The sequence below is a fragment of the Thermomonospora sp. CIF 1 genome (assembly GCF_001896795.1).
Lineage (GTDB): Bacteria > Actinomycetota > Actinomycetes > Streptosporangiales > Streptosporangiaceae > Thermomonospora > Thermomonospora curvata.
Genome location: NZ_MOYN02000023.1, coordinates 221,199 through 278,869 on the forward strand (window position 1 = coordinate 221,199; position 57,671 = coordinate 278,869).

Sequence of the window (57,671 nt, forward strand, 5' to 3'; positions counted from 1 at the left end):
CATTCTCGGTGCCACCGTCATCTTCGGGCTGATGGCCTGGCGCTATGAGTCCTACTACGAGGAACGCGCCGCGCAGCTCACCCTTTTCGGCCTCGTCCTGGCGGGCTGGATCCTGTCGCTGTGCCTGCACGAGTTCGGGCATGCCTATCTGGCCTACCGCTCGGGCGACCGCAGCGTGGCCACCAAGGGCTATCTGACGCTGAACCCGCTCAAGTACGGGGACGTCACCCTCAGCTTCCTGCTGCCGGTGCTGTTCATCATGCTCGGCGGGATCGGCCTGCCCGGCGGCGCGGTGTGGATCGACCGGGGCCGCATTCCCGGCCGGCTGCGGCACAGCCTGATCTCGGCGGCCGGCCCGCTGGCCAATGTGGTCTTCGCCATCGCCCTGGCCGCCGCCGTCACGCAGCTGCGCTCCGATGAGCCGCTGGACCATCTGGTCTTCTGGTCGGCACTGTCCTTCCTGGCCTTCCTGCAGGTGACCGCCGCGCTGCTCAATCTGCTGCCGATTCCCGGCCTGGACGGCTTCGGCATCGTCGAGCCGTACCTGCCGCGTTCTTGGGTGCGCAAGGCCGACGAGGTCGGCGGGTACGCCTTCCTGGCGCTGATCGCCCTGCTGTGGATCCCGCCGGTCAACCGCGCCTTCTTCGACGCCGTCTTCACCGTCACCGATCTGTTCGGGGTGGACCAGGCCGCCATCATCGACGGCCTGACCTGGTTCCGGAACGCCATCGGCATGTGACGTTCTACGCGCTTTTCACCTCTTTTGCCCGGCGCCGGGAATATTCTGCTCTTTACGGGCACCAATGGACGAGTCGTCATAACTGTCGGTGCGCGCAACCGACATATGACTCCCATGGGAACCGGACATGTGCAAACATCGGTTTCGGACCGCCCTGACGGCCCCCACCGGGCGCCCCCACCCCGCCGCCCGGCGATACCGGAACTCGACCCGCTCCGCGCGATCACCGACATCGCCGCAACCCCCTGAAGGAGGCGCATGGAGCTGGAAAGGCGCGCGGTGTTCGGCTGGCCGGCCACGGCCGCCGGATACGCCCCCTGTGATAACGGCCTGGTAGTCCACTACGACGGCAGCGACCAGGGCCTGGCCGGCAAAAGCCATCAGGCGTGCCGGCAATACTGGAAGAACACCCGGAAATTCCATATGAACAGCCGCGGGTGGGCCGATATCGGCTACTGCGTCGATGAGCAGACCGAAATCCTCACCACAGGCGGCTGGCGGACCTTTCGCGAGATCGAGCCCGGCGACATCGCCCTGACCCTCGACCACCGCACGGGGATGTCGCAATGGCAGCCGGTGGAGGAGGTGTACCTCTTCCCCGCCATGCCGCGCGAGATGATCCGCATGCAGGGCCGGCGGCACTCCTCGCTGACCACGCCCGGCCACCGCTGGCCGGTGGAAAGGCCCGCCGGAGCGGGGCGGGGCCGCGAACGCGCCTGGGCCACCACGCAGACCCTCACCTCCCACGACCTGATCCCGGTCGCGGCCGAGTGCGCCGACATCCCCGCCGAGCCGAAGTGGTCGGACGCGCTCGTGGAGGCGCTGGCCTGGTTCTGGGCTCCAGAGCAGGTCGACCCCGAAGACTCCGGCCGCATCCCGGGCGCCGCGGTGACCGTGCGCCGCCGGGAGGGCGCCGAGGCGGCGCGCCTGCGGGCCGCGCTGCGGGCGCTCTTCGGCGCTCCGGCGCAGGCCCTCCCCCACGGCGACGACGCCCCCGCCTGGCGGGAGGTCCCGGCGGAGGGCGGCACGGTCGTCTTCGGCCTGTCGGCCGCCGCGGGCCGGCTGCTGCTGGAGCACGCGCCGCACCGCGTCGTGCGGCACGACTTCCTGCAGGCGCTGACCCGGGCCCAGCTGGAGCTGTTCCTCCAGGTGTCGCTGCGGGCCGGGGGCAGGGCCGCGCAGCGGCGCTTTACCCGGCGGGAGGAGGCCGAGGCGTTCCAGTTCGCCGCGATCCTGGCGGGCAGAGCGACCTCGATCCAGCGTCCGCGGCCTGGGGAATGGGTCGTCCGCCTGCGGCAGGAAACCCATGTCACGCCCCGTCGCACCGGGGACTTCGGCATCACCACCGAACGTTACGACGGCCACATCTGGTGCGTGCGCACCCCGAACGGCACCTGGCTAGCCAGACGGGCGGGCACGGTGTACTTCACCGGCAACTCCTTTGCCGTCTGCCCGCACGGGATCGTCCTGGAGGGCCGCGGCTGGCAGCGGGTGCAGGCAGCCCAGCCGGGGGGCAACAGCACCTGGACGTCGGTGACGTTCATGTCCGGGCCGAGCGAGGCGCCGACCCGGGCTCAGATCAACGCGTTCAAGCAGCTGCGGGCCTGGCTGCGCGGCAAGGGGCTGAAGGCCGGCATCCGCGGCCACCGGGACTTCATCTCCACATCCTGCCCGGGCGAGAAGTTGTACGCACTGGTCAAGAACGGCGGCCTGGCCGGCCCGCCCGAACAGCGGCCCGAAGAGGAGGACGACGTGCCGATCCGCACCAGCCTCGGCAAGAACAAGGACCAGGAACTGGCCTGGGGCAAGTGGACCCGCATCACCTGGGACGTCGAGCACGCCGACCCGGAAGGCGCCCATGCCGACGGCAACTATCCCGGCTATGTCGCCCCGGAGACCTCCTGGGCGGACTTCCACGCCACCGTGCGCGTCGAGGGGCTGCAGCCGGGGGACGAGTACCAGCTGCGCTATGAGGTGCACGACTGGAAGGACGGCAAGTCCACCGGGAAGCCGTGGACGGAGATCCACGCCGACCACCCGGCCACCAAGGGCGTGCAGTTCGTGACCGGCTCCTGCTCCAAGAAGCTGAAGAAGGGCCAGCACGCCTATGTGGCCATCGCCGTCTTCCCGGTCGGCGACACCACGGGGCGGCCGGTCCCCAAGGCGGTTTCCGGCCGCTGGACGATCCGCCAGGACAGAGCCTGAACGGCCCGCCGGCCTCCCGCCCGGTTCCGGGGAAGCGCACACAGGTTCCCCGGAACCGGGCGGTGTCGTTCCCGGCGCCGTCTGGGCCCGGGCGACAATCGCGGTGACGGACCTGAGGTGCTTTACTAGACGACAAGTCTGCAAGCGAGCACTTACTGAAGCGCTCTCCCGGGAGGTCTCATGTCCGTGGCGACCGAGAGCACCACCTTCACCTCGCTGAATCCCGCCACCGGCGAGGTGGTCGGCGAACACCCGATCCATGACGAGAAGGCGGTCGCCGAGGCCGTCGAGCGGGCGCGTGAGGCCGCCGCCTGGTGGCGCGACCTGGGCTGGAAGGAACGGCGGCTGCGGCTGCTGAACTTCAAGGGCACGCTGACGCGCAACCTGGACAGAGTGGCCCGGCTCGTCCACGAGGAGACCGGCAAGCCGCTGCAGGACGCGCAGATCGAGCTGGTGCTCACCATCACCCACATCGACTGGGCCGCCCGGAACGCCCAGAAGGTGCTGGGGCCGCGCACCGTCTTCCCCGGCCTGGCCGCCATCAACAACAAGTGCATCCTGGAGTACCAGCCGCTCGGGGTGATCGGCGTGATCGGGCCGTGGAACTACCCGGTCTTCACCCCGATGGGCTCGATCGCCTACGCCCTGGCCGCCGGCAACGCGGTGGTGTTCAAGCCCTCGGAGTACACCCCCGGCGTGGGCGTGCTGCTGGCCGAGCTCTTCTCCCAGGTGGTGCCCGAAAAGCCGGTCCTGCAGACGGTGACCGGGTACGGCGCCACCGGCGCCGCGCTGGCCCGCTCGGGAGTGGACAAGGTCGCCTTCACCGGGTCCGGCCCGACCGCCCGGAAGGTGATGGCCGCCTGCGCCGAGACCCTCACCCCCATCGTCGCCGAGTGCGGCGGCAAGGACGCCTTCATCGTGGACTCCGACGCCGACCTGGACGCCGCCGCGGACGCGGCGGTGTTCGGCGCGATGTCCAACTCCGGGCAGACCTGCGCCGGCGTGGAGCGGATCTACGCGGTGGCCGACGTCTACGACCGGTTCCTGGAAAAGCTCATCGACAAGGCCAAGTCGCTGCGCCCGGGGTTCGACCGCGAGGCCGACTACGGCCCGGTCACCATGCCCCGTCAGCTCGACATCATCGAGCGGCACATCAAGGACGCCCTCGACCGGGGCGGACGGGCGGTGCTCGGCGGCGCCGAGTCGGTCCGCAAGCCGTATGTGGAACCGGTGATCCTCACCGACGTGCCCGATGACTCGGCGGCGGTGTGCGAGGAGACCTTCGGCCCCACCATCACCGTGCACAAGGTCGCCGACGCCGAGGAGGCGCTGCGCAAGGCCAACGAGACCAGCTACGGCCTGGCCGCGACCATCTTCTCCCGCAATCGGTCGCGGGCGATGGACCTGGCCCGGCGGCTGCGGACCGGGATGGTCTCCATCAACTCCTTCCTGGCCTTCGCCTCGGTGCCGGCGCTGCCGTTCGGCGGGGTCGGCGAGTCGGGCTTCGGCCGCATTCACGGCGCCGACGGCCTGCGCGAGTTCGCCCGCGCCAAGGCCATCACCCGCCAGCGCTTCCCCCTGCCGGTCAACGTGGCGTCCTTCTCGCGCACCGACAAGGACATGGCGCGGCTGCTGCAGCTGACCAAGCTGATGCACGGCAGGCGGTACAAGAGGTGAGACGGCACCGGGCGGTCGCCTGACCGTTCTCACCTCAGGGTGCCCACCGTCCGCGATAAGGGCCGCGGACTTAGGCGTACGAGCGCGCCCGGGCCGACTAGGGCGTCTGAGGACGCCGAACTTAGGGCGTCATCCCGATGTGGCGGGTGCCGTCTTAGCGCGACTCTCTGAATACCGGGCCGGAAGGACCGGCCGGAGAAGGAGAGCAAAGCGCCGATGCACCATCCCGACATGTCCAAGGCCGTCATGGACGACCGGGTGCGCCGGATGCGCAAGGAGGCCGAGGCCGCCGCCAAGGCCAAGGCCGCCAAGGCCAAGGACCGCAAGAAGTGACCCGCAAACCGGCGGCGCCCGCCGCCCCGGCGGGCTGCCGTTCAGGAATCAGGCCCCCTCACCGCCTCCAGCGGGCGAGGGGGCCTTCCTCATGTCTCCCCCTCCCCGCACCGCAGGCGGCTGATCAGGGGGCGGACGCCGGCAGCGGGGGACGGCCGCAGATGAGGTCGGCGGCGCGTTCGGCGATGGCGATGACCGGGGCGTCCGTGCCGCCGCGCGGCGCCGTCGGCATGACCGAGGCGTCCACCACCCGCAGCCCTTCGATGCCGCGCACCCGCAGTTCGGTGTCGACGACCGCCTCGTCCCCGCCGCCCATGGCGCAGGTGCCGACCGGGCGGCCGAGGGTGACCACTGCCCGCCGCACCCAGGCGCGCAGCGCATCGTCGTCGTCCACCTGCTCGCCCGGGGAGTGCTCGCCCTGGACCAGGCGGGCCAGCGGGCCGGCGGCGGCGATCCGGCGGGCCTGGCGCACCCCGGCGGCCAGCGTCTCCAGGTCGGAGCCGGCGGCCAGGCAGGCCGGGTCGATCAGCGGCTTGGCGTGCGGCGCGGCCGAGCGCAGCCGGATGCGCCCCCGGCCGGTGATGGCCACGGCGGCGACCAGCACCGTGACCATCCGCTGGGGCACCTCGGTCAGGCCCTGGTCCAGGTGCGGGGTGGCCAGCACGTGGTACTGCAGGTCGGGCGCGGGCAGGTCGTCGGCGCTGCGGGCGAAGCCGCCGGCCTCGGCCACGTTGGAGGCCAGCGGGCCGCGGCCCAGGGAGTGCCACAGCGCCAGGTGACGGCCGTCGAAGCCCTCCCACAGCGCCTTGACGCCCGGGGTGTCCCACAGGACGGGGACGGCCGGATGGTCCTGCAGGTTCTCCCCCACGCCCGGCAGGTCGGCCCGCACCTGAATGCCGTGTTCGCGCAGGTGCCCGGCCGGGCCGATGCCCGACAGCAGCAGCAGGCGCGGGCTGCCCACCGTCCCGCCGCACAGCACCACCTCACCCTCGGCGTGCTCGCGCAGGTGCTCGCCGCGCCACAGGTAGCGCACCCCGACGGCCCGTCCGTTCTCGACGGTCACGCCGGTGACCAGCGCGTCGGTCCGGACGGTGAGGTTGGGCCGCGCCATGGCCGGCCGCAGGTAGGCGTCGGCGGCCGACCAGCGCCGGCCGCGCCGCTGGGTGACCTGGTAGAAGCCCGCGCCGTCCTGCCGGGCGCCGTTGAAGTCGCGGTTGGCCGGCAGCCCGTGCTCTTGCGCCGACTCCACCCAGGCGTGGCTCAGCGGGTGTTTGAAGCGCAGGTCTTCCACGCGCAGCGGCCCGCCCACCCCGTGGTAGTCCGATTCGCCGCGCTGCTGGTCCTCGGCCTTGCGGAAGTACGGCAGCAGATCGGCGTACCCCCAGCCGGTGCAGCCGTGCTCATCCCGCCAGGTGTCGTAGTCGTGCCGATTCCCCCGCAGGTAGATCATCGCGCCGATGGACGAGGACCCGCCGAGGGTACGCCCGCTCGGCCAGTACATGCCGCGTCCGGCCGCGTGCTGCTGGGGGACGGTCGCGTAATCCCAGTCATGGGCGCTCTTCAGCAAGGCGGCCTGGTTCGCCGGGATCCGGATCTGCGGCGCGTCGTCCGGTGGCCCGGCCTCCAGCAGCAGCACCCGGGTGCCGGGGTCCTCGCTCAGCCGGGCGGCCAGGACGCAGCCGGCGCTTCCCGCTCCCACGATGATGTAGTCGTACGCCACTAGCACGCCTCCGGGTGAGCGAACGGATCCGGGCACCGCGTGAACACCAGCGCCCCATTATGGGCACCTATGCCCGGAAGCTCCCGACCCGGTCGGCCCTAAGGTGGCGGTATGCCGAAGAACGAGGAGACCCCAGTCGTCCTGTCCCGCATCTACACCCGCACCGGGGACGACGGCACCACCGCCCTGGGTGACATGTCCCGGACCCGCAAGTCCGACCCGCGCCTGGCCGCCTACGCCGACGTGGAGGAGGCCAACGCCGCCATCGGGGTCGCCCTCGCCCTCGGCGACCTGCCCGAGGAGCTGCGCGCGCCGCTGGTGCGCGTGCAGAACGACCTGTTCGACGTGGGCGCCGACCTGTGCAACCCGGTGACCGACGATGCGGCCGCCCAGTACCCGCCGCTGCGGGTCACCGAGTCCTACATCACCTGGCTGGAGGAGCAGTGCGACCGGCACAACGCCACGCTGCAGCCGCTGCGCAGCTTCGTCCTGCCGGGCGGGGCGCCGGGCGCCGCGCTGCTGCACGTGGCGCGCACGGTCACCCGCCGGGCCGAGCGCTCGGTGTGGGTGGCGATCGAGCACCACGGCGCGGCGCCCGCGGGGACCATCAACCCGCTGACCGCCCGCTATCTCAACCGCCTGTCGGATCTGCTGTTCATCTTGTGCCGGGTGGCCAACGCCGGCCACGGCGATGTGCTGTGGAAGCCCGGCGGCGAGCGCTGAACCGTCCCCGCAGGTCCCAAGGGGGTGGGGATAGCCCCACCCCCAAGAGGCGGGCACGCCACCTGTCGCACGCCGCGCCCGTCGGGGAGGCTTTGAGCATGCGAACGTGCCTGAACGGGGGCGGTGGAGGCTGACGACGATGGCGAACGGGTTCAAGGGCGTGGCGGCGCTGGCCGCCTCCCTGACCGCGGCGACGGTGGCGCTCGGCGGGTGCGGCGTCCTCGACGCCGCCACCTATCACGAGGACCGCAAGTACGAGCTCACCGGCGGGCTCAAGGCGCTGAACGTGCGCCTGGAGGAGGCCGATGTGGAGATCATCGGCACCGACGGCGACGAGGTCAGCGTCCATGAGCACCTGTCGTGGACCGAAAAGCTCAAGCCCGAGCCCTACCACCGCCGGGAGGGCGACGCCCTGGTGCTGGGCTACCGCTGCCCGGACGTGGTCAGCATCGGGCTCAGCCGGTGCGCGGTCCGCTACCGGATCCAGGTGCCCCGCGCGATGGCCGCCACGGTCCGCACCGGCAGCGGCGACATCCGCGTCCGCGGGCTGGCGGGCGCCCTGCGGGCCGAGGTCAGCTCCGGCGACATCGTGGCCACCGACCTGCGCGGCGGCCCGGTGGACGCCTCCGCCGACTCCGGCGACATCACCGTCAGCGGCGCCGGCGCCGTGCAGGCCAGGACCGACTCCGGCGGCATCGACCTGCGCGACCTGCGCGGGGACCGGGCCCGGGCCGAGGCCGACTCCGGCACCGTCCGCGTCGTCTTCGCCGCCGACCGCCCGCCGAACCTGGTCCAGGCGACCAGCCGCTCCGGCCGGGTGATCATCAAGGTTCCGGCCGACGTGCCGTATGCGCTCCTCTACCAGAAGCGGATGGGTGATCCCCGGATCACCGACATCACGATCGACCCGAACTCGCCCCGCCGGATCAGCGCCCGCGCCGACTCCGGCTCCATCGACATCTCCGCCTCCTGACGCGAGCGGCGCTCCGAGCCGGATACGGGTGCGGGCCCGCCCACCATGGCCACCGGTGTCGGCGGGCCACTCATTCCAGGCGCGGCCCACCGGCCGAACGGTTTCCCGGGCCCGGGCACGGGCGACGCCGCCGCCCCGGCGGGACGGCGGCGTCGCGGTGGCCGGACCGGATGGTCAGCGGATCAGGTGGCCGCCTCGCCACTCGGGGCCGCCGGCGGACGAGGAGGTGCTCTTCAAGGTGACGGTGGCCGTGCGGGCGGCCAGCACGTCCTCGACGGAGTGGGCGTAGCGCTGGACGACGTGGGCCGCGCCGTCGGCGAGCTGGTCCAGGCCCGTCCAGTTGATGTTGGTCAGGTCGTCGCAGGCCTGGTGGTAGCACTTGTCGAAGGCCTCGCCGGCCGTGCCGCCGTACAGCTTGACCTGCTCGGGGGTCTTGGTGACCTCGGCGCCGCTGAACAGGCCGCCGGCCGGGATGCCCACGTTGATGAAGGCGTAGTAGTCCGAGCGGCCGTCGAAGGCGGTGGGCTCGGTGGCCAGCTTGCGCTTCTTGAAGTAGTCGGTGAAGGCCTTCTCGATCTCGGCCGAGCCCGGCGGCGGGTCGGTCGGGGTGCCCAGCGAGTTGTCACCGTCGTAGACGAAGCGGGCGAAGTTCGGCGAGCCCAGCATGTCGAAGTTCAAGTTGAGCGCGATCTTGGACAGTTCCTCGTCGCTGAGGGAGGCGACGTAGGCGTCCGAACCGATCAGGCCGCTCTCCTCGGCGCCCCACCAGGCGAAGCGGACCCTGTTCTTCAGGCCCTTCTTGCCCAGCTTGCCGATCTGCTCGGCGATGGCCAGCACGGTGGCGCTGCCGCTGCCGTTGTCGTTGATGCCGGGACCTTCGGCCACGCTGTCCAGGTGCGCCCCGACCACCACCGTCTTGTTCGGGTCGCCGAGCTTGGTGTCGGCGATGACGTTCTTGGACGAGCGCTTCTCGTGGAAGACGTCGGTCTTGATGTGCAGGATCAGCTCACCGGCCTTGGCCTGGGCCACCAGCGAGGAGCCGAGCTCGTAGGTGGGGCCGAGCACCGGGATGTCCACCACGCGGCCGCCCAGCGTGCCGTTGACCGGCCCCTGGTCGGCGGTGGCGGGGTTCTGGTAGATGATCGCGGCCACCGCACCGGCGGCCTCGGCGTTGGCGGCCTTGTCCGCGAACGTGCAGCCGCCGCGCACGATCAGCGCGATCGATCCGGCCGGGAAACCCTCGAAGTCGTCGGACTCGCAGCCGCTGCCCACGCCGTCGGGGTCGTCGGTGTCCACCGGGACGGCACGGGCGGTCACATCGCCCTCGCCGGAGTAGTAGTGGGTGAGGAAGTCGCCGTCCAGCGCCTCGGTGTAGGTGGCCGGAGCAGGGCTGACCTGCTCGAAGACCGTCGGGGCCTCTTGCTCGTAGTACTCGAAGTCGAAGTTTTGGACCTGCGGCTTGTAGCCGGCCTTCTTGAGGACCTTGACCACGTAATCCACGGAGGCGTCGAAACCCGGTTGGCCGGAGGCTCGATTGCCGCCGTTGCGTTCGGCGACCCGCTCCAGTTCGACCAGGTGTTTGCGGATGTCCTTGATCTTGACCAGCTTGGTGAGATCGGGACCTTGCACCCCGGCCTCTGCGGGCGCGGCGGTCATCACGCCGGACAGCAGACCCGCCAGGGCGAGGGGAATCCCCCAGTGTCGCTTCCGCACGCTCACTCCTCGGGTTTCCTATGGAGCCGAATGGGCCAGATGTTGACATTGCGCCCACACTGCCCACAAGGGGCGATAGTCAAGATTGCGTTGCGGATTTGACAAGAAGGACAATTCGCCCTATTCCGGCGGGCGTTAACCCTTGGAAATATCGACCGGAAATCCGGGCGGGGCGGCCTCCAGCCAGGCCAGGAAACCGGTCAGCGCCGCCTGGCCCATCGCCAGCTCCACCCGCAGGTCCTTGTTGTGCACCTCGACGATGCCCGCGTCCGCACCCAGTTCCGGCAGCTCGCCCGGGTCCGGCCGGCGGCGGTTGGACACGATCAGGCCCCGGCGGCCGATGACCTGCCGGGGCCTGAGACGAAAATCGAAAACTCGATGCCAGTGCAGCTCGTCACCGCGGTAACGGGCCAGACCCAGCCGCCACGGCCCCGGAGCGCCGTCCTGCGGCAGCGTCCGCAGGCTGCACTCCACGGTGCCGCCGCTGCGCTGCAGCAGCCAGCGGCGCAGCAGAACCGCGCTCAGGAACAGCAGGGCGAGCAATGCCGCCGCAGCGAGCACCCCGCCCACGTCCCACGCCAGGTGCTCTGCCAACTGCCCCCGCCCTCGGTCCCGCTTCTAGGCCTCAAGCCCCGCGGCGCGCAGCCGGGCGCGGGCGCGCCGCTCGGCCACCGCGGCCGCCTCGTCACCGCCGCCTTGGGCCTGCGCGGCCTGCAGCGCCTGCCGGGCCGCCTCCACGTCCACATCGCTGCCCAGCTCGGCCTGCTCGGCCAGCACCGACACCTCATCAAAGGCGACGGAGACGAAGCCGCTGCCGACCATGGCGGTGATCTCCGGCGAGCCGTCGGCCGGCTGGATCTTCACCACGCTGCCGTCCAGCAGCACACCGAGCACCGGGGCATGGCCGGGCAGGATGCCGAGCTGGCCCTCGATGGTCTGGGCGACCACCATGGAGGCCTCGCCGGACCAGATCTCACGCTCCGGTGAGACCAGCCCCACCTTCAGGGTTGCCACTTGCACTCCTTGTGCGTCGAAGGAACCTCAAGCCCTTCCGGGGCGCCTGCAAAAGGCGCCCCGGAATCTTTCGGCTCGCAGGTCAGCTCGCCAGTTCCTTGGCCCTCCGCTCCACGTCCTCGATGCCGCCGCACATGTAGAACGCCTGCTCGGGGATGTGGTCGTACTTGCCCTCGGCGATCGCCTTGAAGGAGGAGATGGTCTCGTCCAGCTCCACGAACACGCCGGGCTGGCCGGTGAAGGCCTCGGCCACGAACATCGGGTGCGACAGGAAGCGCTCGATGCGCCGCGCCCGGTTCACCGTGACCTTGTCCTCTTCCGACAGCTCGTCGATGCCGAGGATGGCGATGATGTCCTGCAGCTCCTTGTACTTCTGCAGGATCCGCTTGACCTCCTGGGCGACCTCGTAGTGCTCCTGGCCGATCACCTGCGGATCCATGATCCGGGAGGTGGAGTCCAGCGGGTCCACCGCCGGGAAGATGCCCTTCTCGGCGATGGGACGGGCGAGCACCGTGGTGGCGTCCAGGTGGGCGAAGGTGGTGTGCGGCGCCGGGTCGGTGATGTCGTCGGCGGGCACGTAGATCGCCTGCATCGAGGTGATCGAGTGACCGCGCGTGGAGGTGATCCGCTCCTGCAGCACACCCATCTCATCGGCCAGGGTCGGCTGGTAACCCACCGCCGAGGGCATCCGGCCGAGCAGGGTGGACACCTCCGAACCCGCCTGGGTGAACCGGAAGATGTTGTCGATGAACAGCAGCACGTCCTTCTTCTGGACGTCCCGGAAGTACTCGGCCATGGTCAGCGCCGACAGCGCCACCCGCAGTCGGGTGCCCGGCGGCTCGTCCATCTGGCCGAACACCAGGACGGTGTCCTTGAGGACGCCCGACTCGGCCATCTCCACCCACAGGTCGTTGCCCTCGCGGGTGCGCTCGCCCACGCCGGCGAAGCAGGAGGTGCCGCCGAAGTTCTTGGCGACCCGGCGGATCATCTCCTGGATCAGCACGGTCTTGCCCACGCCCGCGCCGCCGAACAGGCCGATCTTGCCGCCCTTGACGTACGGGGTGAGCAGGTCGATGACCTTGATGCCGGTGACCAGCATCTCGGTCTTGGACTCCAGCTGGTCGAAGTCAGGGGCCTTGCGGTGGATGCTCCACCGCTCGTTGATCTCCAGCGAGGAGGTGGGGACGTCCAGGGTCTCGCCCAGGGCGTTCCACACGTGCCCCTTGGTGACGTCGCCGACCGGAACCGAGATGGGGGCGCCGGTGTCGACCACGGTCGCGCCGCGCACCAGGCCGTCGGTCGGCTGCATCGAGATGGCCCGGACCATGTTGTCGCCCAGGTGCTGGGCGACCTCCAGGGTCAGGGTCTTGGTCTCCTCGCCGAGAGTCACATCGACGTGGAGGGCGTTGTAAATCTCCGGCATGGCGTCGGCGGGGAACTCCACGTCGACGACCGGGCCGATGATTCGGGCGACACGCCCGGTAGCGGTCGCCGTCTCTACCTGTGCGGTCACTTACTCACTCCCCGCGCTCGACTCGGCGAGCGCTTCAGCGCCACCGACGATCTCGCTGATTTCCTGGGTGATCTCGGCCTGCCGCGCCTGGTTGGCCATGCGCGTGTAGACCTCGATCAGTTCGTTCGCGTTGTCCGTCGCGGACTTCATCGCTCGGCGCACCGAGGCGTGGAACGAGGCCGCCGACTGGAGCAGCATGTGGAAGATCCGGCTCTCCACATAGTTCGGCAGCAGCAGGTCCAGCGCCGCCTCCGCGCTGGGCTCGAACTCATAGGCCGGCAGCACCTGCCCGGAGGTCGTCTCCTCGATCTCCAGCGGCAGCAGCCGGAGCACCCGCACCTGCTGGGTCAACATCGAGACGAACTCGGTGTAGACCACGTGGATCTCGCCCACGCCGCCTTCGGCGTCGGTCTTGAGGAAGTCCTCGGTCAGCCGGCGCCCGACCCGCTCCGCACCGGCGAAGTCGGGCCGGTCGGACATGCCGTTCCACTGGGCGGCCAGCTCCCGGTTGCGGAACCGGTACCAGGCGATGCCCTTGTTGCCGATGACATAGGGCACCGGCTCACGGCCCCGCTCCCGCAGCCGCGCGATCAGCGCCTCGGCCTCACGGATCACGTTGGCGTTGTAGGCGCCGCAGAAGCCGCGGTCGCTGGTGATGATCAGCACCGCCGAGCGGCGATCCTCCGGCTGCTCGCGCAGCAGCGGATGGTCGATCCCCACCCGATGGCTGATCAGCGCGGTCAACGCCCGGGTGATCTGGTCGGCGTACGGCTTGGACGCCTCCACCGCCTGCTGGGCCTTGACGATCCGCGAGGTGGCGATCATCTCCTGGGCGCGAGTGATCTTGGCGGTCGACTTGACCGATCTGATCTTGCGCCGCAGGAGGCGAAGCTGTGCACCCATGGAGGATCAGTCCTTCTTGACGATGCGCTGGACCTTCTCCTGCCCCACGGCCTCGTCCGCGATCGGCTCGACCGGCTCATCGGCCACCAGCAGGGTCCCCTCGCTGGTGCGGAACTCCTTCTTGAACTCGGTGATGGCCGACTTGAGCGTGGTGAGGGCGTCGTCGGAGAGCTCGCCGGTGTCGCGGATCTCGGCCAGCACACCGCCGTGGTTGCGCTCGATGTAGTCCAGGAACTCGGTCTCGAAGCGGCGGATGTCCTCCACCGGCACGTCGTCGAGCTCGCCGGAGGTCCCCGACCACACCGACACGACCTGCTTCTCCACCGGGAACGGGCTGTACTGGGGCTGCTTGAGCAGCTCCACCAGCCGGGCGCCGCGCTCCAGCTGAGCGCGGGAGGCCGCGTCCAGGTCGGAGGCGAAGGCCGCGAAGGCCTCCAGCTCACGGTACTGCGACAGCGCCAGCCGCAGCGTTCCGGCCACCTTCTTCATGGCCTTGATCTGCGCCGCGCCACCGACTCGCGAGACCGAGATGCCGACGTTGATGGCCGGCCGCACACCCTGGTTGAACAGGTCGGTCTCCAGGAAGCACTGGCCGTCGGTGATGGAGATGACGTTGGTCGGGATGAACGCCGACACGTCATTGCCCTTGGTCTCGATGATCGGCAGCCCGGTCAGCGAGCCGCCGCCCATCTCGTCGCTGAGCTTGGCGCACCGCTCCAGCAGCCGCGAGTGCAGGTAGAACACATCGCCCGGGTAGGCCTCGCGGCCCGGCGGGCGGCGCAGCAGCAGCGAGATGGCGCGGTAGGCCTCGGCCTGCTTGGACAGGTCGTCGAAGACGATCAGGACGTGCTTGCCCTGGTACATCCAGTGCTGGCCGATGGCCGAGCCGGTGTAGGGGGCGATGTACTTGAAGCCCGCGGGGTCGGAGGCGGGGGCGGCCACGATCGTGGTGTACTCCATGGCGCCGGCCTCCTCCAGGGTGCGGCGCACGTTGGCGATCGTGGAGCCCTTCTGGCCGACGGCGACGTAGATGCAGCGCACCTGCTTCTTCTCGTCGCCCGAAAGCCAGTTCTCCTTCTGGTTGATGATGGTGTCGATGCAGACCGTGGTCTTGCCGGTCTGCCGGTCACCGATGATCAGCTGCCGCTGGCCCCGGCCGATCGGCGTCATCGCGTCGATGGCCTTGATGCCGGTCTGCAGCGGCTCGAACACCGACTGCCGCTGCACCACGGTCGGCGCCTGCAGCTCCAGCGCCCGGCGCTCGGTCAGCTCCAGGGGGCCCTTGCCGTCCAGCGGGTTGCCCAGGGCGTCCACCACGCGGCCCAGGTAGGCGTCGCCCACCGGCACCGACAGCACCTCGCCGGTGCGGCGGACCTTCTGGCCCTCCTCGATGCCGCTGAAGTCGCCCAGGACAACGGCGCCGATCTCACGGACGTCCAGGTTCAGAGCCAGGCCACGGGTCCCGTCTTCGAACTCCAGGAGCTCGTTCGCCATGGCCGAGGGCAGCCCCTCGATGTGGGCGATACCGTCGCCGGAATCGACAACGGTGCCGACCTCTTCGCGCGCGGCCGCCTCCGGCTCATAAGACTGGACGAAGCGCTCCAGCGCGTTCCGGATCTCATCCGGACGGATCGTCAGCTCCGCCATGATTCCTCTCTTGCTTCCTTTAAGGGTCAGCTCAGTCTGCTCGATCAGCCCGCGCCGACTCGTCTCGGCCACGCGCTCGTCGGCTCGTCGCTTCGCCATCGGCGCCGCGAGCCCTCCACAGGGCTGTCCGCTCGCGCCGCAGGCGGCTGGGCCGCCCGCCGCGCTCTGCCGGCTCTCCCCGACGCACCGCCCGGGCGGCCGCCCGCGCCGTCCGGGCGCATCGGTCCCGGACGGCGGGCGACGTCGGGAAGAGACCCACCGGTCAGCCCCCGGCGAGCCGCCGCCGGACCTCGTCCAGCCGCCCGGCGATCGTGCCGTCGATGACCTCGTCCCCGATCTGGATGGACAGGCCGCCCAGCACGCTCGGGTCGATCTCGATGTTCAGGTGTACCTCGTGGCCGTAGGCCGCCGACAGCACGGCCGCCAGCCGGGTGCGCTGCCGTTCGGTCAGGTCCACCGCGGAACGGACCAGCGCCACCAGGCGCTGCCGTCGCTGCGCGACGAGCCGACCGTAGTGCGCCAGCCCGCTCTCCAGGCTACGGCCTCGCGGGTGCAGCACGAGCTCGCCGATCAGCCGCCGGGCCGAGGGGGTGACCTTGCCGTCCAGCAGCGCCGACAGCAGGCCGTCCTTGCGGTCGTCCGGCAGGGCCGGGTCGGTCAGCGCGGTGCGCAACTGCGGCTCGCCCTCGACGATCCGGGAGAACCGGAACAGCTCGTCCTCCAGGTCGTCGAGCACGCCGTCGGCCTCGGCGCGGGCGGCCTCGGCGGTCACCGCCAGCGTCTCCAGCGCGTCGGCCAGCTCGCTGGGACGGGTCCAGCGCAGCCGCACCACGTCCTGCACCACCGAGGAGGCCGCCGCGGAGACCTTGCCGTCCAGCAGGCCGGCCACCAGGTCGGCCTTGGCCTGCGGGCGCGCCGACGGATCGGAGATCGCCCGGCGCAGGCCGTGCTCGCGGTCCACCAGGTGCAGCACCGCGAACAGCTCCCCGCCGAGCTCCGCCAGGTCGGCCGTGGCCAGCACGGTCTCCAGCCGCTCCCGCGCCTCGGCCAGGGAGGCGCGGGCGACCGCTCCGATCACGGCAGCGCTCATGCGGGCTCCTGAGTGCGGGTCCGCTCCTCCAGCTCGGCCAGGAAGCGGTCGATGACCCGGCTCTGGGCGGCCTGGTCGGCCAGCGCCTCACCGACCACCCGGCTGGCCAGCTCGACCGCCAGCGCACCCACCTCGGTCCGCAGCTGCTGCAGCGCCTGCTGCCGCTCGGCCTCGATGGTGGCCTGAGCCGACTCCACGATGCGCCGGGCCTCTGCCTGGGCCTCCTCGCGCATCTGAGCGACGATCTGCGCGCCCTCCTCGCGGGCCTTCTCCCGCAGGCGGGCGGCCTCGGCACGGGCCTCGGCGAGCTGCTTTTGGTACTCGGCCAAGGTGGCCTGGGCCTCCCGCTGGGCCTCCTCGGCCCGCTTCAGCCCGCCCTCGATCGCGTCGGTCCGCTCGGCCAGCGTCTTTTGGATCTGCGGGACGAGCTTCCAGCCGACCACGATCAGCACGATCGCGAACGAGATCGTGCCGAAGATCAGCTCGGCCGGTGCCGGGATCAGCGGGTTGTGCGGTTCGCCTTCCGCGGCCAGGAAGAAGTTCAAGGTTCCGCCTTCCGGTCAGATGGTGGGAAGGGCAGTGGATCAGCTGTGCACGAACGGCACGACGAAACCGATCAGCGCCAGCGCCTCGGTGAGCGCGAAGCCCAGCAGCATGTTGGTGCGGATGACGTTGGTCAGCTCCGGCTGACGGGCGATGGCCTGCACGCCCTGACCGAAGATGATGCCCACGCCGATACCCGGGCCGATGGCGGCCAGACCGTAGGCGATGGCGCCGAGGTTACCGGTGACTTCAGCAAGGAACATTCGCGTTTTCCTTCTCGATCGGCCGGCGGGATCTCCCACCGGAGCTGGGGTTGGACGAAAAGAGTCAGGTCAGTGATCGGGGTGCAGCGCTCCGCCGATGTAGGAGGCGGCCAGCAGGGTGAAGATGAACGCCTGCAGCGCCTGCACGAACATCTCGAAGCCGGTCATCACGATGGTCATCGCGAACCCGACCACGCCGAGCCCGGCGCCCAGGCCGGTCAGCTTCTCGATCAGGAACCAGTAGGCCACCGTGGCGAAGAAGGCCAGCAGCAGGTGACCGGCGAACATGTTGGCGAAGAGCCGGACCGAGTGGGTGAACGGCCGCAGCACGATCACCGACAGCAGCTCGATGGGCGCATACAGCACATACAGCGGCTTGGGCAGGCCGGGCGGGAACATCATGTTCTTGAACCAGCCGATCAGCCCCTGGTGCTTGATGCTCAGGAACCACATCATCACGTAGACGATCGCGGCCAGCACGATCGGGAAGGCGATGTGCGAGGCGATCGGCATCTGCATGAGCGGGATGACGCCCATCCAGTTCATGATCAGGATGAAGAAGAAGGTGGAGACCAGGAAGGGCATCCACCGGTCGCCGTCCTTGCCGATCATCGGCCGGGCGATCTGGTCGCGCACGAACAGGTAGCCGACCTCGCCGATGTTCTGCACGCCGCGCGGCACCAGCTTGGGCTTGCTGAAGGCGGCCCAGAAGAAGCCGCACACGATGATCACGCTCAGCGCGGCGAGGAGCACGGGCTTGGTCAGCCAGCTCGGAGCACCGTCCCACAGCGGCGCGAATTCGAACAGCTCCAGTCCCGGAGCCTGGAACTCCTCTCCGCCGCCGGATGCGGCGAGGATATGCGACGCGCTCACGCGGCAGTCCCTTCGTCGTAGCTAGTGCGGTGCTCAGGTGCGTGCCCGGAGGGCTCGATGAGCGCCGAGCATCGGCCGGCCCGCCGCCGGGACGCCGCCGGTGCGGTCAGCGCCCGTAGCGGAGGTAGACCATGTAGAGCGCAAGACCGAGACCGACCAGGATCCCGATCGGGAGCAAGGCCGAGGTGCCCAGCCAGCGATCCAGCAGCCAGCCGATCCCCCCGTAGACCGCCATCCCGGACAGCAGATAGCTCGGGATCGACCATGCGGCGTTGGCGAAACGCTGCTGGTCGGCGCTGCGCTCCGGCTCGCCGGGCTGCTGGTCGGGCCGGTGCCCCTCCCCGCTCATCGCAGCACGGACCATAGCAGCCCACTCCCCTCATGGTCATATCGGAGTAGTCACTGAGGCCGAGCCCTGTCGCGGGGATCACCCCAGGCCGGTTCACCACGCCCATCATGGACCCCGCTCGCCGGCCGAACCGGACAGGGCGCCGGTGGCGGAGTCGCTCCGCCCCGCGGCCCCGGCGGGGTCGGCGGGATCGTCCACATAGAGGGTCTTGGCGCGGGCCGTGACACGGATCTCGGCGCCCACCCACACGACCGTCAACGCGATGATCGTGTAGGCGAAGACCGCCGGATCCCAGGCCGTGACGTCCCGGAACACCGCGATCAGCGCGAACATCACAAAGATCTTGGTGATGTAGCTGAGCACCGCGGCGGCGAACATCAGTTGCGGCGAGACCTTGGACGCGTAACTGACCGCGACCACGCTGACGCTGAAGAAGGCGATGGCCACCAGCGTGCCGAGTGCGGCGCCCAGCGCCCCCTGCGCCCCGGCGACCAGCAGGCCCACCGCGATGGCGAGCGCGCCGGCCAGGCCGGTGGGGATCGCGGCGCCCCGCAGGATCAGGGCGTCGGAAGAATGCATGCGGACTCCGCCTGGTCACGGTCTGTGTTCGGCGTCTTGCTCGTGAAAGGTATCACAAGCGTCGTGATCGCCCACAATGACCCATCACGTTATGGCACAGCGTCACCAGGAGCCACAAAGTTCACCGAATCGTCGTGATCGGTTCAAAGCCGCCCCGCCGGCCGTTCACGGCGGGGCCGACCGCACCGCACGCCCCGTCCCGCAGAGTCCCGGCGGCGCACAGGGGCCGATCGGCGGCGGCTCCCCCAGCGGTCTCGGCGGACGCCCGCGTGATGTTCCACTCATCGAGCGCGAAGCCGGGCGCACCGGTCAGACGTGCTCGCGGGGGCGCTGGGGGGCGGCGGCGTCGGGCGCCGTGGCCTTGGGACGGCGGCGCCGCCAGGGCTCGGCGATCAGACCCACCACTCCGGCGATGGCCACCAGGCCGGTCACCGAAAGCACCAGCGGAATGGAGCGAATGAACGACAGCCCCACCACGCAGGAGGCCAGCAGGCCGACCCAGAAATACATCACCAAAACGGCCCGGCGGTGCGAATGCCCCAGCTCCAGAAGACGGTGGTGCAAATGCAACTTGTCGGGCGCAAAGGGCGATTTACCCTGATTCGTCCGGCGCCATACCGCCAGCAGCATGTCGATGTAGGGAACCGCCACCACCAACGGCACCAGAACCAGCGGAAGGAAGAAGGGAATCTGCGTCACCGGGCCGATGACGGCGCTGTCGAACTGCCCGGTCAGCAAGATCATGACGGCGCTGAGCAGCAGCCCGATGAGCATGGAGCCGGTGTCGCCCATGAAGATGCGGGCGGGGTTGAAGTTGTGCGGCAGGAATCCGGCGCAGATCCCGATCAGCACCGCAGCGGCCAGCGTGGCCGGCTGAATCCGGGACAGATGCTCGATGAAGGCCAGCAGCGAGGCGTAAGAGAACAACGCCATCGCGGCGATGCCGACGACTCCGGCGGCCAGCCCGTCCAGCCCGTCGACGAAGTTCACCGCGTTGATGGTGGCGACCACCAGAAAAATGGTCAGCGGCACCCCGTATTCGGGCGGCAGCACCAGCGGCTGGCCGTTGGGCAGCGGGACCACGAACAGCTGGATGCCGTTCAGGATGAACAGCCCGGCGGCGGCCACCTGCCCGGCGAACTTGGTCAGCGCGTCGATCTCCCAGCGGTCGTCGGCGATGCCCAGCAGCACGATCAGCCCGCCGGCCAGCAGCAGCCCGCGATCGACGTCGCTTTCCTCCATGACCTTGCGCATCACCGGCAGCCCGCTGGCCACCACCAGCGCGCCGATCATGCCGAAGAACATCGCCAGCCCGCCCATCCGGGGGGTGGGGATGGCGTGCACGTCCCGGTCGCGGACGGCGGTCATCGCCCCGAACCGCACCGACAGCGCCCGCACCAAGGGGGTGGTCAGGTAGGTGATCACCGCGGCGACCAGGACGATGAGCAGGTACTCGCGCATGGGCGGCACCCCCTTCCCGTCCTCGTGTACGCCGCCGCCCCCTTCCGCCGCGGGGCGCCGGTCGTGCCGCCTGCGGGCACACGTCTTCTCACTGTGCAGACGCCGGCCGCGGCCGGCCGGTTCGCCGGACGCGGGGCAGTGTGGCCAACACTATGCCCGATGATCCCCTGATGCCTCATGTTCTGAACGGCTGTTGCGGACGACGCATCCGGGACGGCCCGATCTCCGCCCGTGGGCGCCGATCGCCGCTCCCAGGGCCAGCAGCCCCATCCCGGCCAGGGCCGGATCGCCCACCGAGGCCGCCCACAGGCCGTGCGCCACCACGTCGTCGGCCAGGTCCCACACCACCGCCGCGGCCCCCGTGGCCAGCAGCAGCGCTCCCGTCCGCCGGCCGGGCGCCCCGCCGGCGGCGAGCCTTCGCGCGATGGCCGCCGCGGGCCGTTCAGAACGCGCCAGGCGCGCCGCCAGGGCCAGGGCGAGGCCCACCGCCAGGCACAGGGCCGACAGCACATACCCGAGCCGGGAGAAGGCGAAATGGGGGCGCGCATACCGGGGGGCGGGGACCTCGACCGCGCCCTCCGGCAAGTGCACATCGATCAGCACGCTCTCGCGGGGGCGCAGGTCCCGCTGGGTGAACTCCACCGCGCGCGGCGCGGCGCGGCCCCGGCCGCACTCGGTGAGCCCCGGGCCGGCGCGCCGGTGCGCCCCCGCCCGGCAGCGCACGCCCAGCGGCCGGGCCGGCGTGTGGACCCGCACCGAGACCTCGCCGATCGGCACGCCCCAGCCGGTCCCGACGGCGTCCCAGCGCAGCTCCGCCCGGCCGGGCGCGGGCGTCAGCGCGCCCACCACGTCGTATTCGACCACGTAGGCCTGGCGTCCGCTGACCTTGCGGCGCCCGCCGCCCACCGCGATGCGCAGGTCGTGCAGCACCCGGGTGGCGCGAGCGCGGGCCGGCGCCCCGGTGGAGCTGCTGGCGCGCACGTTGCGGATGTCATACAGCCGGTCGCCGACGCGGTAGGGGACGCGGCGGACGATGCCGTGCTCGCGGCGGTCGTGGAAGTCGTAGGTGATCGTCTCCCGGACGTGCAGCACGCCATCGTTCCGCACGGTCAGCACGACGTCGTAGGTCGGGATGCTCTCCCCCGGCCCGGCGGGCGGGGCGGGCGGGCCGAGGGAGGCGAAGGCGGCCGGGACCGTGAGCGTGACCGCCATCGCCCAGACCACATGAGGCATACCGGGTATTGTCCCGCCGGACGGCCTCGGCGCGGGCCGAAAGCTCCCGCAAGGCGCCCGCCGCGCCGCCGCCCCCGGCCGTCCGCCAGGGCGGCGTCAAGACCTGCAGAAATGCCGCGGAGCGCACCCGAAAGGCGTTACCGCTATCACATTCTGTCCCGCCCCTCAATGCACTATTGCACATTCCGGACGCACTTCCGGCATATGCTGCGGCGCCATCTCGCCCGACTGCGCCGATTTGTGACCGAAACCGGCCTTTCCTGGGATTTACGGATGCATCGGTCCGCCCTGAATGTTAGCTTTACCGACCGAATCCAATCCCGTAGCGAGAGGAAGGACACATGCGACGCATTGTCGCGGTGGCCGCGACCTCTGGAGCGCTCGTGGCCGGCATCGGCGCGTTCGCTACCCCCGCTCAGGCGTCGCCCGCCGACACCACCGTGGCCGTGTCCGGGGCCTCTTCGGAGGCGGCCTCCATCGAGACCGCGGCCAAGAAGAAGAAGAAAAAGAAGTGGAAGCCGATCAACGCCTTCGCCAACGTCTCGGCCTCCGGCACCTATGTCCGGAACAAGAAGAAGGTGACGATCCGGGGCGTCCTGACCGACGGTAAGAGGGACGGCTGGAGCGCCTGCGTCCGCTTCAGGGCGACCAAGGGCAAGAAGCGCCAGTACTGGCGGGGTGTGCTCCGCTACTCCACCGGCCGCTACGTCGACACCAAGGCCTCGGCGAGGTTCACCTGGACCACGAAGTACACCGGGCACCTGTGGGTTCAGGAATGCCGCCGCAACGTGAAGACCGGCAAGTACCAGTACGCCAACAAGAAGTGGCGCAAGCTGTACTGAACCTTTTCAACACGCCGTCTCCGCAGACCGAAAGGGGGCCTTGAAGCCGGGGACGATGCCGCCACCTGCAACGTCATCACCCCGGATGCCGGCGGGGCTCCCGTCTTCGGCGCCTAAGACCACGTGTTGAAAAGTTCACCGAGCCCGGCATGAGAAGGGCCCGGCGGTCACCCGCCGGGCCCTTCGCCATATGCGGAAGATCGTCCCTGGGACGAGTCAGCCGGCCCCCTCCTTCAAGGTTCCGCAGACCCGCCGCAGTGTCTCGGCCGCAAGAGCGCCGGCCCGCAGCAGACGCGGCTCATCCCCGCTCAGATCGACGATCGAGGACGGCTCCCCCAGCGGCGCCGGCCCGCCGTCCAGGTAGACCGCCACGGATTCGCCCAGCTGCGCGAACGCCTCCCCGGCGGTGCGCGCCGCCGGGCGCCCGGTCAGGTTGGCGCTGCTGACCGCCATCGGCCCGGCCTCCCGCAGCAGCTCCAGCGCCAGCTCATCGCGCGGCATGCGGACCGCGACCGTGCCCTGGGCGTCGCCCAGCACCCGGGCGAGGCCGGGGACGGCCGGAAAGACCAAGGTGAGCGCGCCGGGCCAGAACTCCTCGATCAGGGCCGGGCCGTAAGGGCCGGTGTCGGTCACCAGATCCGCCAGCGCCTCCGGTGAGCCGATCAGGACCGGGGCCGGCATCTGCCGGCCGCGCCCCTTGGCCTTCAGCAGGGCGTCCACCGCATCGGGAAGGAAGGCTCCGCAGCCGACGCCATAGACCGTGTCGGTCGGCAGGACGACCAGTTCCCCGGCCCGCACGGCCGCGGCCGCGGCGGCGATGCCGGCGGCCCGCCGCGCGGGGTCGGTGCAGTCGTAGCGTCGGCTCACGAGAATTCCGCTTTCGAAGGTCCGGATGGGTGCGTCCCGGGCTCAGGCACCGCCGCCGGGAGCCCCCTTGTCGAGGGAAGGCCCGTCCTGCGCCGCGGCTCCGTCCGAAGAGGGCTCCTTGGCCGGCGCGGCCTGCGGTTCGGCGGTCTCCTCCGCCGATTCGTCCTCCTCGGTCATCACCACGCCGGTGATGGCGCGGATCCGGTCCACCGAGACCGCCCCGGCGCGCAGCAGCCGGGGAATCGGCCCGGTCAAATCCAGCAGCGTGGAGGGCTGCCGCTCCCCGGAGGGGCCGCCGTCCAGGCAGACCGACACGGCGTCACCGAAGACCGACTCGGCCTGCGCCGCCGAGCGCGCCGGCGGCCCGCCCTTGCGGGCGGCGGCGCTCACCGCCAGCGGCCCGGTCTCCTTGAGCAGCTCCAGGGCCAGGTCGTGCAGCGGCATCCGCACCGCCACCGTGCCCTTGGCGTCGCCCAGATCCCACGACAGGTTGCGGTTGGCCCGGCACACCAGCGTCAGCGCCCCCGGCCAGAACTCGTCGATCAGGTCCTGCCCGTAGGTGCCCAGATCCTCCACCAGCGCGGTGGCGGCGCGCACCGAGCCGACCAGCACCGCCGGCGGACGGTCCCGGCCGTGCCCCTTGGCGTCCAGCAGCGCCTGCACGGCCGAAGGGGTGAAGGCGTCACAGCCGATCCCGTACACCGTGTCCGTGGGCAGCACGATCAGCTCGCCGCGCCGCACCGCCGAGACGGCCTCGGCGATGCCCCGCGTCCGCTCCATCGGATCCGAGCAGTCATAACGTCGGCTCACGGCGGCCATTCTCGCACCGCCCGCCGCACGGTCGCGTCCCGGCGTCACTCGACCGCCAGGCGGGCGGTGACGAAGCGGTCCCGGTCGGTCAGGTCGCGGTGGTTGCGGACGTCCCGCCAGCCGTGTTCTTCGGCGAACACCCAGTAGACGGCGTTGCCCTGCATGTCGCTGTGCTCGACCGCGACATGGCCGCCGGGCCGCAGCAGCCGCCGGGCGGTGCGCTCCACCGTCCGGATGGCGTCCAGGCCGTCGTCGCCGCCTCCCCACAGCGCCGCCGCCGGGTCGTGGTCGCGCACCTCCGGCGGCACGTACTCCCACTCGCTCATCGGGATGTAGGGAGGGTTGCTGATCACCAGATCGACGGTGCCGTTGAGCTCCTGGAGGGCGTCGGCGAAGTCGGCCAGATGCAGCCGCACCCGCCCCCGCAGGTCCAGCTCCTCGACGTTGCGGGTGGCGTAGACGAACGCCGTGGGGTCCTTTTCCACGGCGTGCACGCGCGCGCTGGGCGCCTCCTGGACGATGCTCAGCGCGATGGCGCCCGAGCCGGTGCCCAAGTCGACCACCAGCGGGTCGCGCACGTCCATCTGGTGCAGGGTCTCCAGCGCCCAGCCGACCATCACCTCGGTCTCCGGGCGGGGGATGAACACCCCGGGCCCCACCTTCAGCTCCAGGTAGCGGAAGAAGGCGCGGCCGGTGATGTGCTGCAGCGGCTCGCCCGCCTCGCGGCGGGCCACGCCCTCCCAGAAGCGGGCGTCGAACGCCGAGTCGGGAACGGTGTGCAGCTCAGACCGCTTGACCCCGTGCACGGCCGCGGCCAGCTCCTCGGCGTCGGCACGGGGCGAGGCGACCCCGGCGTCGGCCAGCCGCACCGTCGCCCGCGCCACCTCCTCCAGCAGCAGGTTCATGTTCCCTGGGTCGTTCCCTGGGCTTCGGCCAGTCTGCGTTCCAGGTCGGCCTCGACCAGGGTCTGGATCACGTTGTGCAGGTCGCCGTCGAGCACCTGGTCGAGGTTGTAGGCCTTGTATCCGACCCGGTGGTCGGAGATGCGGTTCTCGGGGAAGTTGTAGGTGCGCACCCGCTCGGAGCGGTCCACCGTGCGGACCTGGCTGCGGCGCTCGGCGGCGGCGGCCGCCTCCGCCTCCTGCTGGGCCAGCGCCAGCAGGCGGGACCGCAGGATGCGCATCGCCTGCTCTTTGTTCTGCAGCTGGCTCTTTTCGTTCTGGCAGGAGACCACCACGCCGGTCGGCAGGTGGGTGATGCGCACCGCCGAGTCGGTGGTGTTGACGCTCTGCCCGCCGGGGCCGGAGGAGCGGTAGACGTCGATGCGCAGATCGTTGGGGTCGATCTGCACGTCGATCTCTTCGGCCTCGGGGGTGACCAGCACGCCCACGGCGCTGGTGTGGATGCGGCCCTGGGACTCGGTCACCGGCACCCGCTGCACGCGGTGCACGCCGCCTTCGAACTTCAGGTGCGACCACGCCCCGATGGGCTCGCCGTCGGGGCCGGGACGGGCCTTGACCGCGACGGTCACGTCCTTGTACCCGCCCAGATCGGACGGCTGGGAGGAGAGGATCTCGGTCTTCCAGCCGATGCGCTCGGCATAACGCAGGTACATGCGCAGCAGGTCGCCGGCGAACAGCGCCGATTCCTCCCCGCCCTCGCCGGCTTTGATCTCCAAGATGACGTCCTTGTCATCGTTGGGATCGCGGGGGATCAGCAGCTTGCGCAGCTTCTGTTCCAGCTCGGTCCGGCGTTTTTCCAGCTCGGCGGCTTCGGCGGCGAACGCGCCGTCTTCGGCCGCCAGCTCGCGGGCGGCCTCCAGGTCGCCTTCGACGCTGCGCAACTGCCGGGCCGTCTCGACGATGGGTCGCAGCTGGGCGTAGCGCTTGCCCAGCCGGCGCGCCGCATTCTGGTCGGCGTGCACGGCCGGGTCGGCCAGCTTGCCTTCGATCTCGGTGTATTCGCCGATCAGCTCGTCGAGGTTCACGGTGTCGTTTCGCTAGCGGGGCGCGCCGCACGGCGCACCCCGAGCGGCCCGGGGACGCGCAGTCCCCCGGCCGCCGGTGTCGTCTGCCTGGAGATCTGGATTTCGGCGGTTACTTCTTGGCGCCGCTCCGCTTGCCGAAACGCTGCTCGAAGCGGGCCACCCGGCCGCCGGTGTCCAGGATCTTCTGCTTGCCGGTGTAGAACGGGTGGCAGCTGGAGCACACGTCGGCGTGGATCACGCCGTTGCGGGCGGTGCTGCGGGTCTGGAAGGTGTTTCCGCACGTGCACGTCACCGTGGTGACGACGTAGTCGGGGTGAATGCCAGGCTTCAAAGTCTTCTCCTCGCTTGAGAGCGGTCGCCGGGTCGCCCTCTGGGGCGCACGCTCGGCGCACGACCGGACGGCGTGAACCGGTACCGCGAATGTCGCACTTCAAGTGTGCCAGATGCGACAACGTACCGAGGTCGCCGGGCATTCCCCGCTCGGGGGCCGCTCAGCGTGCGCCCAGGTAGGCCAGCACCGCCATCACCCGGCGATGGTCGTCGGGTGTGGGCGGCAGGTCCAGCTTGAGCAGGATATTGGAGATGTGCTTTTCCACCGCCCCCTCGGAGACCACCAGGGTGCGGGCGATGGCCGCGTTCGAGCGGCCCTCGGCCATCAGGGCCAGCACCTCGCGTTCCCGGGGGGTCAGGGCCTCCAGCCGGTCCCCGGTGCGCCGCCGGCTCAGCAGCTGCCCGATCACCTCCGGGTCGATCACCGTGCCCCCGGCCGCGATCCGCCGCACCGCGTCGATGAACTCGGTGACCTCGGAGACCCGCTCCTTGAGCAGGTAGCCCACGCCCTGGGCGCCGTCCCCCAGCAGGTCGGCGGCGTAGCGCTCCTCCACGTACTGCGACAGCACCAGGATCGGCAGCTTCGGCCGGTCGCGCCGCACCTGCAGCGCCGCCCGCAGCCCTTCGTCGGTGAACGAGGGCGGCATCCGCACGTCCACGATCGCCAGGTCCGGCTCGTGCTCGGCCACGGCCCGCACCAGGCCCGGCCCGTCCCCGGCCACTCCCACCGTCTCGATGCCGGCGTCGGCCAGCAGCCGCACCAGCCCTTCCCGCAGCAGCACCGAGTCCTCAGCGATGACCACCCTCACGCATCTCATTGTCGCGCCGGGGGCGAGGCGGCGGGACGGGTCACCAGCTGCAGGGCAGGTCGGCGCGGATGACGGTGGGGCCGCCGACCGGGCTGTCGATGGTGAGGATGCCGTCGATGGTGGCGGCGCGGTCGGCCAGGCCGGCCAGCCCGCCGCCAGGGACGGCGGTGGCGCCGCCCACGCCGTTGTCGGTCACCTCCACCACCACCCACCGGCCCTCGCGGGTGACGCGGACCGACGCCTGGGTGGCGCGGGCGTACTTGGCGATGTTGGTCAGCGACTCGGCGACGATGAAGTAGGCGATGCTCTCCACCGCGGCCGGAGGGCGTTCCGGCAGCTCCACCTCGACCAGGACCGGGACGGGAGCGCGGGCGGCCAGCCCGGAGATGGCCGCATCCAGCCCCCGGTCGGTCAGGATCGCCGGGTAGATCCCGCGGGCCAGGTCGCGCAGTTCGGCGATGGCGGCCTTGGTGCCCTCGTGGGCCTGCTCGATGAGGGCGCGGGCGGCCTCGGGGTCGGAGGTCAGCTTGGCGCGGGCCCGCCCGATGTCCATCGCCACCGCCAGCAGCCGCTGCTGGGCGCCGTCGTGCAGGTCGCGTTCGATGCGGCGGCGCTCGGCCTCGGCGGCGTCCACCCCGCGGGCCCGGCTGGCCCGCAGCTGCTCGGCGCGGGCCTGCAGCCGCAGCCGCTCCGCCTGGCCCCGGCTCGGCCCCAGCAGCAGCATCCCGTAGAGGGCGTGCAGGACGGCCATGCCGCGGGTCACATATAGCGCCACCAGCAGCAGCCCGACACCCACCACGCTCACCGGCAGGGCGCTGATGGGGTCGTCGGCGGTGTAGACCACCACCCCGAGGTTGACCACCGCCTCGCCCGCGACGGCCACGATGAGCGGCAGGAACACAAACGCCGCGGTCGCCGACCAGACGGCCGCCGACACCACGAACTCCACCAGCCCGATCGGGAAGCGCAGCGCCAGATAGAGCAGGTCCTTCCAGGTGGCCGGGTCGGTGGCCATCGTCCGCAACCTGCCCAGCACGCCGGCCGAAGGGGGCGCGGGCCGATAAGGCTCGGGCACCGCGACGCCGAGGGCGACCTTCAGCAGCCGCCGCTCCAGCATCGCCCCGCCCCGCCACAGCAGCATCATGATCACCAGCATCGGCAGCCCGACCCAGATGATCACCAGGGCCGCCGACAGGGTCAGGCCCACCGCCAGGACGATGAACCAGGCCAGGCCGAAGGCCAGGGCGCTCCCCAGGTACAGCGCGGCCCGCCAGTTCAGCGATGAGCGCACCATCGCCAGCGGCTTCCACGACGCCGTCACGATCCGGCCCGATCCGCCGGGCACGGCCATGACGTTCAGCTCGCTCACGTCCCGACCTCCCTCCAGCCGTCACCGCACGGTTCAAGCCTGACGGGCCGCGGTGAAGCGGCGCCATACGGCGGGCCGCCGTCCCCACGGTAGGGCTATCCCCACCCTGGACCGCGGCCGCCGTGGCACGAGGGCCGGAAAACGCGGGACGCCCCGAAGGGCGGGCCTTCGGGGCGTCGGCGGCACCAGGTCAGTCCCGGTCGGCGACCGTGGTCTTCTGCACCTGGAGCAGGAACTCGGCGTTGGACTTGGTCTCCTTCATCTTCTCGATGAGGAGCTCCAGGGCCTGCTGAGTGTCCAGGGCGTGCAGCACCCGGCGCAGCTGCCAGACGATGCGCAGCTCCTCGGGGGACATGAGGATCTCCTCCTTGCGGGTGCCGGAGGCCTCCACGTCCACCGCGGGGAAGATCCGCTTGTCGGCGAGCTGCCGGTTGAGCTTGAGCTCCATGTTGCCGGTGCCCTTGAACTCCTCGAAGATGACCTCGTCCATGCGGGACCCGGTCTCCACCAGCGCGGTGGCGAGGATGGTCAGGGAACCGCCGTTCTCGATGTTGCGGGCGGCGCCGAAGAACCGCTTGGGCGGGTACAGCGCGGTGGAGTCCACACCACCGGACAGGATGCGCCCGGAAGCGGGGGCGGCCAGGTTGTAGGCGCGGCCCAGCCGGGTGATGGAGTCCAGCAGCACCACCACGTCGTGGCCCAGCTCCACCAGCCGCTTGGCCCGCTCGATGGCCAGCTCGGCGACGGTGGTGTGGTCCTCGGCCGGACGGTCGAAGGTCGAGTGGATGACCTCGCCCTTGACCGACCGCTGCATGTCGGTGACCTCTTCGGGCCGCTCGTCCACCAGCACCACCATCAGGTGGCACTCGGGGTTGTTCTTGGTGATCGCGTTGGCGATCGCCTGCAGCACCATCGTCTTGCCCGCCTTGGGCGGGGAGACGATCAGGCCGCGCTGGCCCTTGCCGATCGGGGAGACCAGGTCGATGATCCGCGTGGTCAGCACGTTCGGGTCGGTCTCCAGCCGCAGCCGCTCCTGCGGGTACAGCGGGGTGAGCTTGGAGAACTCCACGCGGTTCTTGGCCTGCTCGGGCTCCATGCCGTTGACGGTGTCCAAGCGGACCAGCGCGTTGAACTTCTCCCGCCGCTCGCCCTCGCGCGGCTGGCGCACCGCACCGGTGATCACATCGCCCTTGCGCAGCCCGTACTTGCGGACCTGGGACAGCGAGACGTAGACGTCGTTGGGGCCGGGCAGGTAGCCGGTGGTGCGGACGAACGCGTAGTTGTCCAGGATGTCGAGGATGCCGGCCACCGGGATCAGCACGTCGTCCTCGTTGATCACCGGCTCCTCGTACCGCTCGCCCCGGCCGCCGCGGCCGCGGTTGCGCTCCCGGAAGCGGCGGCCCCGGCGGCTGCGGCCGCTTTCGCCGTTCTCCTCCTCGGCGGCGCCGTTCTGGCCGCGGCGCTGCTGGCCGTTCTGCTGCTGCTCGCCGCGCTCCCGGCCGCCCCGGCCGCGCTGACGGCCCTCGCGCCCGTTGCCCTCGCCCTCCTCGCCGGTGGTCCGGGCGCGCTCCCCACGCTCGGTCTTCTCCGCGGTCTTGTCAGCGGGCTTGTCGGCGCTCTTGTCGGCGGATTCCGCCTTGTCGTCCTGCTTGTCCTTGTCGGCCGCCTTGTCGGCCGCCTTGTCGGCGGACTTGTCGGCGGGCTTGTCGGCCTGCTGTTCCTCGGGGATGGCGAGCTGCTCCTCGCCCTCCTCGCGCTTGGCGGAACGGGTGCGGCGGGTGCGCGCCGGACGGCTCTCGGCCGCGCCCGCGTCGGCCTGCTCCTCGGAGCGGGAGGCGGTCTCCTCCGCCTTGTCCGCCTGGGCCGCCTTGTCGTCCCGGCTCGCCTTGGACTCGGCCGGCTCGCTCTTGGGCTCGGTCGGCGACGTGGACTCGGTCTCGGCCTTGGCCTCGGACTTGGCGGTGCTCGGCCCGGTGACGGGACCGCCCTGCTTGGCCTCGATGGCGGCGATGAGCTGGCTCTTGCGCATCCCGGTGGTGCCGGTGATGCCGAGCTGGGCGGCCAGCGTCCTGAGTTCGGGCAGCACCAACGCCGACAGGCCGGTGCCGGAACGCCGGCGCCGCGTCGTGGGGCGCTCCGGCCGGTCCGCGGTGTTCTCAGCTGCGGGGCTGGAGGTGTCCGTAAGGAGTTCGCTGGATTCGCTCACTAAGGGTCCTTCCCAGGGAGCGGGTGTTGGCCCTCGTCGGCCAGGCAACCCGATGATGCGATCCGGCGGGGGCGCCAGATCGAGCTCTGCCGATCACGATGGGGTCGCCATCGGCGGTGTCTGGACACAGCCAGATGATGGTCGGGACGGTTCTCGCACCATCCCCGGTTCCGCAACGTCTGAGGTTTCGCCGGGATGCCGGACAACGGGAAGTCACGGTGTCGGGGAGCCACATGTGCGGGGCAGGTGAGCCACCATGGCCGACCTGACGGTGCGTGGCTGACGAGCACCCGGCCCCGAGCGGGGCATCTGGTGCGATATTCAGCCTAACACCACACGAGCACACTGCTATTCCCCAGCGTTCGATGACATTGGCGTGTCACGGACCAGGCGGCTGAACGTATGCGCCATGGGGGTCGACGTTCAGCGAGTGTTTGTGCCACCCATTACCCACTTTCGGGCCGATCGAATCAACCCGGGATGCGGTTGTGAACGCCAGGACAGTGGGTCCGGCCCCGGAGATCACCGCCGGCACTCCCGCCGCCCGCAACCTGGCCACCAGATCCGCCGATTCCGGCATGGCCGGTGCCCGGTATTCCTGGTGCAACCGGTCCTCGGTGGCCGCGAGCATCACGTCCTCGCCCAGCCCGCCGGTCAGCGCCGCGATCAGCAGCGCCGCCCGTCCGGCGTTGACGGCCGCGTCCTCGTGGGGCACGGTCTGCGGCAACAGCCCGCGGGCCCGTTCGGTGGGAAGCGTGTGGTCGGGGACGAACACCACGACCTGCCGGTCCAGGTCCAGCCGCAGCGCCCGCGGCCCGTCCGGCTCGCTCCAGGCGATGGTAAGCCCTCCGTACAGGCAGGGCGCAACGTTGTCGGGGTGGCCTTCGATCTCGGTGGCCAGCGTCAGCGCCGCGGCGTCGTCCAGCAGCCGGCCGCAGGGGTGCAGCGCCCGGGCCGCGACGATCCCGGCGATGATGGCCGCCGAGGACGAGCCCAGCCCGCGGCTGTGCGGGATGCGGTTCACGCAGCTCAGCCGCAGCCCCGGAGGCTGGCCCAGCCCGGCCCCCGACAGCTCCTCCAGCAGGTCGAACGTCCGGCGCAGCACCTTGACGATCAGGTGCCGTTCGCCCCGGTCGGCGACCTCGGCGCCCTCGCCGTCCACCGCGATGGACAGCCCGCCCTCGGTGATCTCCACCGTGACGTCGTCGTAGAGGGCGAGCGCCAGCCCCAGCGAGTCGAACCCGGGTCCCAGATTGGCGCTGGTGGCCGGTACCCGGACCCGAACTCGCGGGATCCATTGCCGACTCCGATCGGCATTCACGCCAGCCACGCGCGCACCTCCGGCACCCTTATGGCACGGCTTTTCCGCATCAGGGACGAGCGTTCATTCCATGTTCCCGCCCGCTTTTGCACCCGCGCCGCGCCCGGCAATCCGAACTCGTTCACTTCGGTTCTTCGCATGCCCTCGGTGCGCCCGGCCCCGCGGCCTTTCCGCGGCAGGGGTGAACGGCGCTCCGCGTCGTCCGCCCGCCGCACGGCCGCGGGCGACCCCGGCTCGCTCACGTGAGGCCCAGCGCGGACGCCGCGGCGTGGGCGTCGACCTTGACGGTGATGGGCGCGGGCGCCCCGGAGATCGCCCAGTCGGGGTCTTTCAGGCCGTTGCCGGTCACCGTGCAGACCACCCGCTCGCCCGCCTCGATCAGCCCCTGCTCCCGGGCCTGCAGCACGCCGGCGACGCTGGCGGCGGAGGCGGGCTCGACGAACACGCCCTCCTCGCGGGCCAGCAGCCGGTAGGCGGCCAGGATCTGCCGGTCGGTGACCGCGGAGATGGCCCCGCCGGACTCGTCGCGCGCGGCGATCGCCAGATCCCAGGAGGCCGGGTTGCCGATCCGGATGGCGGTGGCGATCGTCTGCGGGCTGCGCACCGGCTCGCCCTTGACGAACGGGGCCGCCCCGCTGGCCTGGAAGCCCAGCATGCGCGGGGTCTTGGTGGCCACCTTGTCGGCGGCGTACTCGGTGTAGCCCATCCAGTAGGCGGAGATGTTCCCGGCGTTGCCGACGGGCAGGCAGTGCACGTCGGGGGCGTCGCCGAGAGCGTCCACGATCTCGAACGCGGCGGTCTTCTGGCCCTGCAGGCGGAACTTGTTGACCGAGTTGACCAGGGCGACCGGGTAGTCCACGGCGAGCTTGCGGGCCAGCTCCAGGCAGTCGTCGAAGTTGCCGTCCACCTGCAGCAGCCGGGCGCCGTGCACCAGCGCCTGCGCCAGCTTGCCCATGGCGATCTTGCCCTTGGGCACCAGCACCGCGCACGTCATGCCGGCCCGCACCGCATAGGCGGCGGCCGAGGCGGAGGTGTTGCCGGTGGAGGCGCAGATCACCGCCTTGGCGCCCTCCTCGGCGGCCTTGCTGATCGCCACGGTCATGCCGCGGTCCTTGAACGAGCCGGTGGGGTTGGCGCCCTCCACCTTCAGGTAGACCTCGCAGCCGGTGAGCTGGGAGATCCGCTGTGCCGGCAGCAGCGGCGTGCCGCCTTCGAGCAGGGTGACGACGGGAGTGGCCTCGGTCACCGGGAGCCGGTCGCGGTACTCGGCGATGAGGCCGCGCCAAGCCCTGTTCATCGGAACTCCTTAAGCGTGGAGAACCCCGCCTTCCGGCGGGGAGCGGAAACGCTGCACGATACCGCGCGGAACACCGCGCCGGACAGCGCGTTCCCGGACGCACCCGTCGGTGAGGACCCGGCCACCGGACCGGTGCCGGGAACCGTCGGTGAAGCGGGAAGATCCGGTCCGGGCGAGTCGGGATCCCCTGGATTGGCCCGTGGGGAGGAGGTCAACAGATCTCCAACGTGGGTGTCGTCCTGCGATGTCCGGCCGCGGCGAGTTGACCTGCGGCATCGCGCCGCAGTCTAAGGCCAAACGGGGCCGGTTGGGGCGGGCCGGGCGGCCGGTGCGGCGATGCGCACACGCCGCACCGCCCTCCCGCCCCGCCTTGCGGCCGGATCGGGCGGCCCCGGTCAGGCGATCTCGTCGGCCTCGACCCGCATCACGCTGGAGACCTCCCGGACGATGTCCAGGCGGCGCAGCCCCTCCACGGTGGCGGCCAGCGCCGCGTCCGGCGCCCGGTGGGTGACGATCACCAGCTGGGCGTCCTCGCCGTAGCCCTCCTGGCGGACGGCCTGGATCGACACGTCGTGGCGGGCGAACAGCTCGGCGATCTGGGCCAGCACGCCGGAGCGGTCGGCCACGTCCAGCTGGATGTAGTAGCGGGTGATCGTCTCGCCCATCGGCAGCACGGGCAGCTCGGCGTAGGTGACCTCCACCGGGCCGCGCGTCCCGCCGACCCGGTTGCGGGCCACCGCCACCAGGTCGCCCAGCACCGCCGAGGCGGTGGGCGCGCCGCCGGCGCCGGCGCCGTAGAACATCAGCGACCCGGCCGACTCGGCCTCCACGAACACCGCGTTGTAGGCCTCGCGGACGCTGGCCAGCGGGTGCGAACGGGGGATCATCGCCGGGTAGACGCGCACCGACACGCCCCGGCCGCCGTTGTTGCGGCCCTCCGGGTCGGGCACCCGCTCGCAGATCGCCAGCAGCTTGACCACGCTGTCCATCGCCTTGGCCCCGGCCACGTCCGCGGCGGAGACCTCGGTGATGCCCTCCCGGTGCACGTCGGCGGCGCTGACCGGGGTGTGGAAGGCCAGCTGCGCCAGGATCGCCGCCTTGGCCGCGGCGTCGAAGCCCTCCACGTCGGCGGTCGGGTCGGCCTCGGCGTACCCCAGCTCCTGGGCCTCCTCCAGGGCGTCGGAGAAGGAGGCGCCGCAGGAGTCCATCCGGTCCAGGATGTAGTTGGTGGTGCCGTTGACGATCCCGATCACCCGTTTGACGTGGTCGCCGACCAGCGACTCGCGCAGCGGGCGCAGCAGCGGGATCGCCCCGGCCACCGCGGCCTCGTAGTACAGGTCGGCGCCGTACTCGCGGGCCGCCCCGAAGATCGTCTCCCCGTCCTCGGCCAGCAGCGCCTTGTTGGCGGTGACCACCGACTTGCCGGACTTCATGGCCGCCAGCAGCAGCGAGCGGGCCGGCTCGATGCCGCCGATCACCTCGACCACGATGTCGACGTCCTCTCGGGTGACCAGGCCCATGGCGTCGGTGGTCAGCAGCTCGGGCGCCACGTGCTCGCGCGTGCGGTCCAGCCGCCGCACCGCCACGCCGGCCAGCTCCAGCGGAGCGCCGATGCGCGCCGTCAGATCGGCGGCCTGCTCGTGCAGCAGCCTGACCACCTCGGAACCGACGGTTCCGCAGCCCAGCAAGGCCACCCGCAGGGGTTTCACCGTCCTATACCTCCGCATCCAGCCGCAGCAGGTCTTCTTCGGTCTCCCGCCGGATCAGGACCCGCGCCTTGCCGTCCCGTACCGCCACCACGGCCGGGCGGGGGACGAAGTTGTAGTTACTGGCCATCGACCGACAGTACGCGCCGGTCGCCGCCACCGCCACGACGTCCCCGGCCGTCACATCGCGCGGCAGCCACAGGTCGCGCACCACGATGTCGCCGCTTTCGCAGTGCTTGCCCACCAGCCGGCTGAGCATGGGCTCGGCCCGGGAGGACCGGCTGGCCAGCACACAGGTGTACTCGGCGCCGTACAGCGCGGTGCGCAGGTTGTCGCTCATCCCGCCGTCCACCGACACGTACGTGCGCAGGCCCTCGACGTCCTTGACGGTGCCGACCTCGTACAGGGTAACCCCGCCCGGCCCGACGATCGCCCGGCCCGGTTCCACGGTGATGCGCGGCATCGCCAGCCCGTAGGCCCGGCACTCGCGGGCCACGATCTCCTTCAGCGAGTCGGCGATCGCCTTGGGGTCGTGCGGCTCGTCACCGGGCACATAGGCGATGCCGTAGCCGCCGCCCAGATCCAGTTCGGGCAGCTCCAGGCCGTGCTCGTCGCGGATCGCCACCAGCTGCTCGGCCAGCCGGTGCGCAGCCACCTCGAACCCGTCGGTGTCGAAGATCTGCGAGCCGATGTGGGAGTGCAGCCCCACCAGCTCCAGCTGCGGCAGCTGCAGCACCCGCCGCACCGCCTCCAGGGCCGCGCCGGTGGTGCGGGAGAACCCGAACTTCTGGTCGTCGTGGGCGGTGGCGATGAACTCGTGGGTGTGCGCCTCCACCCCGGTGGTCACCCGGATCATGACCTTGGGGCGCGCGCCCTTCTCCTGGGCCAGGTAGCCCAGGCGGGCGATCTCCTCGAAGGAGTCGATCACCACGCGGCCGACCCCGGCCTCCAGCGCCCGCTCCAGCTCGGCGAGCGACTTGTTGCTGCCGTGCATGGTGATCTTCTCGGGGGGGAAGCCGGCGGCCAGCGCCACCGCCAGTTCCCCGCCGGTGCACACGTCCAGGCCCAGGCCCTCTTCGTCCAGCCACCGCAGCAGCGCGGTGCACAAGAACGCCTTGCCCGCATAGTGGACGCTGCCGTCCTGGAAGGCCGTGGCGTACTCGCGGGCGCGCTGGCGCACGTCCTCTTCGTCGTAGACGTACAGGGGGGTGCCGAACCGGGCCGCCAGGTCGCGGACGTCCACCCCGCCGATCGTCAGCACGCCGTCCTCGCGGCGCGCCGTCCTCGGCCAGATACGCGGATCCAGGTGGTTCAAATCCGCCGGGGGCGGCAGCGGGTGCTCTTCCGGCAGCACGTCCGCATGCCGCGGCCCCGCCGGGTGCACCCGGCTCATTCGCCCGCTCCGCGCGGCTGTCGCATGCTCATATTCGCTCTCTAGGACTTTCGCCGATCATCTTCAGGCCGTTGCCGAGGGCGATGCGCACCGCCTCCGCCAGCGTGCGGCGCGCCGCGTGCACCGCCCCGGGTTCCTCCGCGCCGGACGGCAACGCCGGGCACCGCTCGTAGACCCGGTGGTAGGCATCGGCGAGGCGCTCCAGATGGTGCTGGAGCGGGCTCGCGTCCCGTTCGCGCGCCGCCTGCTCGGCTCTGCCGGGCTGCTCGGCCAGCAAGGCCAGCAAGGTGCCTTCCTCCGGCTCTTTGAGCAACCCCGGATCGCCCATGGCGATTCCCAGGTCCGCCGCGCGCCGCCCGATCGCCGCCGCCCTGGCGTAGGCGTACCGCACCATGAAGCCGGGGTTGTCGAAGGTGCGGGGCCGGTCGGGCCAGCCCCCCGCCAAGGTCACGCCCTCGACCCGTCCGTAGGAGGACCCGGCCGCGACGATTCCCGCCGCCAGCTCCCCCGGCCGGCGGACGGCGATGGTCAAGAACCCCGGCCCGCTCACCCGGACCGCCCCCAGCCCCGGCCGCCCGGCCAGACGCCCGGCGATCACCCGGGCCACCTCGGTCCCCGGCCGCCGCTGCGCCGCCGCCAGGCGCAACGCCACCGGCGTGCGGTACTCCCCCGCCGCGGCGCTGCTCAGCGGCACCTCGACGGGCACGTCCGCGGTGAGCTCACCGGCGTCCACGGCATCGCGCACCGCGGCCATGACGGCATCGCGCACCTCGGCTGGAGTCACCTAGGTGAGACTATCGGACCACTATGCGGACATATCCCCGGCGCCCACCAGCTCCCGCACCGTCCGGATCAGGTCGTCGGGGTCGAACGGCTTGGTGATGTAGGCGTCCACCCCGATCTCCCGGCCCCGGCGGATGTCGTAGTCCTGCGCCCGCGCCGTGATCAGCACCACCCGGATGTCCCGGGTCGCCGGATTCTCCCGCAGCTTGACCGCGGTCACCCACCCGTCCAGCCGCGGCATCATCACATCCAGCGTGATCACATCGGGGGCCACCTCGGCCACCTTGTCCAGGCAGTCCCGCCCGTCCACCGCGGTGGCCACCTCGAACCCCTCAAGCTGCAGGTTCACCGCGATGAGCTGCCGGATCACCTCATCGTCGTCCACCACCAGCACGCGGCCCAGCGACCGCTCACCGGCAGGCTCCTCCGCCTCGCTCACGGCCGCGAGGTTAGCCCACCGCCCCCGCTCCCGCAGCAAGATCGCCCAGGCCGTCCTTAACCAGGTGCACTCCACCCCCCGATCCCTGGTAGCCTTTTCCCGCAGCCACCAAGTGGTGCGGATGCCGCCCCCTTAGCTCAGGGGATAGAGCAACGGCCTCCGGAGCCGTGTGCGCAGGTTCGAATCCTGCAGGGGGCACCCAAGGCGACCAGCCAAAACCCCGGTTGACCAGGCACGACACCGGTCCCCGGGGTTTCGTGCGTATGCAGCCAGCTGCCAGCGACAGCGATCGTTTGTCGCTGGTCGCGGGATATTCGCGGGATGGAACCGGCCGCGTTTCCCCAGGTCGACCCCAGGAAGCCGAAAGGGCCCCGGGATGACCGGAGCCCTGTCAGCGTACGTCGTCGGATCATGAGCCGAGCGCCCTGGAGATCCTGCCGTTGGCGATCTCGCGATCCCCGTCCAGGCACTTGGCGTAGCGCTGGAGGAGCACGTCCACCGTGTGACCGGCGCGTTGAGCGACCTCGGGGGCATGGACGCCCGCGTTCAGCCACAGCGACAGCGCAGCGTGCCGCAGGTCATACGGCTTACCCGCCAGCGGCGAGGCCACCTGCTCAGGCGTGAGCGCCAGCAGACGAGCCTCCCGCCACACCCGGTAGTAGCTGGACGAGGACACCACGTTGCCCCGCTGACTGCGGAACAGGCGCCCGTCCTCGGCCACCCCGAACTCTGCGATGTGGTCGAGCAGGATGCGCACCAACTCCGGAGGGATCGGAACCTCTCGCGTCTCCTTGTCGGCCCGTTGCTTGAGGCCCCGCTTGTCGTGAGCTTCGCCACTGTCAGTCCACCGCTTACCGGTCTGCGGCCGGGAAGTCTCCAGAGTGAGCGTCCCCCAGCCAGTTGCCGGAAGATGGCAATCTTGCTTGCGCAGCGCCACCGCCTCCCCGGGCCGCAGCCCCGCGTAATACATGCAGGCGAACAGCGCGACCATCGGACGCCCCCGACGACGACCGACGTACGACACCGCCGTCAGCAGTTCTTTGGCCTGCCGAGGGTTGACGACGACCCGGCGATCCACCGTCTCGACCACTTTCGGCCGCCGCCACTGACTCTTGATCCGGTCCAGCGGATTCGCCGGAAGTTCCTCCAGTTCGGCCGCGTACTGGAGGACGTTGTAGAACACCGCCCGCTTACGCCGGTAGGTCTCCGCAGCGGCCGGGTTTCCGTCCATCTTGAGCGCCAGGGCATCCAGCGCCGCATGCACCGTTGCCGTCTGTGCCAGCGCAGCCAGGGGCAGCGAGACCTTTTCGAGCCAGCGGACGGCCTCCACGATCTCCGGCGAGGGGTCCGCCGGCCGCCGGTCAGCAGGCAGCAGCGCGTACTGCCGTAGCGCAGTCCGAACGGTCTCCGCCTCCGGCATACCGGCCGCATCCGTGACCAGGACAGGGGTCACGGTGGCAAGAGCATCGGTCATGCTGTCACGGGTTTTGGCCGCCGCATGAGGCCAGCGAGACGCGATGTACGCCTGGACGAAGCCGAGCCAGGACACCGCCTCTTTGGCCTGGATCATCGATTCGGGAAGCCCCGACTTGATCTCGAATTCCTCGCCCCGCTTGGCCGCCATCTGGAGGTCCAGAAGGAAGTTCTTGGCGAGCGCCTTCGTCTCGAAGGTGCGCGATCTCTCTCGGCCGCCGACCTTCCAGCGCACTTCGTAGGTCTTCTTGCGCTTGCTCGACTTGTTCGGCCGGATCTCCCAGAACCGGACGTCACGCGACATGCTCATGCCGCCTCCCGGAGGGTGTCCAGCCAGCTCACAAGCTCACTGCGCCAGATTCGGATCTCGCCGTTGGGCAGCTTGATCCCCGCAGGCGCCTTGCCGACCTCACGCCACCGGTAGAAGGTCCGGCGCGAGACACCGCCCAGTTCTTCGAGGACTTGATCAACGGTGAGGAGTTCGTCCCGCCTGCCGCTCACGCTGCCTCCGCAGTTGCCGAAAGTTCGGGGGTGTTGTTGGTGGCCTGGTCGAGTTGCCGACGCCGTTGGATGCGTTCGTTGATCAGCAGCAGTAGCCGGTGTTCGGGTGGCTTGACGTCCGGGTCACCGGGCCCGGCGCGTTCCCACACGCAGACGGCGGACGGGTCGGCCGGATCGGCGACGGGTATCCCGGCTTCCGCCAGGCGCGCCAGCACCCAGGCTTTGCGGTCGGCTTTGTGGTCGGCCAGGGTCTTGCCGGACCACTTGCGCGAGACCAGCACGCGGCGGCCGCCGTAGCCAAGGTGTTCGCGTCGGTGCGCCTTGCCCTTGCAGAACCCAGGGGTCAGGCCGCGCCGCGGATTCTTGGGCTGGACGCCGTAGCGCAGCCAGTTCGCGCAGGTGGGCGAGCAGGGTTCGTAGCGCAGCGCTTCGGCCAACCGGTCGACGTGCTCACGCTGCGCTTGGGTCTCGGGGGCGTGGCATTCGGCCACGTTCTTGACCAGGTACTTGGTCAGGTAGCCGATGCATCGCCGCGCGTCGGGGGTGTCGGCCAGCACGCCTTGCGCGTCGATCTGCCGCCCGAACCGGACGACATGCAGGGGTTTCGCGTCGTCGTCCTGGTCGAGGGCGTCAAGCGCGTCGTCCCAGGTGGGCAGCACTTCGCCCGTGCGAGGGTCGACGTAGCCGCCGTTCTCGCCCGCCGCGTCGTCCCAGACCGGCAGATGCTCCCCCTCGTAGACGACGCGATCGGTGCGCGGCCACCACACCTGGTGGTAGGTCGCGGCCACGACCTGCCGCAGTTCCGCGCGGGAGATCGTCCCCCGGATCGCCATGTGCAGGTGAGGCGCCAGGCGCCGTTGCGGTTCGACGGTGGCGAAGTACTGCACATCGAAGCCGACGAACCGGCGCAGGTTTTGCACGAACCGGTCGATGAGCTTGGAGAAGTGCAGCGCATCGCGCGCCGCCCGCGTGTAGTCGTACGTGATCGGGTCGACCGGGGTCCCGTCGGCGTTGACCTTGCCGTAGGAGTCCAGGGTGAGCGTCAGGAAGATGGACGGCCGGAAGGTCTTACCGTCCCGACCTCGGAACACCTTGCCCACGGTGCGCGCGTCGACAGGCCGACGAGGCAGGTCGGCCACGTCCTGACGCCGCCGAGTGGAGCGCACCCGCCGCTTGGGCCGGTCACCGGTCTTGAGCGAACCCCGGACGCCGGAGCGTTCGATCTCGACGTCCAGTTCCCGCAGGAGCCCGTCCCAGAAATCCACCGGTTCACCGTGCGCCGTCCCGGCCTGGTCGGCTTCATCGCGCTTGGCCTGAGCGAACGTGCGCAGTTCCAGCAGGCTGCGTTGCTCCTCGTTCGGGTCGGCCCGGGTGATGACCGGTTCCTGGTCCAGGTGCCAGCCCTGGGCGCACTGGACGGCGCGTAGCTTGCGCTTGCGTTCAGCGCACGACGGGCAGACCGAGGCCAGGGTGTGCCCGCACGGCACATACACGACCTGTGACTCGCCCGTGTGCAGGTCGACGCGCCGCATGGGCACCGGCCGCACGCATACCCCATGTTCGACGGCGACCCGTTCCAGCACGTGCCGCGCGAGCGGAGGCAGCGTCTTGACCGGCGCACCGTTCGCCCCGTCGAGGCTGGAGGCACTGGCAGGGGTTGGGCTCATGCAGCCTCCCCGGACTCGCCGACGCCCAGGGCCACCATGTGCCGGATGTCGTCATCGGAGACGTAGGCCGCGCGCACCCGCACCGGGTCAGGGGAGGTCTCCAAGCGGACGAACCCGACACCCGCGCCGATCTCGGGGACCGGCGAGATCTGGTCGGCGAACGCGCCGCGGTCTCGGGACCCGTCGCCGAGCACCATGTCAACCTGCTCGTCCTCGTCCAGGCGCAGCGCGATCCGGGTGGGGAACAGGTTGCGCAGGTTGTTGACCTCTTTGCGGGCGTCCTGCTGCGCCCCGATCACGCAGTACCCGACCGACCGGCCTTGTGAGGTGAGGATGGCAAGCGCCGACTCGGCCCGCCGCCGCAAGTCCTTGGACGGGCAGTAGGCCGTCAGGAACGCCAGTTCGTCCACGATGATGATGCGGAACGGGTGCTCATGCGAGGGAGCGAACGACCGCGTGACCCCGGCGAACCGTTCGGCGCGGGCGTTCATGTCGGCCGCCGCGTCCTCCAGCAGCGCGACCATGCCGCCGTCCGGGTCGGAGGAGTACCGGCCGTAGCGTTCGAACAGCGCCCGCCCGAAGCTCAGTTCCATGCGCTTGGGGTCGATCGCCCACACTTCGACCAGCCCGGCCGGCATCAGCGGCAGCACCGCCCGCACCACCGACCACAGCACCGACCCCTTGCCGGCCCCGGTCGCCCCGGCGATCAGAACGTGCGTGCCGAGCAGCCGAAGCCGCCACGGGCTCCCGTCCTCACACCGCCCGACCGGCACCCCGGACAGGTCGACCTCGGCCGCGTCCACCAGCGGCAGCGCAGGAACGGGGGTGGCTAGCGCGTCTTTGCGGACGAACTCCAGCCACACGCGGCCCGGACGGTCACCGCTGCGGACCCGGCACAGACTCGCGCCGAACCCGTGCGCCAGGTTCGCCGCCACCGCCTCCCAGGCGTCCGGAGCCTGCCCCTTGAGCATCCGCACCAGCACGCGGTCAGTCGTCGGCCCGCAGCGGACCTTGACGATCGCGGGCAGGTACTCGCGCCGCTTGTGGGTGCGCGACAGGCCCGCCGTCACCATGACCGGCTGCCAGTCGCGCCGGTAGACGCGCACCAGGCGCCACCGGGACCGCACCGGCCAGCCCACCCACCGCAGGAACGACGCCCGATCGGCCACGTACCAGGCGCCCAGGCCCGCCCCGGCCAGGATTACCAGGCCTACCGGGACCGGCCAGCCGTAGGAGTGGCCGAGCCAGGCCAGCCCCCCGGCCAGCGACACCGGGATGATGTTGCGCACGCAGAAGACCACCAGGGCCAGCAGGCCCCGCAGCGCGTTGACGAGCAGGACCAGGCCTTCGGGCATGTGCCACACCGGAGGCGCCCACTTGGGCGGCGCGAACGGATCATCCGCCGCCTCCACCGCGATGTTCTCACCGGGTCCGAGCTTGCGGAACTCCCATGCCATGATGGATCACCTCTTCTCTGATGCAGGTCAGGGAGAGAACGGGGGCGGCCGGAGGTGCCAGCTCCAGCCGCCCCGCCCTACAGGTCAGGCCGCCGACTCCGACTCGCCGACCTCGGCCAGCCGCGCCGCCTTGTGCAACCGCTCCACCTCGGCCGCGTAGACCGCGAACGACTCGGCGAGCTTGCGTGCGGCCCGCACGTCCTCGGCCGTGGGTGCTGTTGCGTTCGTCGGGGTGACCGTGACGTCGGCGTCGGCGTGTGAGATCGAGATCTGCGCCCGCTGGCGCCCCGCCGCACAGAACACGTCCATCCCGCCGTCCGGCTGCAGGCTCACCGTGATGCGCGGCGCGCGCCCCGGCCTGACCACGATCGTGGTGTAGCTGTAGGCATCGCTCATGCCGCACGCCCCTTCCCCGACCGGCCCGACGACCGCACGGACCGGGAACCCGACCGGTACAGCCGTTCGACCTCGGCCGCGTACGCCGCCGCTTGATCGGCCAGCCGCCGCGCGAACTCCACGTCACCGGCCGACAGCCGCTCCGGCAGCGTCAGCGTGACCAGGACCCGACCGGCCGCCACGGTGAACAGCGGCGTACGCGCCCGGAACGCCCGGAACTCACTCGTGGCCCGCGCGTCGATCGGCAGCGACAGCGCCGACACGCGCCCGCTGTTGCGCCCCGCCATCAGGCAGCGTCCTTGCCCGCCGCAGCCGGACGGCCCTTGCCCGCGCCGGTACCGGCCGCCCGGACACCGGTCGCGCGGAACGAGTACGCCACGCGGGTACGCGGTTCGCCGTTGGGCATGCGGCCCGTGACCTCCACCCACGGCGTCACGGTCAGCCCGTCGAACTCGATGGCCCGGAACGGCCCGAACGACGGTTCCGGCAGCACCGGGCACACCTGCGCCGGGATCTTCACCCGGATCGCCGACGCCTTGTGACCCGCCGCCGGGTCCGCGTCGTAGACGTCCACCACCCAGACGGGAAGGCCCGTGTCCTTGTCGATCTCCTGACGCTTGGTCTCGAAGTTCTCCAGCGGTTCCGCCGGACCCGTCGCGTACACCCCGTGCGGGAACACGTCCCCGAAGCTCACGGGGATCCGACCCTGAATCGCCATACGCGATCACCTCCGTTGTCGGTCCTCTTCTCAGCGACTCGTACCATCAAGTTGCCTTGACTCGAAGATACGTGATCAAGTCCGGACCGCAAGAGGGTCAAGCGCGCAACTTCGAGTGATCTAGGTCACATCAAATCGGGTAGCTGTCGGTCAGCTCATGCAGCGTCCCCGGCAGCACCACCTCCGCAACCAGGACCGTCCGCCCAGTCGAATCCAGCACCGACCCCACCACCGACAACACCGGCTCACCCGGTGCCAACTCCAGTAGCTTCACCTCGTCGTCTGACGGGCGACGCGCGCTGATCGTCTCCGTGACGCGGACCAGGCGACCCGCCGCCGCCATGGTCAGCAGCCGCCGAACCGGCACCGTCAACGGGGCCGGTTGCCCGAGGGTGCCCTTGCTCGCGATGTCCAGAGGAGCCCACAGCGACACAAGGTCACTGGTGACCCCCTCGTGAACGCCGACGTAGCGCCGCAGCACGACCGGCGCGTTCTCGGCCAGACCCAGCCGAGCCGCCACCCACGTAGGCGCAGACCGCCGCCCCGCCTCCACCAGCCGGACCGAATCCGCGCTCTCCTGACGGTCCAGCACGGCCAGGCCCAGCCGGGGACGATCGTCCGACTCCGCCGAGGGAGGCGACTTCACAAACGAGCCGCGTCCGTGCTCGCGTTCGATCCAGCCGAGCAACTCAAGATCGTTGAGCGCCCGCACCACCGTAGAACGCGCCACCGAGAACTCTCGGACCAACGCAGCCTCAGAGGGCAGGCGCTCACCAACCGGATAGGTGCCGTCCTGAATGCGCTTCTGGAGAACCTCCAGAACCCGCAGATACTTAGGAGTGTGATCATCCGACATCGCGGCCTGCCAACAGCTTGACGACACAAGTAGCCAAGAGGTTAGCCGCCGGTCCGGCAGGCTGTCACTCCTCCCGGACGCCCACCACCAGGACCAAAACGAGGAACCCCCGGAAAGCCCCGCCCGAGTCACCGGGACCGCTTCTCTCCGGGGGTTCCCCAAAGCCGCACATTCCAGACGGCCCTAGGTTCTGTCGGTTTCCTGCCAATGGTCCGGGTCGATGCGCGCACGCAGGAGCGCCCGCCTGATCTCCTCCCGCGTGCGGACGCCGATTCCGCGAACGTCCCGCAGTCTGTCACTGTGCATCAACCGCAGCAGATCACGGACCGTCCGACAGTCCGCTTCAGGTGAACGCAGCCGGTTCACCGTACGTACCGGCAGGTACAAGCACGCCAGCGGACAGTCCAGGGACACCACGCCGCGCGGGTGCCGATGACCGTCCAGCCCGGCAGGGCGCTCGTCGTCAGGCAGGCCGGCCACGCGTCCGGCCTCCTCCAGCAGCCGCACCAAATCACCAACCGTGCGCAGCCCGAGGCACGACACCGGACACGCCAACGTCACCCCGACGTGACCCGGCGAATGCCCCGCGCCGTTGACGGCGACCGCAACAGCCCCGCGTTCTGAGGCCACGGCCAGATCGCCCGCTTCCTGATCGCTTCCCGCAACTCCGCCGGACTCAGCGCTTCCACCAGCCGCCACCCGGCCCCTATCGGGACCATCGCCCACCATGTGCGCGTCGCCATTCCGAACCACGCCTTGACCTCCGGAAACTCCTGCTCGATCTGCGCGGCCGCCCGCCGCCCGTCCAACCCGGCACAGGGCGCTACCAACCGCCCCGCCCGCTCACCGCGCATCACGCAGCCCGCCCGGCCCCGCCGCATCCCCGGACGACACCGCCAGCACCTTCGCAATCCGATCGGCCGCCGTCTCGACATCGGCCGCCGGACACAACGGCTCCAGGTCCGGAGGAGACTGCCGCGTCGGCCCCGCCCACGCCCAGTACCACCACAACGCCCCGTCATCAGGGTTGCGGAGGCACCGCACCTCCTGACGCAGGCCCGGACTCATGAGCCCGCAGGGATCCCCGCCGTCAGGTTCACCGGCCGGGTTCAGCACGCGCACCACACCGCCCCGGTACACCGCGCCCACCAGGCCCCGCGCCTCAAGCGCCGAGACCAGCGCCGTAACCAGTTCGGCCACCGGCCGAGGCTGCACCGCATCGTTCATCGCTCCGCCTCCCTAAATTGGAAGCGGGACCGGCGACGCGGGAACACGACCACCACCCCCACGCGGCCCAGGGGGTTAAGCCGCGTACTGGCCGCTCGCACCACGCCACCGGCCCCGCAGCTCGTCACGCCACCTCGGCCCGATCGGTGGACACACAGCGCTCGCAGCGGACCCGCCGGCGATCCGGCCACAGCCCCGCATCCGACGGCCTGAACAGCAGGTACCGCCGGGCAGAGACCCACTTCCACCCGCGCCCACCACAGGCGCCACAAGGGTTCTTCGCCGTCTGCTGCTTCATGCCGTCCAAAATCTCGCTACCAGGTATGCCCCTCCCATTCCCCGGCGGTATCCCTCTGCGGGATATAGGCTCAGCGGTGACGGCACCGCACGAACACAAAGGGGACCGGAGATGCCGGAACGGGCATCAGACCCGATCACCATCCCTGAGTCGCTGTGGCGACGGCCCGAGATGATCGAGGCCCTGAAAGCCCGCGATATCGGCCACCTGTTCCGCCTGCTCCGCCAGTACGCGGGAGCAAGTCAGACCAAGATCGCGACCATGTGTGGCATGGCCCAAGGCAAGGTCAGCCAGATCATGAAGCCCGGCGGAAGCCAGGTGACAGCCTTCGAGGTCATCGCGCGCATCGCCGATGGTCTCGACATGCCGGACCATGCCCGTATCAACCTCGGCCTTGCGCCACGCCATCAGACGCCCGACATCCCAGAGGACAGCCCGGCTGCCGAGGACCATGCCACGCTGATAGAGCGACTGCGTACCGCCAAGGCGGTCGATGCGGAAGTGGTTACCGTTCTCCGAAACGAAACCGAAAACATCCGGGTCCTTGATCGCCGTCTTGGCAATGTTGCCGCCGCCGAAAGGATGCGCGCCCATATCAGGCAAGTGGAAACGGCATTGCGCCATAGCTTGCCGGGCAAGGTGCGCCGAAGCCTTGCCTACATACTCGCCGACTCTTCCGCTTTGGCAGGATGGCAAGCCATCGACGCAGGCAACCTCACCGCCGCATGGGATCATTTCGAACGAGCCAAACTTGCCGCTCGTGAAGCCGAAGACTACGCTCTTCTAGCATTTGCGCAGGGAGAGCAGGCTTACGTCTTGTTCGACATCGACCAGCAGGCCGACGCTCGCGAACTCGTCTCGGACGCCTACACGAATTACGGAAAACTAATTCCCGCCCGCCTAAGTGCATGGCTCAAGATGGCCGAGGCTGAGATAGTGGCGGGTTCCACGCTCCCCGACCACAGAGACGAAAAGTCCTGCCGGAACTCTATCGATGAGGCGATGCGCCTACTGCCCGACGGGGACGGCGACGCCGAATTGCCATACGTTGCACTCAACGCAACACACCTAGCCCGATGGCGCGGAAATTGTCTGGTCCACTTTGGCGACTCCGAAACCATCGGTGATCTCAAGAGCGCACTTTCCGCCATGAGACCAGGTGCGTACGCCCGAGCAGAGGCAGGTCTACGGTGCGACCTGGCAAGTGCCCTGTTCGCTCAAGGCGAGATCGCCGAGGCGCGAGCGGAGATCGACGCTGCCGCGCAGCTTGCGAAACGCACAGGATCGGTACGCCAGCAGCGTCGAATCGATCAACTTGCCGCGCGGGTCACACTGGCCGGCCTTTGAGACCCGCAAGCACATGAAGCACAGCGACGAGGGTTCCCGAGTTCCAAATCTCCCCGCGAGCGATCAGCTCCGGGATCCTTGCCAGCGGAACCCACTCCAACCGCTGAGCCTCGGTTACCTCGGTCGGCTCACCGACGCGGTCAGCGCCCCGAGCGAGAAACACGTGATGCTCGGAATCGACCATACCGACCATCGGCTGAAAGCTGACGAGATGTTCGAGCGACCTCGGTCGTAGGCCGGTTTCCTCTTCAATCTCACGAGCCGCTGTCACAGCCGGATCCTCACCCGGATCGACCAGGCCGCCGGGGAGCTCCCAACCCCAGCGGTCCGTTACGAACCGGTGTCGCCACATCATCAGAAGGCGGTTCTCATCATCCAGGATGACAGTCATAGCCGCAGGAAGCAGATGCGCCACATGGTGTTCGAACCGCTGACCGTCTGGGAGTTCGACGTCAACGAGCGTTAGCCGGATCCATCGGTTGTCGTAGATGGTCCTTTCGCCGTGTCTAATCCAACGCGTCGAGGTCTCATCATGCTCCGTCACGCGAGCAACGTTAGCCGGTCACGGGATCACGTAGGTAGGCAGGTGTGCGCAGGCAGGATCCTGCCGAATTCAGCTTTTAGGGATCAAGGGCGGCGGCGCTCGCGCCGCCGCACCGGCCCCGCGCCCACGCCGCCCGGAGCGTGCGGCGTGGGCGCCGGTCTCCGGGCGGCGGGGCGAAGGGGCCGCGCGCCACACCACCGCCGCCCGTCGCCCGGGTGCGGCTCGTCACGGGGTCCGCGCCGCCGCCGGCTAAGGCAGGTTCCGCTTGATGTGGAAGCTGCATGGCTCCCCCCGACCCCGAGCCATCGAGGATGGCGACGGCCAGAACCCGTCAAGGGCGCTTCGCGTCACTTCGTGATGGCCTACGGCCACCCTTGACGGAACCCGTCCGCCGCTAAGTACAGGTCTCGTCGGGGTCGGGGGGAGGAAGGTGGGGAAGAACAGCGGCTACGCCGCACGCCTCAGCGCGTCGCGGGGACCGCACACCACGCGACTGCGGCCAGGCACGGGGTCACGGCGGAGGCTGATGTATGCAGCGGCTCCACTGACCAAGATGCGGGATATGCGCGGGATTGATCATGAGCCATGGACGCTGGACGACGCCGTTTGGCGAGGTCAGCGGGTGATCGGATGCAAGGTCGTCAACGCCCTCCGGAGCCGTGTGCGCAGGTTCGAATCCTGCAGGGGGCACCCTTGGAGATCACCGCAACCGGGGGTTCCGGTTGCGGTGATTGCTTTCAGTGCGGCATGTCATGTCCGTGCCGGCTCAAGCGGTGCGTTCCCCGGAGGGTTCGTAGGATCGCTCGGCCTGTTACCAGGGGCCGCCGCTGTGGTCGCTTCCGGCCCGAACCGTCGCCTTGTGGTTGCCCTGCTTGATCGGGCTGGGCGCAGCGCCCCTCGTGGTCGGCGGTGACGTGCTGATCGATTCGGGCGTTCTGCCGTCAAAGGTGCCGTTGGGTTGGCGTGGGGCTGCGCAGCAAGCTCTGTCCGAGCCGGAGCGGCTCGGCGCTCGCCGCGGTTCGGAGGCGATGGGGGTTACGCGGTCGTCCAGAGCAGCCGGCCGCGGATCGAACGGTGACTGGTTCACGGTGCGGCTCGGCGGATGCCCGCGGGCGGACCGGTCGCGCCACGGTGTGGGGCGCCGCCGCGGTGGCGGGGGCGGCCGATCCACGTGGCCACGCCGGCGAGGACGACCGGCCGCCGGCTCTGAGTGAGCAGGACGCAGACGCCGCCCAAGTGGAGGCTGCGGTGCAGTTCGCTCAGCCAGGCGGTGAGCGGAGCGGCGCCGGAGACGGTGATCAGCGTGCCGGTCGCCTCAGCGGTGCAGGGGTTGACGAGGACCGTGCGCTGTTCCTCCTCGCCAGGCCGGGGGCGGTCATCTCGACTCGGGGGTCTCTTCTTCGGAGGGAGGCAGAAGGGTCTTGGCGGCCTTTCTCTCCGGGCGGGCCGCCATGGCGGCGCGGACTTGGCCGGTCAATGGACGCGGTGCCCCGGTCACCTGCTGGACGCGCAGTTCGTCGCCGCAAAGAAGCCGGTCGAGTTGCGATGTGCGGGCATAAAGCAGCCCGGTCAAAGCCGCCACGATCACGAATGGAGCTACGAACACTCCGGCGTAAAAGTGCAGGCGGGTCAACGACAGCCACAATCCACGCCTGGAGCGTCCGGTTCCGGGGGTCGGCCCGGCGCTGTGGCCTCCGCCAAGGACAGCTGGTCTGATGCGGGGGCATGGGGATTCCGCCTGCCGTTTCAAGGAACAGGGCCGGGTTTGCGGGCGCAGGTCCTTATCCGGCTGGGGGGCGGTGCCCCGTCGCGGCTCTGCTCAGGGAAGTTGAGCAGTCACCGACGGGGTGCCCGTCGGACGTCCGGGTTTCGGCGGGCGCGTTCACGTCCTGGCCGTCCCGCCTGCTCGTACGTGGGCCTGCCGGTTCTCTGCGGCGAAGACGCATGGTCGTCGTCTTCTTGCGGCGGCACACGGCGAGTCTCTACCCGGCGACATATCAAAGGCGTCGCCGGTCGACTTCCTACGCCCCACCGACACAGGAACGATAGATATCCACAATTCCCTGTGACATTCAGGATATCTCACTAAGACTTCGGAACGGTCATATCGCATGTCCATCGTTCCGGCGTCCGCAGAGCCGTGGATGATCACATCTCTCCTTCATGGCGGATTCACGTTATGTCGGTGCACAGCGCAGAGCCGGTGCAACGTTCCCCGGCAACCGTCCCTTGCAGGGCGAAACCTTACCGAAGACCAGGACAAACAAGGAGAACGCCACCTCGAGGTGGTTTATCAAAAATCACCGCCAATAGCGCTTGAGCAGCCCTTTCAACACATCGTTTTCGCAGGTCGGGACGAGTGTCCCGCAGTCAGGGACGCCATGGCGACCCGAGAGGACATGCCGGAACGGTGCTCAGCTTCCCGCCAGAGGCTGCTCATGCCCTTCTGGTTCTCTCTTTCCCCTGCCGACAAGGGACCGGCCCGTATCCATGGGAGGCCGAGCGTGCGTCTCTTCGGCCGTGGAGAGCCGAGGCCGCCGACGTCGCCATGTCTCCGCAAGCGGCAGCCCCATCTGTACGGGGGCATCCCCGAGACGTCCCGAAGCGCCCGCGATCTCCCGGAACCGGCTGGTTAAGCTGCCACCCGTGAAATCCGCCGAACGCACCTACCGTCAGGAGCGGTTCGCCCCGCCGCCCGGGGCCACCGAGCTGCTGCTCGTCCGGCACGGCGCGTCTCGGGCCTTCCGGCCGGGTGAGCCGTTTCCGCTGGTGAACGGGCAGGGTGATCCGGAACTGGCGCCGGAGGGGCACGAGCAGGCCGCGCGGGTGTGCCGGCGGCTGAGCGCGGTGCGCATCGATGAGATCTACGTCAGTTCGCTGCGCCGGACCCGGCAGACCGCCGAGCCGCTGGCCCGGAGCCTGGGGTTGACGCCGCAGGTGGAGCCGGACCTGCGAGAGGTGCACCTGGGCAGCTGGGAGGGCGGGCTGTTCCGGGTGAAGGTGGCCGAGAACGACCCGCTGGCCCAGCGGCTGTTCGCCGAGGAACGCTGGGACGTCATCCCGGGCGCCGAGGACGCCGAGGCGTTCGCCGGCCGGGTTCGCGCGGTGCTCGGGAGACTGGCGGCGCGGCATCCCGGGCGGCGGCTGGCGGTGTTCACGCACGGCGCCTTCATCGCCCAGGCCCTCGCGCTGGCGGCCCGGTCCCGGCCGTTCGCCTTCCTGGGAGCCGACAACGCCTCCATCTCGCACCTGGTCGTGACCGGCGAGCGGTGGATCATCCGCAGCTATAACGACACCGCCCACCTCGATGGGGTGTTCGACGCGGCTGCGGCGGCCTTGACCTGAAGTCCGGTCCGCCCGGGAAACGCTTCGGCACTGAGGCTTTTCCCGCTGCGGAAGGCCCTGCCCGCGTGCCGGCCACGCTCTGGGAGGCGGCAGCCTCCAGGTGAAATGGGCAAACTCTGCCGATATGCGCAGCTTATTGCAACGCTCAATGGGCATGGCCGGTGGAGAAAAGTGCCGGTCCAGTCCCCGACCTCGACCCGTCGGTAGTAACTTGGCAACGCGGCCTGTGATGAGCACGTCGCCGGCCGCAGGTGCCGGCGGGGCGCCACTCCCCTCCTCGCAATGGCTGCTGCGCAGCTGTTGTGAGCGCCCCGCCGGCACACACCTGAGTCAGCGTCAGGGCGCCCGAAAATGTCACCGCGGCCGTCGCGCACGTCGCCGTCCGCCCGGGCGGACGGCTCCCAGCAGCCGAAAGACGCCCGCAGCGCCTGCGACGAGCGCCCTGGTCACAACCGGCACGATGACTGGAAGGCCGAGCACCCGAAGATCATGCATAAAACGCCATGATCACGCTACAGGCCGACCTTTTGCGCATATCGCCCTCATAGCCGAGGACGGCGTCGCATCTTGAGACCTCTGCACGCTCATACTCCGTCCTCGCCGCCCTTGGGCGATGCCGCAAAGCCCAAAAGGGCTTTCACCGGCCCTGTTCCACTCGCTCGGCAACGCAACGGGCCGCTTCCCCATACAGGTCAGGCGGCCCCGGTGAACCCTTTTCAACACGCGACCCAAGACGCCGGGACAGGAGCCCCGCTGGTGTCCGGTACCGCGGCCTTCCAGGTCACCGCGACGTTCCCGTCTCAACCTGCGGAGACGGTGTGTTGAAAAGGTTCGGTGAGCGGCACCGGCCCGTAAGCCGGGTACGGAAAAGATCTGGCGAACCTTTCCACGCCCGGCTCCAGGATTTTGGAAAGGTCAACCCTCGGTGATGCGCGATCCTGCGCCGCCCCAGGTCACCGCATCGCGCCGGCTACCTCAGGGCCGCGTGTGACCTGCGGGAACAACGCGCTGAAAAGGTTCAGCGTCCTTTTGCCGGCCCTTGGCCTCCCGAAGACGAGAGCCCGAGCGTCGCGCCATCACCGGCCGCGACCTGCGGAAACGGCGTGCCGGGAAAGGTTTCGGCGAACCTTCTCCAAACACGTGGCCCAAGGAGCCGGGAGGGGAGCCTCGCCGGTGCCGGCTGCCGCAACGCCCCAGGTCACAGCATCGTCCCGGCTGCGACGTGCCCGTCTCGGCCTGGGGAGACGGCGCGCTGAAAAAGGTTCAGTGCACCCCGACGGTGAGCTCGGCGAGCTGGACGGCCAGGGCGCGGCTGAGCGCCTCGTCAGAAGGCTCGTGCTCTTCGACGTAGGCCAGCGCCTCGGTGAGCTCCTCCGGGGTCAGCTGCCACAGCGGCTTCTTGGCCCAGTCGGGCCGCTCGGCGACGTCCATTACCGCACCCCCATAACACTGAGCGATATTCAGGATGCGAAGAGTAATTAATCGCCTGGTCGCGAGCAACGACGCCACACCGGCAGAGCAAAACGGGAGTCGAAAAATCCCCTCCCGCTTCAGGGGACGCCCTACGGCCCCCGACCACGGAGCCAGGACCGCGGGCCCGGCCCGTCCGGCGAGCCCGCGGCAAAGCGGCCTCACCGGCAAGGCCGCCCGTCCCGCCGGCAGACACGCGGACGTCCACCGAGCTCAGCGGGGCACGCCGCCGTCCCGGTCAACGGCGGCGCGGCGCGGGCGAGCACCCCGCGTCACCGAAAAGCCCCCGCGCCGCCACGCATGAGCCGCAGGTCGTTCAGGACTCCACCAGCACACAGCGCGTGCGCCGGTAAATGGTGGGCATGCACCGGTTGCAGTGGATGCACTGCGAAACCGTGCTCTTGTCCTGCTCGATCCGCTTCACCAGGTCGGGTTCCATCAGCAGGGCCCGTCCCATGGCGACGAAATCGAACCCGTCGTCCATCGCCCGGCTCATCGCCGCATAGTCGGTGATCCCGCCGAGCAGGATCAGCGGCATCGACAGCTCCCGGCGGAACAGCTTGGCCGACTCCTGCAGGTAGCCGGGCTGATACGGGTAGCTGTGCAGGAAGAAACGCCCGAACAGCCGCAGCCCGGTCCGCAGCGGCTGGGGGAAGGCGTCGGCGAACTCCTTGACCGGGGCCTCCCCGCGGAACAGGTACATCGGGTTGAGCAGCGAGCTGCCCGCGGTGAGCTGCAGGGCGTCCAGGTGCCCGTCGGACTCCAGCAGCCGGGCCACCTGCAGGCTGTCGTCGATGGTCAGCCCGCCGCGCACCCCGTCCTCCATGTTGAGCTTGGCGGTGACGGCGATGCGGTCGCCGACCCGGGTGCGCACCGCCTCGGCGATCCGCCGGGCGATCTTGGCGCGGTTCGCCACGGAGCCGCCCCAGCCGTCGCGCCGCTTGTTCAGCTTGGGGCTGAGGAAGGAGCTGACCAGGTAGTTGTGGCCGAAGTGCAGTTCGACGGCGTCGAAGCCGCTGTCGGCGGCCAGCTCGGCGGCGTCGGCGTGCGCGGCGGTGATCCGGGCGATGTCGTCTTCGGTGGCCTGCTGGATGAAACGCCCGGTCAGCGGGGACAGCCGGCGGGAGGCCGCCAGCGCGGGGGCGCCGTTGGAACGGGCGTCGGCCACCGGCCCGGCGTGCCCGATCTGCGCCGAGATCGCGGCGCCCTCGGCGTGCACGGCCTCGGCCAGCTTCGCCAGCCCGGGCGCCGCCTCCGGACGCATGTAGATCTGCCGCCGCTCGGTGCGGCCCTCGGGGGCGACGGCGCAGTAGGCGACGGTGGTCATCGCGGCGCCTCCGGCGGCCACCGCGCGGTGGAATTCGATCAGATCGTCGGAGACCAGCGCATCGGGGGTGCGCCCCTCGAAGGTGGCGGCCTTGATGATGCGGTTGCGCAACGTCAGCGGACCCAGCTTGGCCGGTTCGAAGATCTCGGGCATGGATGGCTCCTCCGGCAGGACAGTGCAGTTCCGGCGGCCGCCGAGGCCGTCGCACACGGGAAGTTGATCACCGGGGCTCCAAGTCGAGCACAACGGCCCCGTGAGGGTCAATGAGCCCTCTCACCGGGCGGGCCCTGCGCTCCGGACGCGGCGGCGCCCCTTTTTCCGCCGCGTCCCGCCCACCGCTGCGACCTGCGGAAACGGCGCACAAGAATCTCGCGCGGCGTCGTCCCCGACCGTGATCCGCCCGCATGCGATCTGTGAGGAGGGGCCGGGAGGTTCAACGCGCTTTGTCTCGTTCGGCGGCGTCCTTGCGGTAGCGGCTGGGCGGGACGCCGTGCCGGCGGGTGAAGGCGTGGGTGAAGGCGGCGGTCTCCGAGTAGCCCAGGCGGCGGGCGATCTCCCCCACCGTCAGCGCGGTGGTGGTGAGCAGTTCGACGGCCAGTTCCTGGCGCGCCTCGTCGGCGAGCGCCCGAAAGGACGTGCCGGCGCGCTCCAGGCGGCGGTGCAGCGTCCGGGTGGTGATGTTCAGCTCGGCGGCCACCTCCGCCATGCTCGGCGGACGCCGCGTCCGGCGGCGCAGCCGGTCCCGCACGGCGGCCACCGTGCCGTCCGGCCCCAGCCGCCGGTGCAGCAGATCGCGGCACTGGCTCTCGCTCAGCCGCGCGATCTGCGGGTCGGCGGACGGCAGCGGCTCCTGCAGCAGCCGGCTGGGGAACGTCAGCACGTTGCGCGGCCTGCAGTAGCGGATCCGCACCCCGGGCAGCGCCTGCGCCAGGTGAGGCCCGGGACGCAGCCGCACGTCCAGCACCGCCAAGCGGGCCGGGCCGTGCTCGCCGAACAGCACCGGCAGCAGCCCCCCGATCGCCGCCAGGTCGCGTTCCAGCAGGAAAGTGCGCAGGTCGTCGGGGAGATGGGTGTCGTCCAGCCAGATGCGCGCCCACCGGCCGTCCTCCTCCAGGCGCGGGCGCAGGAAGGTGGGGCTCAGCGCCGCGTACCGCAGCGCCACCTCGATGCCCTCGCGCAGGGTCGCGCTGGCGATCAGCGCGAACCCCAGGGTGCCGGTGGTGCCCAGGGTGTGCCGCCGGCCCGCCGCGCAGCCCAGCCCCGGCCGGTGACCGAGCGCCGTCAGCAGGTTGCGGGCGATGGTCAGCTCCTGTTCCGCCTCGATCTGGGCGGACGAATCGTCCAGGTCGCGCGGTGTCAGCCCGGTGCCGGCCAGGCAGTCGGACGCGCTCAGCCCATGCTCCCGGCCCAGCTGCACCAAGATCGCCGCGGCGGCGGGGCTGCGACGCACCCGCCAGGGAGAGGAGGGTGTCTGCGCAGGGCGCGGCATTGTCCGAAAATATCAACGACCTGTCCGCTGCCGCCATTACCCCTCCCCCGGGAGCCCGCCTACCTTCTGCGTCCATGAGGACTTTGTGGACGCGCCGCCCCAGCCCGCTCAACGGCCGGACCGTCGTGCTCACCGGGGCCGCCGGGGGCATCGGCGGGCAGACCGCGCGACTGCTGGTCGAGCGGGGCGCGCAGGTGGCGTTGCTGGACCGCCAGGAGGAGGCGGTGCGGGCGCTGGCCGACGAGCTCGGCCCGCACGCGGCGCCCTTCGCGGTGGACGTGACCGACAGCGCCGCCCTGGAGGCGGTCATGGCGCAGACGGCCGAGCGTTTCGGCGGCATCGACGTGGTGGTCGCCAACGCCGGCATCAGCGGCCCGATGGCCACCATCGCCACCATCGAGCCGGCCGAGTTCGAACGGGTGGTGGAGGTCAACTTCCTGGGCGTGTGGCGCACCGTCCGCGCCGCCCTGCCCTATGTCACCGAACGCCGCGGCCACATCCTGATGACCTCCTCGATCGCCGCGGCGATGCCCACCCCGACCGTCGGGGTGTACGGGGCGTCCAAGGCCGCGGTGGAGATGTTCGGCCGGGCCCTGCGGATCGAGCTGGCCCACACCGGCACCACGGTCGGCATCGCCTACTTCGGCGCCGTCGACACCGGCCTGGTGCGCGGCCTGATCAGCGCCCGCTCGGCCCTGGGCGAGGGCCTGCAGAAGATGCCCAAGGTGATCGGTGCTCCGATCTCCCCCCGCCGGGCCGGTGCCGCGATGGTGTCCGGCATCGAACGGCGGGCCAGGACCGTCTACGCCCCCTGGTGGGTCCCCGCGCTGCTGGCGGGCCGCGCCCAGTTCGCCATGCTGGAACCCCTCGCGGCCCGCTTCCCGCCTTTGGCCAGGCTCATCCACGACTCGGGCCTTCCGTTCCCGGAGCGCACTTCGGCGGGACGTCCGTGATCCCGCGGCCCGGCCCCGGCTGGACATGATGGTCGGGGCGGGCATGGTGCGTTGTCCGGCGTTCGTGATGTGCGGTCTGGCCTTGGGAGATCGCCGTAATGTTCCCGGTAGGCGGGCGTGTGCGATCTATGTCCGCTCACCGGCCGGTCAAGGGCGACCGGGCACAGCTTCGGGGCGGCCGCAAGCGGCCACCGGCGGAGGTGCGCTTGCCGAAACGCCGGCGGCCAAGGCGGGGCGTCCTCGGTGTGCTCCGCAAACGGATGAGTTCCCGACCGGCCCTGCGGCGCGGGGAACCGCCGCCCCAGTGGATATGGCCGGGAAACGCCCGTCCTTTGGCCTCTTCGGGGACGAAGAAGAAGTCTTCGGGGTCCAAGTCCTGGAAACGGCTTTCCAGCACATCGCGGTAGAGAGCGGAGGGCGCGGCCAGGACGAGGCCCTCGTTAGGCCGTCTCGCTTCCCGGCACAGCGCCTTGAGGTTCCGCAGGCGGCAGACCTCGATGAACGCCGGTCCCACGGGGGCCGTGACCGCTCGCCACGACGGCCCCGTGATGCGGCGCCACCCGGATCCGCAGGCGAGGGCCCTCACCCGCCTCGGCGTTGGCCTCCGCCAGTGCCGCGTCCGGTTTTCGGGATAGCCGGCGACCAGCTGTGAACCATCGATGTTCCCGGGCGGCACCGCCTGCTTCTCCGTCCCGGTTGATTTGGATGTGCAGAGCCCGTGGTTCAGCCGGGCTCGCGGCGCGCGGCCTGTTCCAGCACGTCTTCCAACACGTCGCACGGCTGGTCCTGCCGGATCACCCGGTCCAACGTGTCGACTCCGCTGAACCCCTCGATGTCCGCCACGGCGGGGAAGTGATGGGTCAGGTGGGGAAGCGGCACCACGGCCGTCCTCG

Annotated in this window: 54 protein-coding genes, 1 tRNA gene and 1 pseudogene (2 of these 56 cut by a window edge); 10 read left to right on the forward strand and 46 right to left on the reverse strand. The window is 70.4% G+C overall.

The genetic code is table 11. The annotated features are described in order from the left end of the window. From BUE48_RS19415 to BUE48_RS19425, 3 genes are all read left to right on the forward strand, one after another. On the forward strand, positions 1-739 hold the 3' portion of the coding sequence (locus tag BUE48_RS19415; RefSeq protein WP_012854219.1) for a site-2 protease family protein. Its footprint begins 65 nt before the window's first position; only the last 739 of its 804 coding nucleotides appear in the window; its start codon lies beyond the left edge, outside the window; the stop codon is at positions 737-739. Positions 740-997: 258 nt separating this feature from the next. Further along, positions 998-2,944: an N-acetylmuramoyl-L-alanine amidase gene (locus BUE48_RS19420; RefSeq protein ID WP_286990684.1), complete on the forward strand. Its 1,947-nt coding sequence runs from the start codon at positions 998-1,000 to the stop codon at positions 2,942-2,944. A 180-nt stretch (positions 2,945-3,124) separates the two neighbouring features. Next, on the forward strand, positions 3,125-4,621 hold the full coding sequence (locus tag BUE48_RS19425) for an aldehyde dehydrogenase family protein (protein WP_286990685.1): 1,497 nt from the start codon (positions 3,125-3,127) through the stop codon (positions 4,619-4,621). A gap of 457 nt (positions 4,622-5,078) precedes the next feature. On the opposite strand, the gene BUE48_RS19430 is transcribed toward BUE48_RS19425, so the two are convergent. Then, on the reverse strand, positions 5,079-6,674 hold the full coding sequence (locus BUE48_RS19430; protein WP_286990686.1) for a GMC family oxidoreductase: 1,596 nt from the start codon (positions 6,672-6,674) through the stop codon (positions 5,079-5,081). Between the two features lie 111 nt (positions 6,675-6,785). On the opposite strand from BUE48_RS19430, the gene BUE48_RS19435 reads away from it, so the two are divergent. Next, a complete protein-coding gene (locus tag BUE48_RS19435; protein ID WP_012854224.1) occupies positions 6,786-7,397 on the forward strand; it encodes a cob(I)yrinic acid a,c-diamide adenosyltransferase in 612 nt (203 codons plus the stop codon). A gap of 139 nt (positions 7,398-7,536) precedes the next feature. Continuing rightward, complete coding sequence (locus tag BUE48_RS19440; protein ID WP_286990687.1) at positions 7,537-8,370, forward strand: DUF4097 family beta strand repeat-containing protein; 834 nt, start codon at positions 7,537-7,539, stop codon at positions 8,368-8,370. A 174-nt stretch (positions 8,371-8,544) separates the two neighbouring features. Here the strand turns inward: BUE48_RS19440 and BUE48_RS19445 are convergent, their stop codons facing one another. The 14 genes from BUE48_RS19445 to BUE48_RS19510 all read right to left on the reverse strand — a co-directional run bounded on the left by BUE48_RS19445 (position 8,545) and on the right by BUE48_RS19510 (position 21,551). Beyond that, the gene (locus BUE48_RS19445; protein ID WP_286990688.1) at positions 8,545-10,083 is read right to left on the reverse strand and encodes a M28 family metallopeptidase; all 1,539 of its coding nucleotides are present in this window, start codon (positions 10,081-10,083) and stop codon (positions 8,545-8,547) included. A gap of 135 nt (positions 10,084-10,218) precedes the next feature. Then, positions 10,219-10,677 carry a DUF2550 domain-containing protein gene (locus tag BUE48_RS19450; RefSeq protein ID WP_012854227.1) on the reverse strand — a complete coding sequence of 153 codons (459 nt, stop codon included), beginning with the start codon at positions 10,675-10,677 and terminating at the stop codon, positions 10,219-10,221. Between the two features lie 24 nt (positions 10,678-10,701). Then, positions 10,702-11,097, reverse strand: coding sequence for a F0F1 ATP synthase subunit epsilon (locus BUE48_RS19455; RefSeq protein WP_012854228.1), 396 nt, complete (start codon positions 11,095-11,097; stop codon positions 10,702-10,704). Between the two features lie 82 nt (positions 11,098-11,179). Continuing rightward, positions 11,180-12,610, reverse strand: a complete 1,431-nt coding sequence (gene atpD / locus BUE48_RS19460; RefSeq protein ID WP_286990689.1) for a F0F1 ATP synthase subunit beta — start codon at positions 12,608-12,610, stop codon at positions 11,180-11,182. Beyond that, positions 12,611-13,513 carry a F0F1 ATP synthase subunit gamma gene (locus BUE48_RS19465; protein WP_012854230.1) on the reverse strand — a complete coding sequence of 301 codons (903 nt, stop codon included), beginning with the start codon at positions 13,511-13,513 and terminating at the stop codon, positions 12,611-12,613. It abuts the gene before it with no gap. A 6-nt stretch (positions 13,514-13,519) separates the two neighbouring features. Further along, the gene (gene atpA, locus BUE48_RS19470; protein WP_012854231.1) at positions 13,520-15,160 is read right to left on the reverse strand and encodes a F0F1 ATP synthase subunit alpha; all 1,641 of its coding nucleotides are present in this window, start codon (positions 15,158-15,160) and stop codon (positions 13,520-13,522) included. Between the two features lie 262 nt (positions 15,161-15,422). Continuing rightward, positions 15,423-16,250 carry a F0F1 ATP synthase subunit delta gene (locus BUE48_RS19475; protein ID WP_286990690.1) on the reverse strand — a complete coding sequence of 276 codons (828 nt, stop codon included), beginning with the start codon at positions 16,248-16,250 and terminating at the stop codon, positions 15,423-15,425. Next, complete coding sequence (locus BUE48_RS19480; RefSeq protein WP_217265547.1) at positions 16,247-16,783, reverse strand: F0F1 ATP synthase subunit B; 537 nt, start codon at positions 16,781-16,783, stop codon at positions 16,247-16,249. The genes BUE48_RS19475 and BUE48_RS19480 overlap by 4 nt, the downstream gene beginning before the upstream one ends. 51 nt (positions 16,784-16,834) lie before the next feature. After that, positions 16,835-17,056, reverse strand: a complete 222-nt coding sequence (gene atpE / locus BUE48_RS19485; protein WP_012854234.1) for an ATP synthase F0 subunit C — start codon at positions 17,054-17,056, stop codon at positions 16,835-16,837. A 69-nt stretch (positions 17,057-17,125) separates the two neighbouring features. Continuing rightward, on the reverse strand, positions 17,126-17,929 hold the full coding sequence (gene atpB / locus BUE48_RS19490; RefSeq protein ID WP_012854235.1) for a F0F1 ATP synthase subunit A: 804 nt from the start codon (positions 17,927-17,929) through the stop codon (positions 17,126-17,128). A gap of 106 nt (positions 17,930-18,035) precedes the next feature. Beyond that, entirely contained in the window at positions 18,036-18,293 is a 258-nt protein-coding gene (locus BUE48_RS19495; protein WP_012854236.1) for an AtpZ/AtpI family protein, read from the reverse strand. A gap of 90 nt (positions 18,294-18,383) precedes the next feature. Beyond that, complete coding sequence (locus tag BUE48_RS19500; RefSeq protein WP_012854237.1) at positions 18,384-18,857, reverse strand: Cg1360 family ATP-synthase-associated protein; 474 nt, start codon at positions 18,855-18,857, stop codon at positions 18,384-18,386. 309 nt (positions 18,858-19,166) lie between these two features. Further along, on the reverse strand, positions 19,167-20,318 hold the full coding sequence (locus BUE48_RS19505; protein WP_012854238.1) for an MraY family glycosyltransferase: 1,152 nt from the start codon (positions 20,316-20,318) through the stop codon (positions 19,167-19,169). A 150-nt stretch (positions 20,319-20,468) separates the two neighbouring features. Further along, positions 20,469-21,551: a DUF2207 domain-containing protein gene (locus tag BUE48_RS19510; RefSeq protein ID WP_012854239.1), complete on the reverse strand. Its 1,083-nt coding sequence runs from the start codon at positions 21,549-21,551 to the stop codon at positions 20,469-20,471. Between the two features lie 341 nt (positions 21,552-21,892). Between BUE48_RS19510 and BUE48_RS19515 the strand changes: the two genes are divergently transcribed. Then, positions 21,893-22,393 (forward strand): hypothetical protein, encoded by a 501-nt coding sequence (locus BUE48_RS19515; RefSeq protein ID WP_012854240.1) that lies wholly within the window; start codon positions 21,893-21,895, stop codon positions 22,391-22,393. Between the two features lie 216 nt (positions 22,394-22,609). Here the strand turns inward: BUE48_RS19515 and BUE48_RS19520 are convergent, their stop codons facing one another. From BUE48_RS19520 to BUE48_RS19585, 14 genes are all read right to left on the reverse strand, one after another. Continuing rightward, positions 22,610-23,260 (reverse strand): L-threonylcarbamoyladenylate synthase, encoded by a 651-nt coding sequence (locus BUE48_RS19520; protein ID WP_012854241.1) that lies wholly within the window; start codon positions 23,258-23,260, stop codon positions 22,610-22,612. A 42-nt stretch (positions 23,261-23,302) separates the two neighbouring features. Further along, a complete protein-coding gene (locus tag BUE48_RS19525) occupies positions 23,303-24,070 on the reverse strand; it encodes an L-threonylcarbamoyladenylate synthase (protein WP_041442380.1) in 768 nt (255 codons plus the stop codon). 44 nt (positions 24,071-24,114) lie between these two features. Then, a complete protein-coding gene (gene prmC, locus BUE48_RS19530) occupies positions 24,115-24,975 on the reverse strand; it encodes a peptide chain release factor N(5)-glutamine methyltransferase (protein WP_012854243.1) in 861 nt (286 codons plus the stop codon). Further along, entirely contained in the window at positions 24,972-26,057 is a 1,086-nt protein-coding gene (gene prfA, locus BUE48_RS19535; protein WP_012854244.1) for a peptide chain release factor 1, read from the reverse strand. The genes prmC and prfA overlap by 4 nt, the downstream gene beginning before the upstream one ends. A 109-nt stretch (positions 26,058-26,166) precedes the next feature. Next, the gene (rpmE, locus tag BUE48_RS19540; protein ID WP_012854245.1) at positions 26,167-26,388 is read right to left on the reverse strand and encodes a 50S ribosomal protein L31; all 222 of its coding nucleotides are present in this window, start codon (positions 26,386-26,388) and stop codon (positions 26,167-26,169) included. A gap of 160 nt (positions 26,389-26,548) precedes the next feature. After that, the gene (locus BUE48_RS19545) at positions 26,549-27,196 is read right to left on the reverse strand and encodes a response regulator (protein ID WP_041440115.1); all 648 of its coding nucleotides are present in this window, start codon (positions 27,194-27,196) and stop codon (positions 26,549-26,551) included. A 40-nt stretch (positions 27,197-27,236) separates the two neighbouring features. Further along, entirely contained in the window at positions 27,237-28,565 is a 1,329-nt protein-coding gene (locus tag BUE48_RS19550) for a sensor histidine kinase (RefSeq protein ID WP_012854247.1), read from the reverse strand. Between the two features lie 190 nt (positions 28,566-28,755). Further along, complete coding sequence (gene rho, locus BUE48_RS19555) at positions 28,756-30,771, reverse strand: transcription termination factor Rho (RefSeq protein ID WP_286990691.1); 2,016 nt, start codon at positions 30,769-30,771, stop codon at positions 28,756-28,758. A gap of 379 nt (positions 30,772-31,150) precedes the next feature. After that, positions 31,151-32,101 (reverse strand): homoserine kinase, encoded by a 951-nt coding sequence (thrB, locus tag BUE48_RS19560; RefSeq protein WP_012854249.1) that lies wholly within the window; start codon positions 32,099-32,101, stop codon positions 31,151-31,153. Between the two features lie 229 nt (positions 32,102-32,330). After that, complete coding sequence (thrC, locus tag BUE48_RS19565) at positions 32,331-33,389, reverse strand: threonine synthase (RefSeq protein WP_012854251.1); 1,059 nt, start codon at positions 33,387-33,389, stop codon at positions 32,331-32,333. 395 nt (positions 33,390-33,784) lie between these two features. Further along, complete coding sequence (locus tag BUE48_RS19570) at positions 33,785-35,098, reverse strand: homoserine dehydrogenase (RefSeq protein WP_012854252.1); 1,314 nt, start codon at positions 35,096-35,098, stop codon at positions 33,785-33,787. Positions 35,099-35,102: 4 nt separating this feature from the next. Beyond that, positions 35,103-36,488: a diaminopimelate decarboxylase gene (gene lysA / locus BUE48_RS19575; RefSeq protein ID WP_012854253.1), complete on the reverse strand. Its 1,386-nt coding sequence runs from the start codon at positions 36,486-36,488 to the stop codon at positions 35,103-35,105. 28 nt (positions 36,489-36,516) lie between these two features. Further along, the gene (locus BUE48_RS19580) at positions 36,517-37,272 is read right to left on the reverse strand and encodes a DALR anticodon-binding domain-containing protein (RefSeq protein ID WP_148233063.1); all 756 of its coding nucleotides are present in this window, start codon (positions 37,270-37,272) and stop codon (positions 36,517-36,519) included. Between the two features lie 21 nt (positions 37,273-37,293). Then, a complete protein-coding gene (locus BUE48_RS19585) occupies positions 37,294-37,665 on the reverse strand; it encodes a response regulator transcription factor (protein WP_041442390.1) in 372 nt (123 codons plus the stop codon). A gap of 171 nt (positions 37,666-37,836) precedes the next feature. Between BUE48_RS19585 and BUE48_RS19590 the strand changes: the two genes are divergently transcribed. Then, positions 37,837-37,908 (forward strand) — tRNA-Arg (locus BUE48_RS19590). 211 nt (positions 37,909-38,119) lie between these two features. Here BUE48_RS19590 and BUE48_RS19595 read toward each other — a convergent pair. The 10 genes from BUE48_RS19595 to BUE48_RS19640 form a co-directional block, all read right to left on the reverse strand. Next, on the reverse strand, positions 38,120-39,493 hold the full coding sequence (locus tag BUE48_RS19595) for a tyrosine-type recombinase/integrase (RefSeq protein WP_286990692.1): 1,374 nt from the start codon (positions 39,491-39,493) through the stop codon (positions 38,120-38,122). Beyond that, entirely contained in the window at positions 39,490-39,684 is a 195-nt protein-coding gene (locus BUE48_RS19600; protein ID WP_141972487.1) for a helix-turn-helix transcriptional regulator, read from the reverse strand. The genes BUE48_RS19595 and BUE48_RS19600 overlap by 4 nt, the downstream gene beginning before the upstream one ends. Then, positions 39,681-41,351 carry a replication initiator gene (locus BUE48_RS19605; RefSeq protein ID WP_286990693.1) on the reverse strand — a complete coding sequence of 557 codons (1,671 nt, stop codon included), beginning with the start codon at positions 41,349-41,351 and terminating at the stop codon, positions 39,681-39,683. The genes BUE48_RS19600 and BUE48_RS19605 overlap by 4 nt, the downstream gene beginning before the upstream one ends. Further along, entirely contained in the window at positions 41,348-42,808 is a 1,461-nt protein-coding gene (locus tag BUE48_RS19610) for an FtsK/SpoIIIE domain-containing protein (protein WP_286990694.1), read from the reverse strand. Before BUE48_RS19610 ends, BUE48_RS19605 begins: the two co-directional genes overlap by 4 nt. An 84-nt stretch (positions 42,809-42,892) precedes the next feature. Next, positions 42,893-43,204, reverse strand: coding sequence for a hypothetical protein (locus BUE48_RS19615; RefSeq protein WP_286990695.1), 312 nt, complete (start codon positions 43,202-43,204; stop codon positions 42,893-42,895). Further along, complete coding sequence (locus BUE48_RS19620) at positions 43,201-43,491, reverse strand: hypothetical protein (protein WP_286990696.1); 291 nt, start codon at positions 43,489-43,491, stop codon at positions 43,201-43,203. Before BUE48_RS19620 ends, BUE48_RS19615 begins: the two co-directional genes overlap by 4 nt. Next, positions 43,491-43,922, reverse strand: a complete 432-nt coding sequence (locus tag BUE48_RS19625) for a plasmid replication, integration and excision activator (RefSeq protein WP_286990697.1) — start codon at positions 43,920-43,922, stop codon at positions 43,491-43,493. The genes BUE48_RS19620 and BUE48_RS19625 overlap by 1 nt, the downstream gene beginning before the upstream one ends. 130 nt (positions 43,923-44,052) lie before the next feature. Next, positions 44,053-44,778 carry a GntR family transcriptional regulator gene (locus tag BUE48_RS19630; protein ID WP_286990698.1) on the reverse strand — a complete coding sequence of 242 codons (726 nt, stop codon included), beginning with the start codon at positions 44,776-44,778 and terminating at the stop codon, positions 44,053-44,055. A 183-nt stretch (positions 44,779-44,961) separates the two neighbouring features. After that, the gene (locus BUE48_RS19635) at positions 44,962-45,288 is read right to left on the reverse strand and encodes a DNA-directed RNA polymerase subunit alpha C-terminal domain-containing protein (protein WP_353745305.1); all 327 of its coding nucleotides are present in this window, start codon (positions 45,286-45,288) and stop codon (positions 44,962-44,964) included. Positions 45,289-45,621: 333 nt separating this feature from the next. Beyond that, complete coding sequence (locus BUE48_RS19640; protein WP_286990699.1) at positions 45,622-46,005, reverse strand: NADPH-dependent FMN reductase family protein; 384 nt, start codon at positions 46,003-46,005, stop codon at positions 45,622-45,624. 409 nt (positions 46,006-46,414) lie between these two features. Here BUE48_RS19640 and BUE48_RS19645 point away from each other — a divergent pair, with 409 nt between their 5' ends. Continuing rightward, positions 46,415-47,650 (forward strand): helix-turn-helix domain-containing protein, encoded by a 1,236-nt coding sequence (locus BUE48_RS19645; RefSeq protein WP_286990700.1) that lies wholly within the window; start codon positions 46,415-46,417, stop codon positions 47,648-47,650. Here the strand turns inward: BUE48_RS19645 and BUE48_RS19650 are convergent. The 3 genes and pseudogenes from BUE48_RS19650 to BUE48_RS19655 form a co-directional block, all read right to left on the reverse strand. Continuing rightward, a complete protein-coding gene (locus BUE48_RS19650; RefSeq protein ID WP_286990701.1) occupies positions 47,631-48,194 on the reverse strand; it encodes an NUDIX hydrolase in 564 nt (187 codons plus the stop codon). The two genes, BUE48_RS19645 and BUE48_RS19650, sit on opposite strands and share 20 nt — an antisense overlap. 1,083 nt (positions 48,195-49,277) lie before the next feature. Further along, positions 49,278-49,544: pseudogene (locus BUE48_RS24530) on the reverse strand (hypothetical protein); the annotation flags it as partial. A 25-nt stretch (positions 49,545-49,569) separates the two neighbouring features. Beyond that, positions 49,570-49,827, reverse strand: coding sequence for a PepSY domain-containing protein (locus BUE48_RS19655; RefSeq protein ID WP_169313045.1), 258 nt, complete (start codon positions 49,825-49,827; stop codon positions 49,570-49,572). Between the two features lie 1,013 nt (positions 49,828-50,840). Here BUE48_RS19655 and BUE48_RS19660 point away from each other — a divergent pair. Further along, entirely contained in the window at positions 50,841-51,539 is a 699-nt protein-coding gene (locus BUE48_RS19660) for a histidine phosphatase family protein (RefSeq protein WP_012854262.1), read from the forward strand. Between the two features lie 1,263 nt (positions 51,540-52,802). Here the strand turns inward: BUE48_RS19660 and BUE48_RS19665 are convergent. The 3 genes from BUE48_RS19665 to BUE48_RS19675 form a co-directional block, all read right to left on the reverse strand. After that, a complete protein-coding gene (locus BUE48_RS19665) occupies positions 52,803-52,970 on the reverse strand; it encodes a hypothetical protein (RefSeq protein WP_012854263.1) in 168 nt (55 codons plus the stop codon). Positions 52,971-53,325: 355 nt separating this feature from the next. Then, positions 53,326-54,489, reverse strand: coding sequence for an NADH:flavin oxidoreductase (locus BUE48_RS19670; protein ID WP_012854264.1), 1,164 nt, complete (start codon positions 54,487-54,489; stop codon positions 53,326-53,328). Between the two features lie 280 nt (positions 54,490-54,769). Then, positions 54,770-55,825 (reverse strand): AraC family transcriptional regulator, encoded by a 1,056-nt coding sequence (locus BUE48_RS19675; protein ID WP_012854265.1) that lies wholly within the window; start codon positions 55,823-55,825, stop codon positions 54,770-54,772. A gap of 74 nt (positions 55,826-55,899) precedes the next feature. Here BUE48_RS19675 and BUE48_RS19680 point away from each other — a divergent pair, with 74 nt between their 5' ends. Then, a complete protein-coding gene (locus BUE48_RS19680) occupies positions 55,900-56,778 on the forward strand; it encodes a short-chain dehydrogenase/reductase (RefSeq protein WP_012854266.1) in 879 nt (292 codons plus the stop codon). Positions 56,779-57,501: 723 nt separating this feature from the next. Here BUE48_RS19680 and BUE48_RS19685 read toward each other — a convergent pair. Further along, positions 57,502-57,671 carry the 3' portion of a hypothetical protein gene (locus BUE48_RS19685; RefSeq protein WP_286990702.1) on the reverse strand. Its footprint extends 40 nt past the window's final position, so the window shows 170 of its 210 coding nt (coding positions 41-210); the start codon falls outside the window, past its right edge; its stop codon occupies positions 57,502-57,504.

Coding starts and splice junctions, on each gene's coding strand:
- BUE48_RS19420 (WP_286990684.1), top strand. CDS start 998: ATGGAGCTGGAAAGGCGCGCGGTGTTCGGCTGGCCGGCCACGGCCGCC.
- BUE48_RS19425 (WP_286990685.1), top strand. CDS start 3,125: ATGTCCGTGGCGACCGAGAGCACCACCTTCACCTCGCTGAATCCCGCC.
- BUE48_RS19435 (WP_012854224.1), top strand. CDS start 6,786: ATGCCGAAGAACGAGGAGACCCCAGTCGTCCTGTCCCGCATCTACACC.
- BUE48_RS19440 (WP_286990687.1), top strand. CDS start 7,537: ATGGCGAACGGGTTCAAGGGCGTGGCGGCGCTGGCCGCCTCCCTGACC.
- BUE48_RS19465 (WP_012854230.1), bottom strand. CDS start 13,513: ATGGGTGCACAGCTTCGCCTCCTGCGGCGCAAGATCAGATCGGTCAAG.
- atpA (WP_012854231.1), bottom strand. CDS start 15,160: ATGGCGGAGCTGACGATCCGTCCGGATGAGATCCGGAACGCGCTGGAG.
- BUE48_RS19475 (WP_286990690.1), bottom strand. CDS start 16,250: ATGAGCGCTGCCGTGATCGGAGCGGTCGCCCGCGCCTCCCTGGCCGAG.
- atpE (WP_012854234.1), bottom strand. CDS start 17,056: ATGTTCCTTGCTGAAGTCACCGGTAACCTCGGCGCCATCGCCTACGGT.
- BUE48_RS19495 (WP_012854236.1), bottom strand. CDS start 18,293: ATGGTCCGTGCTGCGATGAGCGGGGAGGGGCACCGGCCCGACCAGCAG.
- BUE48_RS19500 (WP_012854237.1), bottom strand. CDS start 18,857: ATGCATTCTTCCGACGCCCTGATCCTGCGGGGCGCCGCGATCCCCACC.
- BUE48_RS19505 (WP_012854238.1), bottom strand. CDS start 20,318: ATGCGCGAGTACCTGCTCATCGTCCTGGTCGCCGCGGTGATCACCTAC.
- BUE48_RS19510 (WP_012854239.1), bottom strand. CDS start 21,551: ATGCCTCATGTGGTCTGGGCGATGGCGGTCACGCTCACGGTCCCGGCC.
- BUE48_RS19515 (WP_012854240.1), top strand. CDS start 21,893: ATGCGACGCATTGTCGCGGTGGCCGCGACCTCTGGAGCGCTCGTGGCC.
- prmC (WP_012854243.1), bottom strand. CDS start 24,975: ATGAACCTGCTGCTGGAGGAGGTGGCGCGGGCGACGGTGCGGCTGGCC.
- thrC (WP_012854251.1), bottom strand. CDS start 33,389: ATGAACAGGGCTTGGCGCGGCCTCATCGCCGAGTACCGCGACCGGCTC.
- lysA (WP_012854253.1), bottom strand. CDS start 36,488: ATGAGCCGGGTGCACCCGGCGGGGCCGCGGCATGCGGACGTGCTGCCG.
- BUE48_RS19595 (WP_286990692.1), bottom strand. CDS start 39,493: ATGAGCATGTCGCGTGACGTCCGGTTCTGGGAGATCCGGCCGAACAAG.
- BUE48_RS19605 (WP_286990693.1), bottom strand. CDS start 41,351: ATGAGCCCAACCCCTGCCAGTGCCTCCAGCCTCGACGGGGCGAACGGT.
- BUE48_RS19610 (WP_286990694.1), bottom strand. CDS start 42,808: ATGGCATGGGAGTTCCGCAAGCTCGGACCCGGTGAGAACATCGCGGTG.
- BUE48_RS19615 (WP_286990695.1), bottom strand. CDS start 43,204: ATGAGCGATGCCTACAGCTACACCACGATCGTGGTCAGGCCGGGGCGC.
- BUE48_RS19620 (WP_286990696.1), bottom strand. CDS start 43,491: ATGGCGGGGCGCAACAGCGGGCGCGTGTCGGCGCTGTCGCTGCCGATC.
- BUE48_RS19625 (WP_286990697.1), bottom strand. CDS start 43,922: ATGGCGATTCAGGGTCGGATCCCCGTGAGCTTCGGGGACGTGTTCCCG.
- BUE48_RS19630 (WP_286990698.1), bottom strand. CDS start 44,778: ATGTCGGATGATCACACTCCTAAGTATCTGCGGGTTCTGGAGGTTCTC.
- BUE48_RS19640 (WP_286990699.1), bottom strand. CDS start 46,005: ATGAACGATGCGGTGCAGCCTCGGCCGGTGGCCGAACTGGTTACGGCG.
- BUE48_RS19645 (WP_286990700.1), top strand. CDS start 46,415: ATGCCGGAACGGGCATCAGACCCGATCACCATCCCTGAGTCGCTGTGG.
- BUE48_RS19665 (WP_012854263.1), bottom strand. CDS start 52,970: ATGGACGTCGCCGAGCGGCCCGACTGGGCCAAGAAGCCGCTGTGGCAG.
- BUE48_RS19670 (WP_012854264.1), bottom strand. CDS start 54,489: ATGCCCGAGATCTTCGAACCGGCCAAGCTGGGTCCGCTGACGTTGCGC.
- BUE48_RS19675 (WP_012854265.1), bottom strand. CDS start 55,825: ATGCCGCGCCCTGCGCAGACACCCTCCTCTCCCTGGCGGGTGCGTCGC.
- BUE48_RS19680 (WP_012854266.1), top strand. CDS start 55,900: ATGAGGACTTTGTGGACGCGCCGCCCCAGCCCGCTCAACGGCCGGACC.